Source organism: Halobacillus halophilus (assembly GCF_020171985.1).
GTDB lineage: Bacteria > Bacillota > Bacilli > Bacillales > Halobacillaceae > Halobacillus > Halobacillus halophilus_A.
Map to the genome: position 1 here is coordinate 1 of NZ_JAIVAL010000013.1, position 57,671 is coordinate 57,671.

At 41.1% G+C, this 57,671-nt stretch carries 54 protein-coding genes and 1 riboswitch (1 of these 55 running past the window's edge); of the genes, 18 read left to right on the top strand and 36 right to left on the bottom strand.

The window, feature by feature from the left end; genetic code table 11:
- Positions 1–240: 240 nt before the first annotated feature.
- From LCM11_RS16795 to LCM11_RS16805, 3 genes are all read right to left on the bottom strand, one after another.
- Positions 241–525: a hypothetical protein gene (locus tag LCM11_RS16795; protein WP_224895451.1), complete on the bottom strand. Its 285-nt coding sequence runs from the start codon at positions 523–525 to the stop codon at positions 241–243.
- Between the two features lie 152 nt (positions 526–677).
- Entirely contained in the window at positions 678–1,094 is a 417-nt protein-coding gene (locus tag LCM11_RS16800; RefSeq protein ID WP_224895452.1) for an organic hydroperoxide resistance protein, read from the bottom strand.
- 76 nt (positions 1,095–1,170) lie between these two features.
- Positions 1,171–1,452 (bottom strand): YkvA family protein, encoded by a 282-nt coding sequence (locus tag LCM11_RS16805; RefSeq protein WP_224895453.1) that lies wholly within the window; start codon positions 1,450–1,452, stop codon positions 1,171–1,173.
- Between the two features lie 197 nt (positions 1,453–1,649).
- Between LCM11_RS16805 and LCM11_RS16810 the strand changes: the two genes are divergently transcribed.
- Positions 1,650–2,201 carry an NADPH-dependent FMN reductase gene (locus LCM11_RS16810; RefSeq protein ID WP_089752298.1) on the top strand — a complete coding sequence of 184 codons (552 nt, stop codon included), beginning with the start codon at positions 1,650–1,652 and terminating at the stop codon, positions 2,199–2,201.
- A gap of 28 nt (positions 2,202–2,229) precedes the next feature.
- Here LCM11_RS16810 and LCM11_RS20525 read toward each other — a convergent pair whose 3' ends face one another.
- Entirely contained in the window at positions 2,230–2,937 is a 708-nt protein-coding gene (locus tag LCM11_RS20525; RefSeq protein WP_318246157.1) for a lytic transglycosylase domain-containing protein, read from the bottom strand.
- Between the two features lie 591 nt (positions 2,938–3,528).
- Here LCM11_RS20525 and LCM11_RS16820 point away from each other — a divergent pair.
- Positions 3,529–3,747, top strand: a complete 219-nt coding sequence (locus LCM11_RS16820; RefSeq protein ID WP_224895454.1) for a hypothetical protein — start codon at positions 3,529–3,531, stop codon at positions 3,745–3,747.
- Positions 3,748–3,789: 42 nt separating this feature from the next.
- Here LCM11_RS16820 and LCM11_RS16825 read toward each other — a convergent pair whose 3' ends face one another.
- From LCM11_RS16825 to LCM11_RS16845, 5 genes are all read right to left on the bottom strand, one after another.
- Complete coding sequence (locus LCM11_RS16825) at positions 3,790–4,671, bottom strand: diacylglycerol/lipid kinase family protein (RefSeq protein WP_224895455.1); 882 nt, start codon at positions 4,669–4,671, stop codon at positions 3,790–3,792.
- A gap of 101 nt (positions 4,672–4,772) precedes the next feature.
- On the bottom strand, positions 4,773–5,048 hold the full coding sequence (locus LCM11_RS16830; RefSeq protein WP_224895456.1) for a GNAT family N-acetyltransferase: 276 nt from the start codon (positions 5,046–5,048) through the stop codon (positions 4,773–4,775).
- Between the two features lie 177 nt (positions 5,049–5,225).
- Positions 5,226–6,668 carry a carbon starvation protein A gene (locus LCM11_RS16835; RefSeq protein WP_224895457.1) on the bottom strand — a complete coding sequence of 481 codons (1,443 nt, stop codon included), beginning with the start codon at positions 6,666–6,668 and terminating at the stop codon, positions 5,226–5,228.
- A gap of 140 nt (positions 6,669–6,808) precedes the next feature.
- On the bottom strand, positions 6,809–7,546 hold the full coding sequence (locus LCM11_RS16840; RefSeq protein WP_224895458.1) for a LytR/AlgR family response regulator transcription factor: 738 nt from the start codon (positions 7,544–7,546) through the stop codon (positions 6,809–6,811).
- A complete protein-coding gene (locus LCM11_RS16845) occupies positions 7,543–9,288 on the bottom strand; it encodes a sensor histidine kinase (RefSeq protein ID WP_224895459.1) in 1,746 nt (581 codons plus the stop codon). The genes LCM11_RS16840 and LCM11_RS16845 overlap by 4 nt, the downstream gene beginning before the upstream one ends.
- A 119-nt stretch (positions 9,289–9,407) precedes the next feature.
- Here LCM11_RS16845 and LCM11_RS16850 point away from each other — a divergent pair, with 119 nt between their 5' ends.
- Entirely contained in the window at positions 9,408–10,190 is a 783-nt protein-coding gene (locus LCM11_RS16850; protein ID WP_224895460.1) for a carbon-nitrogen family hydrolase, read from the top strand.
- 26 nt (positions 10,191–10,216) lie between these two features.
- Here LCM11_RS16850 and LCM11_RS16855 read toward each other — a convergent pair whose 3' ends face one another.
- Together LCM11_RS16855 and LCM11_RS16860 are read right to left on the bottom strand one after the other, a co-directional pair.
- Positions 10,217–11,302: a nitric oxide synthase oxygenase gene (locus LCM11_RS16855; protein WP_224895461.1), complete on the bottom strand. Its 1,086-nt coding sequence runs from the start codon at positions 11,300–11,302 to the stop codon at positions 10,217–10,219.
- 83 nt (positions 11,303–11,385) lie between these two features.
- Positions 11,386–12,714: an FAD-dependent oxidoreductase gene (locus LCM11_RS16860; protein WP_224895462.1), complete on the bottom strand. Its 1,329-nt coding sequence runs from the start codon at positions 12,712–12,714 to the stop codon at positions 11,386–11,388.
- 225 nt (positions 12,715–12,939) lie between these two features.
- Between LCM11_RS16860 and LCM11_RS16865 the strand changes: the two genes are divergently transcribed.
- The gene (locus LCM11_RS16865; protein ID WP_224895463.1) at positions 12,940–14,127 is read left to right on the top strand and encodes a pyridoxal phosphate-dependent aminotransferase; all 1,188 of its coding nucleotides are present in this window, start codon (positions 12,940–12,942) and stop codon (positions 14,125–14,127) included.
- A 47-nt stretch (positions 14,128–14,174) separates the two neighbouring features.
- Here LCM11_RS16865 and LCM11_RS16870 read toward each other — a convergent pair whose 3' ends face one another.
- Together LCM11_RS16870 and LCM11_RS16875 are read right to left on the bottom strand one after the other, a co-directional pair.
- Positions 14,175–15,629, bottom strand: coding sequence for an aldehyde dehydrogenase family protein (locus LCM11_RS16870; RefSeq protein WP_224895464.1), 1,455 nt, complete (start codon positions 15,627–15,629; stop codon positions 14,175–14,177).
- A 79-nt stretch (positions 15,630–15,708) separates the two neighbouring features.
- Entirely contained in the window at positions 15,709–16,155 is a 447-nt protein-coding gene (locus LCM11_RS16875) for a GNAT family N-acetyltransferase (RefSeq protein WP_224895594.1), read from the bottom strand.
- A 153-nt stretch (positions 16,156–16,308) separates the two neighbouring features.
- On the opposite strand from LCM11_RS16875, the gene LCM11_RS16880 reads away from it, so the two are divergent.
- Positions 16,309–17,685, top strand: a complete 1,377-nt coding sequence (locus LCM11_RS16880; protein ID WP_224895465.1) for a DUF2254 domain-containing protein — start codon at positions 16,309–16,311, stop codon at positions 17,683–17,685.
- A 320-nt stretch (positions 17,686–18,005) separates the two neighbouring features.
- Here LCM11_RS16880 and LCM11_RS16885 read toward each other — a convergent pair whose 3' ends face one another.
- A complete protein-coding gene (locus LCM11_RS16885; protein WP_224895466.1) occupies positions 18,006–18,431 on the bottom strand; it encodes a pyridoxamine 5'-phosphate oxidase family protein in 426 nt (141 codons plus the stop codon).
- 232 nt (positions 18,432–18,663) lie between these two features.
- On the opposite strand from LCM11_RS16885, the gene LCM11_RS16890 reads away from it, so the two are divergent.
- Positions 18,664–19,524: an alpha/beta fold hydrolase gene (locus LCM11_RS16890; RefSeq protein WP_224895467.1), complete on the top strand. Its 861-nt coding sequence runs from the start codon at positions 18,664–18,666 to the stop codon at positions 19,522–19,524.
- A gap of 387 nt (positions 19,525–19,911) precedes the next feature.
- Here LCM11_RS16890 and LCM11_RS16895 read toward each other — a convergent pair whose 3' ends face one another.
- Positions 19,912–20,598 (bottom strand): class I SAM-dependent methyltransferase, encoded by a 687-nt coding sequence (locus LCM11_RS16895; RefSeq protein WP_224895468.1) that lies wholly within the window; start codon positions 20,596–20,598, stop codon positions 19,912–19,914.
- A 261-nt stretch (positions 20,599–20,859) separates the two neighbouring features.
- A riboswitch (cobalamin riboswitch) is annotated at positions 20,860–21,035 on the top strand.
- Between the two features lie 145 nt (positions 21,036–21,180).
- Between LCM11_RS16895 and LCM11_RS16900 the strand changes: the two genes are divergently transcribed.
- From LCM11_RS16900 to LCM11_RS16910, 3 genes are all read left to right on the top strand, one after another.
- Positions 21,181–23,415 carry a ribonucleoside-diphosphate reductase subunit alpha gene (locus LCM11_RS16900; protein WP_224895469.1) on the top strand — a complete coding sequence of 745 codons (2,235 nt, stop codon included), beginning with the start codon at positions 21,181–21,183 and terminating at the stop codon, positions 23,413–23,415.
- Between the two features lie 16 nt (positions 23,416–23,431).
- On the top strand, positions 23,432–24,472 hold the full coding sequence (locus LCM11_RS16905; protein ID WP_224895470.1) for a ribonucleotide-diphosphate reductase subunit beta: 1,041 nt from the start codon (positions 23,432–23,434) through the stop codon (positions 24,470–24,472).
- Positions 24,473–24,673: 201 nt separating this feature from the next.
- Positions 24,674–24,769 carry a putative holin-like toxin gene (locus LCM11_RS16910; RefSeq protein WP_139205849.1) on the top strand — a complete coding sequence of 32 codons (96 nt, stop codon included), beginning with the start codon at positions 24,674–24,676 and terminating at the stop codon, positions 24,767–24,769.
- A 170-nt stretch (positions 24,770–24,939) separates the two neighbouring features.
- Here the strand turns inward: LCM11_RS16910 and LCM11_RS16915 are convergent, their stop codons facing one another.
- Both LCM11_RS16915 and LCM11_RS16920 read right to left on the bottom strand, forming a co-directional pair.
- The gene (locus tag LCM11_RS16915; RefSeq protein WP_224895471.1) at positions 24,940–26,604 is read right to left on the bottom strand and encodes a YndJ family protein; all 1,665 of its coding nucleotides are present in this window, start codon (positions 26,602–26,604) and stop codon (positions 24,940–24,942) included.
- A gap of 802 nt (positions 26,605–27,406) precedes the next feature.
- Positions 27,407–28,039, bottom strand: a complete 633-nt coding sequence (locus tag LCM11_RS16920) for a uracil-DNA glycosylase (RefSeq protein ID WP_224895595.1) — start codon at positions 28,037–28,039, stop codon at positions 27,407–27,409.
- Positions 28,040–28,196: 157 nt separating this feature from the next.
- On the opposite strand from LCM11_RS16920, the gene LCM11_RS16925 reads away from it, so the two are divergent.
- Positions 28,197–30,338 carry an MMPL family transporter gene (locus tag LCM11_RS16925; protein ID WP_224895472.1) on the top strand — a complete coding sequence of 714 codons (2,142 nt, stop codon included), beginning with the start codon at positions 28,197–28,199 and terminating at the stop codon, positions 30,336–30,338.
- A gap of 94 nt (positions 30,339–30,432) precedes the next feature.
- On the opposite strand, the gene LCM11_RS16930 is transcribed toward LCM11_RS16925, so the two are convergent.
- The 6 genes from LCM11_RS16930 to LCM11_RS16955 all read right to left on the bottom strand — a co-directional run bounded on the left by LCM11_RS16930 (position 30,433) and on the right by LCM11_RS16955 (position 38,296).
- A complete protein-coding gene (locus tag LCM11_RS16930) occupies positions 30,433–31,425 on the bottom strand; it encodes a sodium:calcium antiporter (protein ID WP_224895473.1) in 993 nt (330 codons plus the stop codon).
- Positions 31,426–31,557: 132 nt separating this feature from the next.
- Positions 31,558–33,063, bottom strand: coding sequence for a phytoene desaturase family protein (locus LCM11_RS16935; protein WP_224895474.1), 1,506 nt, complete (start codon positions 33,061–33,063; stop codon positions 31,558–31,560).
- Between the two features lie 17 nt (positions 33,064–33,080).
- Positions 33,081–33,638: a methyltransferase family protein gene (locus LCM11_RS16940; protein ID WP_224895475.1), complete on the bottom strand. Its 558-nt coding sequence runs from the start codon at positions 33,636–33,638 to the stop codon at positions 33,081–33,083.
- A gap of 426 nt (positions 33,639–34,064) precedes the next feature.
- Entirely contained in the window at positions 34,065–34,274 is a 210-nt protein-coding gene (locus LCM11_RS16945) for a hypothetical protein (RefSeq protein WP_224895476.1), read from the bottom strand.
- A gap of 194 nt (positions 34,275–34,468) precedes the next feature.
- On the bottom strand, positions 34,469–37,642 hold the full coding sequence (locus LCM11_RS16950; protein WP_224895477.1) for a bifunctional cytochrome P450/NADPH--P450 reductase: 3,174 nt from the start codon (positions 37,640–37,642) through the stop codon (positions 34,469–34,471).
- 81 nt (positions 37,643–37,723) lie between these two features.
- Positions 37,724–38,296 (bottom strand): TetR/AcrR family transcriptional regulator, encoded by a 573-nt coding sequence (locus tag LCM11_RS16955; protein ID WP_224895478.1) that lies wholly within the window; start codon positions 38,294–38,296, stop codon positions 37,724–37,726.
- Positions 38,297–38,497: 201 nt separating this feature from the next.
- On the opposite strand from LCM11_RS16955, the gene LCM11_RS16960 reads away from it, so the two are divergent.
- Positions 38,498–38,677, top strand: coding sequence for a YjzC family protein (locus tag LCM11_RS16960; protein ID WP_224895479.1), 180 nt, complete (start codon positions 38,498–38,500; stop codon positions 38,675–38,677).
- A 265-nt stretch (positions 38,678–38,942) separates the two neighbouring features.
- On the opposite strand, the gene LCM11_RS16965 is transcribed toward LCM11_RS16960, so the two are convergent.
- The 7 genes from LCM11_RS16965 to LCM11_RS16995 form a co-directional block, all read right to left on the bottom strand.
- Positions 38,943–40,277, bottom strand: coding sequence for a copper amine oxidase (locus tag LCM11_RS16965; protein ID WP_224895480.1), 1,335 nt, complete (start codon positions 40,275–40,277; stop codon positions 38,943–38,945).
- Between the two features lie 139 nt (positions 40,278–40,416).
- Positions 40,417–41,241 (bottom strand): anti-sigma factor, encoded by an 825-nt coding sequence (locus tag LCM11_RS16970; RefSeq protein ID WP_224895481.1) that lies wholly within the window; start codon positions 41,239–41,241, stop codon positions 40,417–40,419.
- On the bottom strand, positions 41,234–41,797 hold the full coding sequence (locus LCM11_RS16975) for an RNA polymerase sigma factor (protein ID WP_224895482.1): 564 nt from the start codon (positions 41,795–41,797) through the stop codon (positions 41,234–41,236). Before LCM11_RS16975 ends, LCM11_RS16970 begins: the two co-directional genes overlap by 8 nt.
- Before the next feature lie 262 nt (positions 41,798–42,059).
- Positions 42,060–43,301 (bottom strand): dicarboxylate/amino acid:cation symporter, encoded by a 1,242-nt coding sequence (locus LCM11_RS16980; protein WP_224895483.1) that lies wholly within the window; start codon positions 43,299–43,301, stop codon positions 42,060–42,062.
- 448 nt (positions 43,302–43,749) lie between these two features.
- On the bottom strand, positions 43,750–44,898 hold the full coding sequence (locus LCM11_RS16985) for a trans-sulfuration enzyme family protein (RefSeq protein ID WP_224895484.1): 1,149 nt from the start codon (positions 44,896–44,898) through the stop codon (positions 43,750–43,752).
- A gap of 62 nt (positions 44,899–44,960) precedes the next feature.
- Complete coding sequence (locus LCM11_RS16990; RefSeq protein ID WP_224895485.1) at positions 44,961–45,566, bottom strand: NUDIX hydrolase; 606 nt, start codon at positions 45,564–45,566, stop codon at positions 44,961–44,963.
- Positions 45,563–46,405 carry an alpha/beta fold hydrolase gene (locus tag LCM11_RS16995; RefSeq protein ID WP_224895486.1) on the bottom strand — a complete coding sequence of 281 codons (843 nt, stop codon included), beginning with the start codon at positions 46,403–46,405 and terminating at the stop codon, positions 45,563–45,565. The genes LCM11_RS16990 and LCM11_RS16995 overlap by 4 nt, the downstream gene beginning before the upstream one ends.
- Positions 46,406–46,560: 155 nt before the next feature.
- On the opposite strand from LCM11_RS16995, the gene LCM11_RS17000 reads away from it, so the two are divergent.
- On the top strand, positions 46,561–46,734 hold the full coding sequence (locus LCM11_RS17000) for a hypothetical protein (protein WP_224895487.1): 174 nt from the start codon (positions 46,561–46,563) through the stop codon (positions 46,732–46,734).
- A 333-nt stretch (positions 46,735–47,067) separates the two neighbouring features.
- Positions 47,068–48,501 carry a hypothetical protein gene (locus LCM11_RS17005; RefSeq protein ID WP_224895488.1) on the top strand — a complete coding sequence of 478 codons (1,434 nt, stop codon included), beginning with the start codon at positions 47,068–47,070 and terminating at the stop codon, positions 48,499–48,501.
- 12 nt (positions 48,502–48,513) lie between these two features.
- On the opposite strand, the gene LCM11_RS17010 is transcribed toward LCM11_RS17005, so the two are convergent.
- Positions 48,514–49,299, bottom strand: coding sequence for an alpha/beta fold hydrolase (locus LCM11_RS17010; protein ID WP_224895489.1), 786 nt, complete (start codon positions 49,297–49,299; stop codon positions 48,514–48,516).
- Positions 49,300–49,506: 207 nt separating this feature from the next.
- Between LCM11_RS17010 and LCM11_RS17015 the strand changes: the two genes are divergently transcribed.
- Both LCM11_RS17015 and LCM11_RS17020 read left to right on the top strand, forming a co-directional pair.
- Positions 49,507–50,085 (top strand): SCO family protein, encoded by a 579-nt coding sequence (locus tag LCM11_RS17015; RefSeq protein ID WP_224895490.1) that lies wholly within the window; start codon positions 49,507–49,509, stop codon positions 50,083–50,085.
- 170 nt (positions 50,086–50,255) lie between these two features.
- Complete coding sequence (locus tag LCM11_RS17020) at positions 50,256–51,098, top strand: alpha/beta hydrolase (RefSeq protein ID WP_224895491.1); 843 nt, start codon at positions 50,256–50,258, stop codon at positions 51,096–51,098.
- 67 nt (positions 51,099–51,165) lie between these two features.
- Here the strand turns inward: LCM11_RS17020 and LCM11_RS17025 are convergent, their stop codons facing one another.
- Positions 51,166–52,068 (bottom strand): DUF1002 domain-containing protein, encoded by a 903-nt coding sequence (locus LCM11_RS17025; RefSeq protein ID WP_224895492.1) that lies wholly within the window; start codon positions 52,066–52,068, stop codon positions 51,166–51,168.
- 212 nt (positions 52,069–52,280) lie between these two features.
- Between LCM11_RS17025 and LCM11_RS17030 the strand changes: the two genes are divergently transcribed.
- Positions 52,281–52,664 carry a hypothetical protein gene (locus LCM11_RS17030; protein ID WP_224895493.1) on the top strand — a complete coding sequence of 128 codons (384 nt, stop codon included), beginning with the start codon at positions 52,281–52,283 and terminating at the stop codon, positions 52,662–52,664.
- Positions 52,665–52,712: 48 nt separating this feature from the next.
- Positions 52,713–53,237, top strand: coding sequence for a type 1 glutamine amidotransferase domain-containing protein (locus LCM11_RS17035; protein WP_224895494.1), 525 nt, complete (start codon positions 52,713–52,715; stop codon positions 53,235–53,237).
- Positions 53,238–53,876: 639 nt separating this feature from the next.
- Here LCM11_RS17035 and LCM11_RS17040 read toward each other — a convergent pair.
- The 4 genes from LCM11_RS17040 to LCM11_RS17055 all read right to left on the bottom strand — a co-directional run bounded on the left by LCM11_RS17040 (position 53,877) and on the right by LCM11_RS17055 (position 57,542).
- On the bottom strand, positions 53,877–55,037 hold the full coding sequence (locus LCM11_RS17040; RefSeq protein ID WP_224895495.1) for an acyl-CoA dehydrogenase family protein: 1,161 nt from the start codon (positions 55,035–55,037) through the stop codon (positions 53,877–53,879).
- Positions 55,038–55,222: 185 nt separating this feature from the next.
- The gene (locus LCM11_RS17045; protein WP_224895496.1) at positions 55,223–56,023 is read right to left on the bottom strand and encodes an STAS domain-containing protein; all 801 of its coding nucleotides are present in this window, start codon (positions 56,021–56,023) and stop codon (positions 55,223–55,225) included.
- Between the two features lie 75 nt (positions 56,024–56,098).
- The gene (locus LCM11_RS17050) at positions 56,099–56,674 is read right to left on the bottom strand and encodes a nucleotidyltransferase family protein (RefSeq protein WP_224895497.1); all 576 of its coding nucleotides are present in this window, start codon (positions 56,672–56,674) and stop codon (positions 56,099–56,101) included.
- Positions 56,675–56,678: 4 nt separating this feature from the next.
- Positions 56,679–57,542: a LysR family transcriptional regulator gene (locus LCM11_RS17055; RefSeq protein ID WP_224895498.1), complete on the bottom strand. Its 864-nt coding sequence runs from the start codon at positions 57,540–57,542 to the stop codon at positions 56,679–56,681.
- Between the two features lie 109 nt (positions 57,543–57,651).
- Here LCM11_RS17055 and LCM11_RS17060 point away from each other — a divergent pair, with 109 nt between their 5' ends.
- On the top strand, positions 57,652–57,671 hold the beginning of the coding sequence (locus tag LCM11_RS17060; protein ID WP_224895499.1) for an MFS transporter. It continues 1,192 nt past the right edge of the window; only the first 20 of its 1,212 coding nucleotides appear in the window; it begins with the start codon at positions 57,652–57,654; the stop codon falls past the right edge of the window.

Here is a 57,671-nt window from a genome sequence, read left to right on the forward strand (position 1 = left end):
GCGGGATGAACATGATCGGTGAGATCCCGCAGGGCTGTTAAGCCCGAGGAAGCTCAGCACATGCCCGCGGAAAGCGAGCCGTTCCCTGGAGCCCCTTTCTCCACACAATATCTCGAAACGGAGTCTTCAACAAACCGGCCCTTTAGTGGAATAAGCCTTTTATAAAAATTAGCAATAAAACACGTTTTATAAAATATTTAAATAAACCCACATTCTAGTCATGTGGGTTGTTTTTTTTGCCTAGCAGTCCTTTTCGGGTAAGCCGACCATCTGAAACTTAGGTCCTTCCATCGTTTGTTTCCCTTCAATGGTTAACTCTGTGGTCAAGTGTTCAATTCGTTTATCAATCGCTACTGGAATAGCGTTTAAATGATATAATTCATCATCTGCTTCAGGCTCACCAATTGTCATTCCAATGTCAGGCTCTCCGCATCCATATCCTGCAAAGTACAAACGTAAACAGGCAGCCTCTTCTTCTTCGAGAATCTGAAGTAACAAATCTCTAGCCCCATCTGTTATATTCATATAAAGACATCTCCTTCGACTTTAAAATACCACAAACGTGTCACATATATGAATTGAAAACGCTTATAGACCATCAATAAGATTAATTTTGTACTTTTCCCTAACAAAAAAACACCTCCAGATTTAACTCTGGAGGTGCTTCTACCGGTTTATTATACGGCTTTTGTATTAATTTCTACATCAATATTGCCTCTTGTAGCTTTAGAATAAGGGCATACTTTGTGTGCTTCCTGAGTAAGTTCCTCTGCTTCTTCCTGAGAAACACCTTTCACTTGTACGTTCAGCACCACACCTATTTTAAAACCATTATCTGCTTCATCTTTTAGTAAACTCACATCAGCAGTGACTTCAGAATCGATATCTTTCTTCTTCTTGCTCGCAACTAGGTTTAAAGCGCCATCGTAGCAAGCGGAATAAGTAGCTGCAAAGAGTTGTTCAGGATTAGATCCTTTTTCATCACTTTCACCCGGCATAACTAAATTCTGGTCAATTAAACCATCATCAGATTTGACATGGCCATTACGTCCGCCTTGCGCTGTTGCATGAGCAGTAAACATTACGTTACTCAATATCATCACTCCTTGATTTTGTATTATAACCATTCACAACATAGGTTTACCTCAAATCCCCCATCTTTAAACCTCACTACTTCTCTTCAATGTTATACTCTTGTTTTAATGATGAAGGAGCAGTCTTCACCATCCATTGAGTAATATAAGTAAATACGGTTAGATCATCAAATATTCCTAATAAAATCAGGAAGTCAGGAATCACATCCCATGGAAAGAGGATATAACCAAAAAGGAACAATACCGAAAGCCACTTTTTTCTTGCGCTCACTTCTTTTGAACGAAAAAAACGCAGCATAAATGGAACGGATTTCCTTACATTAAAGACAAATTTAATTCTGCGCCATAATCTGAACACCAGCCCCCTCCTTTCCCTTGTCTATTTCTATACCCTGAGGACACTAATTTTTACTCCTTCAGTCACAATTGCTTAATTAAAACGTATGCTTTAACATAAAAAGAAAAGTTCCTGCTCTTGGTTGTGATCGTTACATATATACATGCTACAACCTTTTTATAAAGAATGCCGGAAGAAATAAAGGGGAGAAATCTTTAATGAAAATCCTGTTATTGAATGGTACTATAGTCGGAAAGAAAACGAGGACATTACTCGATGAAATTGACAAATACATTCAAATGTTGCCGGAATCGCACGAAACAAAAATCATTGATTTAGAAAACTATGAACTGCAATTTGTAGATGGCCGTCCGACAGACGAATATAATGAAGACATGCAGCAGCTCATTAAAGAAGTAGAGAATGCAAACGCTTATGTTATTGCGGCTCCTATATTCCAAGGTTCGATACCAGGAACTTTAAAGAATGTGTTTGATGCTGTATCCCCGCTCGCTATGCGGTATAAACCCGTATCCATTGTAGCGAACGGCGGAACGCTGCAACACCATCTGGTCATCGAAAACCAGCTTAAGCCGATTCTAAACTACTTTAGGTGCATGGTTACACCTAATTACGTGTACACTCACACTAATCATTTCTCTACTCAAGGTGAACTGATTGATGAAGACGTTCGAAACCGTCTTCAGGAAATGATTAAAGTATTTAATCAATACATGCAAATGAGTCAAGAGATCGAATTGGATAAATAAAAGCCTTGCCACAAAAGTGGCAAGGCTTTTATACATGAGACAATACTTTACTCACATAATTTTGAGTTTCCTGAAATGGTGGAACCCCTCCATATTTATCTACATTCCCTGGTCCCGCGTTATACGCAGCGAGTGCTAAACGAGAATTCCCATCATAACGATCGAGCATCTGTTTTAAGTATTTTGTCCCGCCCATCACATTCTCTTCAGGATTAAATGGGTTTTTCACCCCTAATCCTTCAGCCGTTGCGGGCATCAGCTGCATAAGCCCCTGTGCTCCAGCGTGGCTGACCACATCCGCATCAAAATTGGATTCTGCCTGTACAACTGATCGAATCAGCTTTTCATCTACTTCGTAATGTTGAGAAGCCTGTTTGATAATTTGATCAATATTCTGGTCATTTCCTTTTGTATCATCTATTTCCTTTACTTGCTTTGACCCTTCTGATTGACTCATTTTATCTGCCTTATGGCTGTCATCAGATACAGTAGCTTCTTGAGAAGCTTTAGTTGACTCTGTATGTATCGGCTGGGCATGAAATGTTGTAAAGCTGGCTACTCTCGCCTGTTGCTGAAGAGAGCTTGTTGAAGGAGATTGTGAGAAGGCTGCTTCCAATAAGTTTTGGAAAGTCATATCTCTGTTGTTTTCATTTTTGTTTTGATTCTCATTTGAATAAAGGCTCATCATAGACATGGTCTGCATTTGAATCAACAAATTCAAGCTGCCAAAATTCATACATCCACCTCATTGTCCATTAGTAACTAAAGTTTACCTCATCCTCCTGCTTCCTACAATGAAATTCGTCAAAATAATACCTTTTTTTCCATTTGAATCCAAAAGTTGAGAAAAACAGAGCAAAAAAACACTAATGATTTAATGGTTCTTGGAGTCTTTTTCCCAAAGCAGAAGGAAGGTTATCAATGATACAATAATATTATCAAAAGAGATGATTAACTATTTCATTCCCTCGAATATAGTTATTTAATAAAGATTTATGGTCTACAGAGATGTTTTTTCCGCTTTACTGGACTTATATCTGTTCTCTTTTGTCTCTTACGTCGAATCACCCTTTCTATTTTTCCCCGCCAGGAAAAATAGACCTGTAGCTTTCATGGTATGTCTCCCTTCATTTAGAAGCGCACTACCATGCCCCTCTTTGGTCTGCAAAGAGGGGTCTTTTTTTTGTCTTTTTCCATCTCATTCATTATTTTCATTTATAGCCCAGTTTGTCCACCGACACCCCTTATTGAGTAACAAAAAAATTTCGACGTACAGAAATATTGGCGATTGAAAACACATATATTGTTAGTAAAGGAGGGGTGCAAAATGGTTGGGTTTAAATGTGATAATTCGTTATTTGGGTACTTAGCAGCGGTAGTGGCGAGTTTCTTTTTACTCTGGCTATCTGAATTTGGAGCAGTAGCCGGAAGTGATTTCTTTTCAGCATTGTTCTTCTACGTAGGGGCAATTGGGTTGGCCTTATTCTCATTCGTGATTATATTCTCAGCACTTTTCAGTCTCTTCTATAAGCATAAACACCACTAGAATACAAAAAGCTGTCTCGGCAAATTCTGAGACAGCTTTTCGTTATTCCACGATTACATCGATATGTGATGGTTTAACATGAATTGATACTGGAAGTGAATCTCCTTCTTCTCCATCTACATTGGTAACCAGTTTTTCGGAAGACGTTATTTCCAAATTCTGCGCAGTAAAATACTCTACATCACTCTGATCCTTAAGATTCCCTCTCAGAACAGACGACACAATAGTAGCCAGGCGAACGAGGTTTACATTTTTAATAACGTAACAATGTAAGATTCCATCGTTTACTTCAGCCTGAGGCGAGAGATTTTCTAATCCTGCTGTGGAATTTGTTAAAGCAGCAAGGAAAAGAAAAGATTCTCCTTCCCAAACTTTATCTTCATATTCAATCCTTAAAGGATAGCCCGTATCACCAGATAAAGTTTTTATTCCTTCCATAGCGTAAGCAAGCGGACCAAATTTGGTTTTTTGCTCTGGACTAACCTCATAAGTAGCTTCAGCCAGTGCACCTACAGCTACAATATTCACGAAATAACGATCGTTAAATTGACCAATGTCAACTTTTTTCGAACGGTCTGATCCAAGCACTTCCACGGCTTTATCGGGATTTAATGGGATATTTAGAGCTCTTGCAAAATCATTTACAGTGCCAAGTGGTACAATGCCAAGTAAAGGACGATGGGTCTGATCTACCATTCCATTTATCGTCTCATTTAATGTACCGTCTCCGCCTAAGGAGACCACTAAATCAAACTCATCCTTACAAGCGGTTTGACAATATTTCATAGCATCGAGTTCTTTCTCTGTTTGAGATACCTTAACTTCATATCCTTTACCATTTAAGATTTCTTCAATTTTTTCTACATAATCTACTGCTTCTTCTTTTCCTGATGAAGGATTGACAATCAGCATTGCTCTCTTCATGTATATCCCCCTCACAATTTTTTCTGGTTAGTTTATTCATCTCTTATTACTCAGAGGAAGAAACGATGAAAATCACAACTTTGATTAGTCAGTGTTCTTCACTATTTTTTCCAAACCACGTGGTATTCTGGAGTATCTTTAATTACCTCATGAGCGAAGGAACAAACAGGTTCAATTACAAGTTTATTTTCTCTCGCATAGTTAACGGCATGATCGACTAATTCACTTCCAAGCCCGTTCTCTCTTTCAGAAGGTACAACAACTGTACTTAAGATTTTCATAGTATCTCCGTGTTCTTCAAAATCCAGATGTGCATCAGGTTTCCCCTGGTCGCCTATATAAAATCTTCCTTGATCATTTTGAATAGCTTTACTCATACTATCTATCTCTCCTTTCAATTGTCCTACAAGAACCATACCCTGAATAAGGAATAAATATTCACCAAATCTTTTTTGATTACAAAATTAGACATTTAACGTCTTTTCCGCATGAAAGGAGAAAGTAAATTTTAGGATAAATAAAACATCCATCAGGTCTCTCTGATGGATGTTTTATCAAGCCGTTGGTTTTAAATCTTCTTCTAATGGAATATCCTTGCTTAAGCCACGGCGCGCGGCAATGAAAAAAGCTGTGACAATGGCCACTGTAATAATCGCTGCCAATAGATAGGATATATTTAAAGGAAGATTGAACCCAATCGGAGCGTTAATAATGTACGTAAAGGTTGCCATAGTCATAAAGGTTGCTGGTATAGCGGCAATAAAGTAATTTTTGCGAGATAAGAACAAGTACATCGCACCTACCCACAAGGCAATAACCGCTGTCGACTGATTCGCCCAGGAGAAGTATCTCCATAAAAGAGTAAAGTCAATACGCGTCAACACGAATGAAATGACAAACATTGGAATTGCAATCCAAACACGGCTCATTATTTTCTTCTGGGGTACTTTAATATAATCTGCAATAATCATTCGAGCACTGCGGAAAGCTGTATCTCCAGAAGTAATAGGCAGAATAATAACACCAAGTATAGCGAGGGTTCCTCCGACAGCGCCAAGCATGGCTACGGAAACTTCACTGACAACCGCTGCAGGTCCGCCGCTTGCCAATACTTCGTTCAGACCACCTGAACCGTTGAACAAGCTCATAGCTGCGGCTGCCCAGATCATAGCAATAATTCCTTCAGCAATCATCATTCCATAGAAAATGCGACGACCTTGTTTTTCCTGCTGGGTCGTACGTGAAATAATTGGGGTTTGTGTAGCATGGAAGCCTGACAGTGCCCCACATGAGATGGTTAAAAATAATAAAGGAAAGATCGGTGCATTATCCGGATGCATATTGGTTAAAGTCAATTCAGGAATTGGCGCTCCCGTTACGACCAATGAGACTCCTACACCAATAGCACTGATTAAAAGCAGAGCTCCGAAAATCGGGTAGAAACGTCCAATAATTTTATCGATTGGCAGCATCGTTGCTAATAAGTAATAAGCAAAGATGGCAAGCAGGATAATCGGCAGACTCAGCCAGCTGCTCGTCATGTTATGAAGTAAATCCGCTGGAGCCGTAACGAACACGGTCCCAACCAGAAGCAATAGTAAGATAGAAAAAGCGTTGACGACGTGTTTCATTACTTTCCCAAGGAACTTCCCAGCCAGTTCAGGTAAGTGAGCTCCTCGATTGCGAATGGAAATCATTCCAGTAAGATAGTCATGAACAGCCCCGGCAAAGATAGCACCAAGAACGATCCAGAGAAAAGCCACTGGTCCATAAAGCGCTCCTAATATAGGACCGAATATAGGCCCTACCCCAGCTATATTTAATAATTGTATTAAAGCATTTTTCTTTTGATTCATCGGCAGGTAATCCACACCATCGCTATGAGTGTAAGCCGGTGTCGACCTGTCTTTATTTACCCCGAATACCTTTTCGACATATTTACCGTACGTAAAATAACCAATGATTAAAAGTCCGATACTAATTAGAAACGTAATCATAATAGTTCCTCCCTCACTCTCTTTGTAATCGCTTACAAGAATCATATCAAGATAACGCTTACATACGGAGGGATTTTGATTAACATGTCGAAAATTCTGGTTAACATGTAAAAACCCCGGTCTAAAATACAAGTCGGGGTTTAAAGTTCTAATTGCTTTCTTAAATCTTTAACATAATTCCGGCTGACCGATAGCTTCTCCTCTGTGCCTTGAAGTTCTAATTGATAAGCCCCATTAAACCAAGGTGTCAGCCTGTCCACGTAATTTAAGTTTACGAGATAACTCTTATGAATGCGAAAAAACGGGAAACCTCTCAAACGATGTTCTACTTCCTTTAATGGAGCCCTTGTTTTATAGGTGTGGGTTTTTCCTACGATTTTTGTCCACCGCTCCTCGCGATAAACATATACTATGCTTTCAGGATTAAGATAATGAATATTATCTTCACCTTCTACTGCAAGCTTTGAAGGTGTTTGGTTAAAGGTTTGAGCTGCATCCATTTGAGGAGCGAATCTTTTTTCTAATTTAACCACTGCATCTTTTAGTTGTTCCTCGTCAAAAGGCTTAAGAAGGTAATCGATGGCGTCGTGTCGAAAGGCATCTACTGCGAAGTCTGGATAGGCTGTAGCAAAAATAATTTTAGGAACCTTTTTCAATTCCTGAACAGCCTTCGCCACCTCCATTCCATCCATTCGGGGCATTTCCACGTCTAAGAACAGAACATCCGGCTGTAGTTGAAGGACTTTCATAATAGCCGCGTCCCCAGACTCTGCTTCTCCTATTACCTTAATAGTCTCGTGTTGCTTTAACAGGTGAATTAATTCTTCCCGGCTGAAGCGCTCATCATCTACGACTATCGCTTGAATAGGTCCTTTCATCCCGACACCTCCTCTTTATGATGAGGAATGAGGAAAGAAATCCTCGTTCCCTGCCCAGGTTCACTTTCTATTTGCAGTTTAGAATTTTTTCCGTGTAATAGTTCCAGTCGTTTGTTTACGTTGTATAAGCCCAGACCCGTGCCTATTTCAGAATCAACTTCTTCCAAACCTAAATGATGAAGGCGTTCCGGCATTATTCCGCTTCCGTTATCTTTAACAGATACACGAACTCCCTCTGTGAGATATTTAATTTGAATCATAATTTCCGAATCGCCCTCTTGATCTTTTATTCCATGCTTAATGCAGTTTTCCACTAAGGGCTGTAAAGTAAGAGGCGCGATTTTCGCCGTGAGGGCTTGATCCTCTATATCGTAATATACATGCAGTTTATCAACAAACCGTGTTTCTTCAATTAATAAATAAGCCTTCACGTGGGATAACTCCTCCGCAAGGGATGTCCACCTTTTTGTAGTCGCTCCAAGGTTTTGTCGAAAGAACTTAGATAAAGCAATGAGCAAAGACCTCGCCCTGTCAGGTTCCGTTCGGGTGAGTGAGACAATTACATTCAGGGAATTAAATAAAAAGTGCGGATTAACCTGGGCCTGCAAAGCTTTTACCTCAGCTTCGCGCGCCAGTTCCTGGGCTTTTTCTGCTTCAGCGATTTCCAGCTGCTGACCAAGCAGTGCACTTAGTCCCTGGATCAATTCAATCAATACATTTGAGATTTCTTTTTCGGAACGAACATAAAACTTTAAAGTACCGACCGTTTCATTTTTTCGTTTTAAAGGAGCAATTACAGCTGCCCCTAAAGGACAGCCGGTATGATCACAGCTAATATCCCTCTGTCCGGCGATAACCATCTCACCCTTTTGAATAACTTCACGCGTAGCGAGTGTTTGAATGGTGCTTCCCGCCTGGTGATGGTCATCTGCCTGTCCGACATGAGCAAGAATATATTCTTTATCCGTCATGGAAATAGCGCTTACCCCCACTTCTTCATAGATAATCTGACAGGCTTTTTGAGCAGAGTTCTCCGTTAACCCCTGACGAAGGTGTGAAACAGTGGATTCAGCGAGCTTTAATGCTTTCTGAGCTTGAAGAGCACCGGCTTTTTCCTCTTCATTTAGCACGTTTCGAATAATTAATAAAAACAACGCAGATCCAAGACCATTGGCCACAATCATTGGCAGTCCGATTTCCTGAACAAGTTCCCAAGCTCTCTCAAAGGGTTGTGCGACTCCTAAAATAATCCCCATTTGAATAGTTTCAGCCAGACCTCCCACCAAAAGAGCTGTTTTCAGCTTTAATGGTTGATCTTTTTTATGAAAAAATCCAGCAATGACCCCTGCTACAATAGCTGAGATTCCACATGCCAATCCTGTGAATCCTCCCAGAGAAAATCGGTGTAACCCGGCAATTAAACCTGCCCCAGCCCCGATTCGGTACCCACCAAATAACCCGGCGGCTACGATTCCTATCACTCTAGAGTTTGCAATGGCTTCAGACTCATTCAGTTCATAAGCCCAACTCCCAAATTCGAATGATTGAGTGTCATACGTAATTCCTGTGTAGGTACCAATCATTCCAAACAGGCCAAAGAAAACAATTGCCATATAATGCTGCTTTCGATTTAAGGCTTTACGGTCAATAAGTTCCCGAAAGAAGCGAAATCTTGTAATGATAAAAGCAACGGTAACAATGATGCCCAAACGTTCAAGCATCGGTAGAAATAATTCAAACATCTCTACCCTCCATTCTATCCTTTTCATCTATTTATTATTGTAGCATGTCTGAAAACGTTTCATACTCGGGTAAATTCATGGTATGATTTTTGATAAACAAAGAAGTTCGAGGTGATTAGATGACAGTAAAAGCAGGCATTATTCAGATGGATATCGCATTTGGTGACCCTGAAGCGAATCGGGCACATGCGACCAAAAAAATTGAAGAAGCAGCCAGCAATGGAAGTGAAATTATTGTACTTCCTGAACTATGGACAACAGGGTACGATCTAAGCAGGTTCGATGAGCTGGCCGAGTCCATGGAAGGTCCGACACACCAACTGCTCATGAACCTTTCTTCCAAACACAAGGTAACCATTCTTGGGTCAATTGCGGAGAGCGAGGAAGGACGTTTCTATAATACGTTTGTTGCCTATAATTCCGCGGGCGAGCGCATTGCAAAGTACCGGAAAGCTCACCTTTTTCGATTAATGAACGAAGAGAAGCATCTTCATTCAGGCGACCAAAAGGGAAATTTTGAACTTAACGGTGTGCCCGCTGCTGGGGTTATTTGCTATGACATTCGCTTTCCTGAGTGGATGAGGACTCACATGCTTAATGGATCCAGAGCCCTTTTTGTCGTAGCAGAGTGGCCAAAGCCCCGGGTAGATCATTGGCGCAATCTGTTAATCAGCCGGGCTATTGAAAATCAGTGCTTTGTTATTGCATCCAATCGTGTAGGATCGGATCCTGCGAATACTTTTGGCGGACATTCCCTCATTGTAGATCCTTGGGGAAATGTAGTCGCAGAGGGATCAGGTGACGAAGAAATTCTTTATGGGGAAGTTGATTTCACAGATGTAGAAGCTATCCGTAAACAAATACCTATTTTTCAGGACCGAAGACCAGATCTCTACGAATAACCTAAAAAACCCTTTAGAACTCTCATCTAAAGGGTTTTTTCGTATGCTTTTGTTTGATAGAAGAAATTTGGCGTGTCCATCCGATCTGTGTAAGACGAATGAAAGATATGAGTCGAGGCAGGAGAAACAGGAGGGATCAGCCAAGTCCAGTCTCCTGTAGGCTCTCTTCCACAGGTTCGTTCTTTCTTTTCAAAAAGCTGAAACTGCTGGGCAGCGGAATGATGATCTACCATACTCACCTTATCCTGCTTAAAGGAATACAGAACCGCCTGGTTCAATTCGATTAAAGCCCGGTCCTTCCACAAGGAAGTATTTCTTCTCGTATTCAAGCCCATGGCTTCAGCTACATTCGGTAATAGATTATAACGGAATTCATCAGCCAGATTTCTCGCGCCGATTTCAGTTTCCATATACCAGCCATTAAAAGGTGCTGCTGTATAGTCAATACCGCCAATTTCCAGCCGCATATCTGAAATAAATGGCACAGCATACCACTTCAGACCAAAATCACTAAACCACCTAAACTCTGGATGACGAAGAGGAACTTCCAGAACGTGATCTTCCGGTATTTTAAACCATTGAGGCTTAGAACCATCAATTTGTACCACAAGGGGCAGAACATCGAATCTTCCTCCGCTGCCCTGCCAGCCCAGATCTTCGCATTGGCGGGTAAAATCAACAGAAGCCGGATCGCCCACCACTTCCCCGTCTATTTCGTACCCTGCGTAACGGATCAGCTGATGATTCCAGAATCGAACTTCCTCATCCCCCTGTTTTGGTTTAAACACCGAAATAGTCGATCGAATTCGGCCCCCGTTTGTAGCATAGTCCATGTGCTCATACACCGCATCCCGAATCTCTTTCTCGTCCTGCAAGTGGCGTTGGTCAAATACTTGTAAGCTGTTCCAGAATAATCGCCCAATGCAGCGGTTACTATTTCTCCATGCGACTTTTGCTCCGTATTCTAATTCTTCGAAAGTATGCTGATAAGTACCTGTATCTTCAATTGATCGTTCAATCTCTTTGACTCTTTCACCGGCGCCCGTCCGTCCCAGTTCTTCATAACACTCAAAAATAAACTGTTCTGCTTTTTGAAGTAACTCCCTATTCAACGTCAAGATCCCCCTGTATTGTTAATCCTGTTTCCATAGTACCACAGCGCCGTGCGTGAACAGAATGCCTGGATCCTTCTTCTTTACGCTCTTCTCGCCGCTTGTTGGATAGGATCCCAAACACTGTTATAAGGGGGCGCATACGCCAGATCAAGATCAGCCAGCTCATCAATCGTCATATGATGATAAAGGGCGGTAGAAATAACATCGACCCGCTTGTCCGTACCGGCATGGCCTATAATCTGAGTTCCTAACAGTTCTCTGCTTTCTTTATTATAAATAAGTTTAAGCGTCATTGGATCCTCTTTAGAATAATATCCAGCTGCATGGGTTGATTTAATAGAAACCGTATCGTAAGGAATATATTCACTGGTTGCTTCTTTTTCAGATAATCCAGTACGGCCAAGAGTTAAATCAAAAAACTTTAAGATCGAAGTGCCAACCACACCTTGAAATGCCTTTCTCTTGTTCACCATGTTCAGTCCTGCTACCTGACCTTGTTTATTGGCATGAGTCCCTAAAGGTACATAATCCAGTTTTTGTTTCAGCCGGTGATACTGTGCCGCGCAGTCTCCTGCTGCATAAATGTCCATAATACTTGTTTCCATAAAAGCATTAACACTGATTGAATCTTGCACTCCTTTAGAAATTCCAGTTCCTTCTAAAAAGGATGTGTTAGGATTGACTCCTGTAGCAGCCAGAACAAAGTCAGTTTCATACTCACCCTTATCTGTGACGATCGATTCTACTCGATGCTGACCTCTAAATTCTTCAACAGACTCACCCAAATTCAATTCTACTCCATGACGCTCTGCTTCTTCATGGATGAGTTCAGCCATATCTTCATCAAAAATCTTTGCGAGCTGGGCACCACGATCAATAATTCGTACTTTTTTACCCAGAGCAACTAGACTTTCTGCCATTTCCAAGCCAATATAGCCACCGCCGATAATCGTGACTTTTTCAATGGAATGATTTAAGTCATTCATAATAGCCTGTACATCTGGTATAGTTTTTAATGAAAAGATCCCCTCAAGATCCCGGCCTTCCCAGGGAGGTATTATTGGACTCGCACCTGTAGCAATTAAAAGCCGGTCATAAGACTCCTCAACCTCTTGGCCCGTATTATGATCGACACCATAAACTACTTTATGATCACAGTCTACCCTGGTAACCTCATGGGAAGTACGTACATCAATTCCATACTTATCGCGAAAGGTTTGTGGCTCTCTGGCAATTAAGTCATCGGTCGATTTGACATCGCCGCTCACAACATAAGGAAGACCGCATTGACCATAAGAGGTTATCTCTCCTTTTTCAAAAACCACAATTTCATTTCCTTCACTGTTACGTACAATCTGCATAGCTGCACTCATACCTGCTGCGTCTCCACCTAAAATTACAATTTTCATTCCTACCACTCCTTCTTTTTCTTCTAGTTATGCATACCCAAAAATACCGACCTGCAAAATTTCGACTAATAATAAATCTTACATTTTGGTTTTTCTATGTAGTATTTAGTTTGGTTTTCCTAATGTATATTGCTCCTAGTATTCCCTATCCGGATAAAGACATGTTACACTATCCATATTATTCAGTTGTGAGAGTATTCAAATAATAAGCCGAGGTGGAAAAGAATGAAACAATATAAGCAATCTGATGCCATTCAGCGTTTACCAGATCAATTCTTTGCAAAGCTTGTAAAGAAATTAAACGATTTCCAGCAACAAAAGGGAAAAGATGTACTAAATCTTGGTCAAGGTAACCCTGACCAGCCTACCCCTGAACATATCGTACAATCGCTGCAAAAAGCAGCCGAAAACCCTGAATACCATATGTATCCCCCTTTTCAAGGATTTGATTTTCTGAAAGAAGCTGTAGCAACGTATTATAAACGAGAATATGACGTTGATCTTGATCCCTCTTCAGAAGTAGCTATACTATTCGGCAGTAAAAGCGGCCTGGTAGAGCTGAGCCAATGCTTCTTGAACCCCGGGGATACGGCCTTAGTCCCAGACCCTGGTTATCCGGATTACTGGTCAGGAGTAGCTATGACTGACGCCGTTATGGAACCTATGCCGCTTCTAGAGAAAAACAACTTCCTGCCTGATTATGACTCGATGGATCCAGAGGTCCTTAAACAGGCTAAACTTATGTTTCTTAACTACCCCAACAATCCAACCTCGGCAATGGCAGATCAGGCTTTTTTTGAAGAGACTATCGAACTCGCTGATGCCAATGATATTTGTGTAGTCCACGACTTTGCTTATGGAGCCATCGGATTTGATGGGCAGAAACCGTTAAGCTTTATGCAGGTTCCTGGCGCCAAAGATGTTGGAGTCGAAATTTATACCATGTCCAAGACCTATAATATGGCAGGATGGCGAGTGGCGTTTGCCGTAGGAAACCAAAGTGTGGTGGAAGCACTGGAACTTGTCCAGGATCACTATTTTGTGAGCCTTTTCGGAGCTGTGCAAGAAGCTTCTGCTACAGCTTTGTTAGAATCACAGGAATGTGTCCAAGAGCTAAATGCTACTTATGAAGCACGACGCGATTTACTGTTAGACGGGCTAAAAAGCAGCGGCTACCAGGTCCAGCCATGCAAAGGATCTTTCTTCATGTGGGTTCACGTACCTAATGGCTATTCCTCTGAAGAATTCGCCGATGCCCTGCTCGAGCAAGTCGGGGTGTTTGTAGCCCCGGGTATTGGGTTTGGTGATTACGGTGAAGGATTCGTTCGGATTGGTTTGAATAACTCTGAAGAAACCTTACGTGATGCAATATCCAGATTCCAAAAATTTGCTGACAAAAATAATATTGGATAGAATAAACGCCCTGAGCTTTTCTTTGCTCAGGGCGTTTATTTACTTTATTAAAATGGAAACTTGCGATATCCATTCATGACACCAATCCATTTAACCGTTGTAAATTTGTCGAGAGCCCACTCTCCTCCAAAGCGGCCAAGTCCGGAACTTTTCTCACCGCCGAAGGCTACATGCGCTTCATCGTTTACAGACTGATCATTTACATGAATCATACCTGTATTGATTTGTTTTGCTGTTTCAACACCACGGTGTACATCGGCTGTAAATACCGATCCACTTAATCCATAGGAAGTATCATTCGCCACTGTAATGGCTTCATTTTCACTTGAAACCTTAATGATTCCAATTACAGGACCAAAAACCTCATTGCTTGCAATTGGCATGTCATTGGTAACATTGGTTAAAACAGTAGGGTGCATAATGTTTCCTTCTGAATCACCACCTGTAAGCAAGGTAGCTCCCTGATCCAGGGAAGCCTGCAGATCTTCCTGAATACGCTCGATGGCTTCATGATTAATCAAAGGACCAACTGTTGTATCTTTTTCAGATGGGTCACCAACTTTTAAGGTTTCCACTTTTTCTTTGAATGCTTCGACGAACTGATCATGAACCTGTTCATGCACGATCAAGCGATTGATTGACATGCAAATTTCACCCTGATGCAGGAACCTGCCGAATGCAGCCGCTTCCACCGCTTTTTCTACATCAGCGTCATCCAGAACAATCATAGCATTGTTGCCTCCAAGCTCCAGTGCCGTATCTTTGATATGCTTCCCGGCAAGTTCTCCAATGTGACTGCCTACTTCTGTTGATCCAGTAAAGGAAATCAGTTTAGGTACAGGGTGTGTGACAAAGGCATCCCCGATCTCTGAACCTCTTCCTACTACTACGTTCAGTACTCCTGCTGGAAATCCGGCTGATTCAAATAAATCAGCAATCAGTAAGCCTGCCGTAACAGGAGACTCTGATGCTGGTTTGGCCACCACTGTGTTTCCAGTAGCAATCGCAGGAGCGATAGACCTCACAGCCAAATGGAATGGAAAATTCCACGGGCCAATCACTCCTATAACTCCTTTCGGATAACGATATACCCGGTTTTCTTTACCGGGAGTATTAGAAGGAAGTATCTCGCCAGACATCCTTGTAGGAAAAGAAGAAGATTCTTTAATAATGGATACTGCGGCCTGGTATTCCACTTCTGCTTTGACCAGGGTACTCCCCGCTTCCTTGACAAGCCAGTCTATAATTTCATCTTTACGTTCCTTAACTACCGATAACAAGCTGTCAAAATAGCCCTGTTTCTTAGCTGGAAGCAAGTCCGCCCAGTCTTTTTGGGCTTGTTCAGCTGATCGGTAAGCCTCGTTTAAATCATCTTCATTGGCAGAAGGAATTGTGGTAATAGTCTGTTCGGTATATGGATTTATGTTTTCAATCTGTTTCTCGCTTGAACCTGGTTTCCATTCCCCATTAATATATTGTTTAAAATAAGTTTGTGGACTCATATTATACCTCCATTTTACTGTGTGGGGTAGTATGTTCCACTCTCGTTCCTTACTTAAACCTCAGCAACATTATGGAAGCTCAATCAAACTCCAGAAGCATATCTACATGCGGAATATTATCTTCCAAATAAACATCCGTTACTTCCCTAAAGCCAAATGCTCCATAAAAACCTCTTAAATATTCTTGTCCATGCAGCCAAATTTGCTCCGCTTTCCATTCATCCCGCAAAAATGTAATAGCTCTTTCCATTAATTCTTTCGCATATCCTTGTCCGCGTTTTTCTTTTATAACAATGACACGCCCAATCGCATAATAATCTTCTTCGGTCTCAGGGGGAAGGATACGGCAGTAAGCGTAGAGTTGCCCATTTTCCTCTAACCAGATATGCATACATTCTTCATCACGGCCATCGACTTCAAGATAAGGACACTCTTGCTCTACTACGAAGACTTCAACTCTTAGCTTAAGGATCTTGTACAATTCATCTTTTGTAAGATCTTTGTAAGTTTTATGTACCCAACTCAGTTCAACCACCTCTTATTTTCACTTATTTCTTTCCACTATATCGAAAGTATATATAGAAAGACAAAATTTTTATTTTATAAATATAATTTTACAGTTTTAATACAAGTTCCTGCAGGGAAAGTGTACCTTATATGCAAAGGAGGAAACCGTTATATGCTGATGGACTTATTACCCGTATCGCTCAAGAAATATTTTAAAATGACTAAACAGCAGCGTAAGCAAGAGGTTCAATCGACTCTATGGTATATGCCTTTAATTTATATATCCTCGTCGATCCTGTTTGTTGCTATTACTCTTGTACTTGATTTAGTCGTAGAACTGGAGCAATATACATTTCAATCTTTCCGAATTAATGCTGAAATAACTCGTATGCTGGTCAGCACGTTAATTGGCGGTCTTTTAACACTAAGCGCCTTCACGTTAAACTCCCTCTTAGTTGTACTTACAACCTTTAGTGGGCAATTTTCACCCCGAATGCTGATTAACTTCGTGGCAGATAGACGAACCCAGCACGCTCTTGGTATATTTAATGGCAGTTTTGTTTATGTACTGCTTGTGTTTTTATTTATTGGGAATACTTCCTACGAATATTTCGTAGCCGTCCCGATTATTACGATCATATTAGTCTTTATAGCTTCTCTTACATTTATCTATTTCATCAATCATGCCACGACATGGATGCAGGTCCATAATATTACAGAAACAATGAAACAGTCATCCCAAGCGATGATCAACAATACCTTGAGTGAGGATCTGGAGCCTTTCAGAACCAAGCAGGCAGGCGATCTGCTGCAGGATTACGAAGAAAATACTCAAACCATAGTAGCAGGAAGGTCCGGATATGTTCAATTAGTTGATTATAGGAGTATGATTGAGCAGGCACGCAAGGACAATGTAATCATTAAATTCCATTCACAGGTGGGAGATTATATATTGCAGACGAATAAGCTAATCAGTTACTGGGGACCGGGTGCTGACTTGGTGGATGAAGAACTCTACTACAGTATGATTAAAATTGGTCATAAAGAAACTGAACTTCAGGATATTCAGATGGGGATGCACAAACTAGCTGAAATTGGAATAAAGTCCCTGGGGAATGATGATCCCAAAACAGCAACCAATACAATTCACCAAATGGCTGAATTAATGCTTACAGTCGAAGACTATATTACTTTCACCCCTTACCTGACCGACAGTGATGGACAGGTTAGAATTGTACTCTTAAATGAAACATTTGAATATTATATTTATCGCGGTTTTGGTTATATCCGCCACTATGCAGGAGATAATCATTTAATCATTACTGAAATTGTCGGTGCTCTTGCTATGGTCGCTGAGTCCATTGATTCCTCTAAACATCAAGCCATATGGGATTTCGCGTATAATACGCTTGACCATATTGAGAAGAAAGTAGTCTATCAGCTTGATAAAACATTTTTACTGGATCAGGTTAAGCGACTCGCTCTTGCAACTAATAATCTTTATGGGTACTATGCTATTGAGCGCCGTTTCTATCCTGAAAAAAAATAAAAACTCCAGGGCTTTCCTGGAGTTTTTTTAGCAATTTCTTCTTTACCCCTTTTCTGAATAAGGGGACGCTCAGCCTGAAAAATGTGTTGGGCACATTAATATTGTTTCATGTTGACACCTTAACAGCTTTTTTTATTACGTATATGAGCATATATTCATATATTAGATTAGGAGGTTGATGCAATGGGCCATCACCACCATCTTATTGAGTCTTCAACTAATCGGCCCTTTACTTTAATAACTCGTTACTAACAACGTATTGAAATGGAAAAAAGCATTTGAGATTGGTATCTCAAATGCTTTTTATTTCTGTCAGCTTATTATAAATCCAGTGATTCAGGAGTATCTCCGTCTGCATTCATTAGACGGATGGATTCAGGCATAATCTCAAGAACGATGTAATCTGGATCTCCTTTTCCTGAGAACCAACGCTCCATTTGTTCCGTCCATAACCAGTCTTTCATCTTCTGATCATCGCGGATCTTAGCCTGGCCTTGTACTTCTAAATACGTATCTCCGTAACCTTCTCCTTCATAGCCTAATAAGATATGAACATGAGGATTTTCCTCAATTTCCTCCGCTTTATGAGTATCGCGGTCTGTGGGAGTGAAGAATGTGAAATCTTCATCATTTGAAAATGTCATGTAACGGGCATGAGGTTTTTTATCCTTTACTGTAGATAGTGTTCCTACTTTATGCTGATCCATAACGTTATAAATTTTTTTCTTTAGTTCTTCTTGATTCAATGGTATTCTCCTTTCATGTAGCTGATTATAATTCCAGTTTTCCCCTCCAACTGTTAAATATAAACATCCCAGTGGGTTATTTCCCTGATGATCCATAAAGCGCTTGGATTGGAGAATTTGATATTGTTTCCCCTTTCCCTGCAGTGGGTATGCTAAAGTTAAACTGGTTTTATAGTTGATTCTTAATGTTTTTTTTGTATTTCAGCGAAAGTAATTTTCAGGAGGAAACTTAATGTTCTTCAGCGTGTTCAGTAATAAAAAGAAATTCATCCTCGTTCTACTTTCTTCCCTTCTTTTAGGGATTTTTATATTTTTAACGAATTCTAAACCTACAAGTTCAGAAAAAAACGGAGAAATTACCCCTACCGTATTCATACACGGTTTTAAAGGAGGGCCAGGAACCTTTAATACGATGATGAATCGTCTTGAGCAGCAAAATGTAGGATCCAAGCGTATGATAGCTTATGTATCCCGGCAAGGACATGTAACCTTAAGAGGGAGCCTTCCGCCTAACATGGAACCATTCATTCAGGTTCTTTTTGAGAATGATCGTGCCAGCTTAAAGCAGCAGACTATATGGCTCCAAGAAGTCATCCACCGATTAAAAGAACGTCATGGTATTCAGCAGATTAATCTGGTCGGCCATTCAATGGGAGGATTGGCCGCCACTAACTTTTTGCTTCATTATCAGGAAGACCAATATCCTATTGTTCAAAAATTAGCTGTTATTGCCAGTCCCTTTAAAGGAATTCACAAAGAAGGTTATTTTGAAGTGCATTCAAGTCCAGCCGCTAACGATCTTAAACCGGAATCTGAAGCTCTGAAATCGATGTTCCTTAGAAAGGAATTCTTTCCTAAAGGTGTAGATACACTTGTTATAGCGGGGGTTATTAATTCCTCAGAAGAGGAGAGCGACCATTGGGATGGTCTTGTCCATGTTTCAAGCGTTAAAGCAATGAAATCCATTGTACCTTTTGGCAGTTACAGAGAAGAAGTTGTATTTGGTAACTCCGCTACCCACTCTGGTTTACATGAGTATCCCGAGGTGGATCGGATACTTGGAGAGTTTCTTTGGGAAAAGCCAAACGAATAGAAAAAGAGACCAGCCTGAGAAAGCCGGTCTCTTTTCTTTATTTCCGGTGAAAGACTTCAAAAAAATCTAGAAATGCTTGAAATATTGCTACGGATTGGAAAGTAACCAAGCTTAACGCTGTCAATGAAAAGAACCCGATAAATAAATACCGTACAGAAAATATTGCATGGAACCAGACCAACGCAATCCCTCCTCATTGAATCACTATATGAATCGTTGATCTTTATAATACTCCTTTTAACGAAATTTTCAATCTATTTTTTTGTCGTAAAATCCAACTAAAACTAAGCCCGTAATTTTGTTTAACTCACAAAACAAAATCACGGGCTTTCCATTGAATTTGTTATATAAATAGAGGCTAGTCCGCGATTTGATCGTTATATTGATTTAATTTTGCTTCTCAAAGATAAAAATCCACATAAATGTAAGGGCCTGCTTCAAATCTTGATCCAGATGTGCAATTTGTTTCTCATCAACCCCGCGTTTATACACCCCTTGGCCCCCTGTCTGTATCCAGCCAGTTTCTTCAGCCAGTTTAGCGAGCTCCCATGGCATCATCGTGTTGCAAATTACTTTTTCACCATATACTCTTGGATAGCTATTTATCCTCGGCATGGCCGTTGGTCCAAGTATTCCAATACACAGCTTGCCTCCGGGACGTAAGATCCTCTTCATTTCCTCAAGTCCCTGATGGGGCACTTCAATCCACTCGAGAGAGTTAATAGCCATTATGCCATCAAAGCTTTCTGAAGCGAAAGGCAGTTTCGTCAAATCCCCCTGCGTAAAGGCTAGTCCTTCAGTTTGTAATCGTTTTACTGCTCGTTCAATCATATCTTTAGAAAGATCTACTCCCGTTACCTCGTAGCCTTCCTGATACAATTTATATGATCCATATCCATCTCCACAGCCCAGGTCAGCAACAGAATTACCCGGGGGCAGGTGATTTTTCAAAAAAGGAATAATCGTTTTACGACTTCCCTCATCCCACATCGTCTGACTACGCTGATTCCAGAATTCTGCTCGTTCATCCCATTGTTTAGCGGCTTCCTGGTGCCAATTAAATGTTGGTTCCATATTTACAAATCCCCCTGTTTATCTATTTCCGTCATTATTGTATAGTTCACCATAGAATGTTTATTACCTTTTATTATAATTAAATAAGCAACGTTTTGAAAATTTTTTTGATATGGGAAAAGAGTGTGCTGGTAGGTCTCACGTGGAAAAAAATAGGTTTCAAACGGGGAGGTTTCTAACAAAATATTTGCACTTTCCTTTTATCTTAGATATGATATAAGCACAATATAAGCTAATTTATATATCATAAAACACTATATATAGTATTCGTGAATCAAAGATGCCATCAGGCTTAATAGGGAATCCGGAGAAAGCCGGAACTGCCCCCGCAACTGTTAGCGTTCGCGAAATGGATTATCCACTGTACTCATGTACGGGAAGGACCATAGTAGTATCGAACGTAAGTCAGGAGACCTGTCTTTATTCGCTGAAGTTTCAACTTCTTCGGGGATTGAGAAGATGAAGCGATAGAATGAGGTCTTCGTATGGTTTATTTGCCTCGTTCTATGGTTTCATCCGCTCAATAAGTGAGCGGATTTTTTTATGTCCGAAATTACCTATGAATAAAAGGAGTACGAATACATGAGCGTTCAATCTATGCAAACAAAATGGGAACAGAAGCTAATCGACATTCAAAAAGAATTTCCCCAGTTGGATGTGGAACGAATCCTTAAGAAAGTTCCAGGGCTAGGGCTGAGTCAAATGACTAATGAAGAGCAATCCAAAGCATTAATACTTGAGTGTCTGGCTGAAATGGATGAGACAGGACCTGATTGGACCTTTGCCGCGAGCAGGATTCACTTGGAGCAAATGTACCAAAATTCAGCTCATAACCGTATGGAGGACAGCCCCTATAAAGGATTTTATTCATTAATCGAAATTTTAACGAACGAAGAAATTTATTCAAAATCATTGCTTGCTGATTATTCCAAAGAAGAAATAGATCACCTTGAAGCTATCCTCGCCCCAGAACGTGATCACTTTTTTACTTATATTGGTCTTAAAACTTTAAGCGATCGATACTTAGCACGCTCCAAGTCCAAAGACATATATGAGCTTCCGCAAGAACGGTTTATGATCATTTCGATGGTAATCATGGCTCAGGAGAATAAGTCAGTACGTATGGAGCTCATAAAAGAAGCCTATTGGGCTTTAAGTCATCTATACATGACCGTCGCTACCCCTACTTTAGCTAACGCAGGCAAAAGATATGGCCAATTAAGTTCTTGTTTTATAGAAACGGTAGACGATAGTCTTCAGTCTATTTATGACAGTAATACAGATATAGCGAACTTGAGCAAACATGGCGGAGGAATTGGTGTTTATCTCGGCAAAATCAGGAGCCGTGGAAGTGACATTCAAGGATTTAAAGGGGTTTCTTCAGGTGTTATCCCTTGGATGAAGCAATTGAATAACACGGCAGTCAGTGTAGACCAGCTCGGGCAGCGTCAAGGAGCGATTGCTGTGTATCTGGATATTTGGCATAAGGACATTTTCCCTTTTCTTGACAGTCGCTTAAACAATGGAGACGAGCGTCAGCGCACCCATGATTTATTTACAGGCGTATCCATACCGGATGTTTTTATGGAAGCTGTAGAAAAGCGGGAAGACTGGTATTTATTTGATCCTCACGAAGTTCGAGATGTTATGGGTTTCTCTTTGGAAGATGCTTATGATGAAGAACGCGGCAGAGGAACCTTCCGTAAAAGGTACGAAGCTTGCGTCAATCATCCAGAGCTGTCTAAAGAAAGAGTAGCTGCTATAGACATTATGAAAAAAATTATGGTGGGCCAGCTCGAAACAGGTACACCTTACATGTTCTACCGTGATGAAGTGAACCGTATGAATCCGAATCATCATGCTGGGATGATCTATTGCAGCAACCTATGCACGGAAATCACTCAGAACCAGAGCCCCACTGTTCAGGAAGAACAGTATTTAGAAGAAGGGAAAATTATAACGGTTAAAAACCCGGGGGATTTTGTAGTATGTAATCTCTCCAGTGTAAATCTTGGCCGCGCCGTGCCTAAAGGAGTCTTAAAACGTTTAGTTTCCATTCAGGTAAGAATGCTGGATAACGTGATTGATGAAAATACTATTCCGGTTCTGCAGGCTCAAATGACAAACCAGTCTTACCGAGGTATTGGTCTTGGCACCTTCGGCTGGGCACATTTGCTTGCTCAAAAGAAAATAGCATGGGAATCTGAAAAAGCCGTGAATTATGCTGAAGAAGTGTACCAGGCAATTGCCTATTACACCATTGAAGCCAGCAGCGAATTAGCAGCCGAGAAAGGGAGTTATCCTTTATTCGAGGGATCTGACTGGTCTACAGGAGAATTCTTTCTTAAACGGTCGTTTGACCAAAATGAGGATTGGAATTGGAACGCCTTAAAAGATAAGGTTCAGAGAGATGGAATTCGGAATGGATATTTAATGGCCGTCGCTCCTAATTCCAGTACTTCTCTGATTGCTGGAAGTACAGCGAGCATCGATCCAATCTTTAAACGTTTTTATTCAGAAGAAAAGAAGGATTATAAAATTCCGGTAACAGCACCGGATCTCAGCCCGGAAACGTTCTGGTATTACAAATCGGCTTACGATATAGACCAGCATACAAGCATACAGCAAAACGCTGTGCGTCAAAAATATATTGATCAATCCATTTCATTTAACTTATACGTTCGAAATTCTATACATGCTAAAGAACTATTAGATCTGCATATCGATGCCTGGAAATCAGGATTAAAAACTACCTATTACACAAGATCGACCTCAAGCCAGGGTGAATATGACGAATGTGATAGCTGCTCTTCATAGAAGGAGGACAAACCAAATGAACGAAACCATCCAAAAACGAAAATTAGTAGACCACCAGGCCCCTAACGCTTCTACCGGAATCATTAACGGCAGAAGCTCTAACGTACTAAACTGGGATAATACCCGTTACTCCTGGACGTATCCTATGTATAAAAATATGCTGGCTAATTTCTGGATTCCTAATGAAATTAATATGAGCAATGACTTAAAACAATGGGGTACCCTGTCAGATCAGGAGCAGGCAACGTTCAAGAAAATTATCGGACTTCTTGCCTTCCTGGACTCTATTCAAACGGACTACTCCGGAAAGATAGCTGACTATTTAACGGATTCCAGTTTATCTGCCCTCATGCAAGTATTAGCTTTCCAGGAAGTGGTCCACAACCAATCCTATTCATATGTGTTATCGACTCTAGTGGATCAGGATGAACAGGAAGAAATCTTCGAATACTGGAAGCACGATGATGTCCTTATTGAGAGAAACCAGTTCATTACAGATGGGTATCAGGCTTTTGCCGATGATCCCTCTGTAGACACCTTTTTAAAGTCTATCGTTTACGATGTTGTCCTGGAAGGCTTATTCTTTTATGCAGGATTCGCTTTCTTCTATAACCTGGCACGTAACAATAAGATGGTATCGACCAGCACTATGATTAACTATATAAATAGAGATGAACAGATTCATGTAAGTCTGTTTGGACGAATATTTAATGAAACATTAAGTGAAAACCCGCAGCTGGACGAACAAAAGTACCGTCGGTTTGTCACAGATACATTCCAAGAAGCGGTGGAACTTGAAATCAAATGGGCACATCATATTCTAGGAGACCGCTTCCCCGGTATTCCGATCGGTGACCTGGAAGATTATATTCGGTTCATGGCTAATAAACGATGCCGCTTACTGGGAGCCGAAAAGCCTTTTCCTGAGTATAAGGAAAATCCTTTAAAGTGGATTAAAGCTTATCAGGAAGTCGACGAAGGAAAATCAGATTTCTTTGAACAGAAATCCAGACAGTACACTAAAGTATCCGAAACCAATGGCTTCGACGAACTTTAAAACTAAAAAAGGAAAAATATACCACCTCAGGTCATCCAGATTATGGATGACCTGAGGTGGTTTTATATGGTACGTTCTGGCTATTTTTACATTTAACACGAACAAATGTTCTTGTTTATATTAAAAATATGGTATCCTTATATATAGATACCGTTCTCTAGGATTAGGTCAGGTGGCGATAGAAAAGGAGTGATGTCATTTATGAGCACATATGAGGCGCTTATGGTCATGTTGGCGTTCGGGACATTTATCATTACACTCCTGGCGCTGATCATAAAAATGAACAACAACAAATAGACCCTTTCACATAAGTGAAAGGGTCCTCAACCGAAAAAAACGAACGGTATCCAATCAGGTCACAGTCGCAGCTGTGACCTGATTTGCTTTTATTATAGCACACTCCGCGTAAGCCGAAAGCAAAAAGCAATGATCTTTTATTTCCGTTTGCCCCTCAGTAATACAAGGTACTATCCGGCTCGTCTTTCTTGCATTTGATATTGTATATGCAAAAGATTAATAGAACCCACACGCAGATGAAGATCCCCAAGCAAGTCTCCTTCTGTTTTTGCTTTTTTCACGTGAAACATCCCTCGTACTGGAAGCCTCATTGTCCACTCCCCTAGTGTGAAGTAGATGCCTTCGTCTCCCCGGTCATCTTTACGCCGCATGGTTTCTAAAAGCAGACCGCCTTTTTCATCTGTCTCAAGCCTTCCAATAACCGTCAAAACACCATGCGGTACAGGGAAACCTATATTAAAATAGGTTTCACCCGCATGTTCATGAAAGGAATATAAAGCTGTATTTAGCGGTTCTTTCGTTTGTTTATTACGCGTTATCCACGCTCTTACAGAATTTCGACCATCTTTATAGTCAGATATAGAAATGGCTTCTCCTTGAAGTGCCACACATCCGGATAGGGGAAATCCCCATTGGCTCATCCAGCCAGCAATTGATCTAAATCCTTTGGTCCATTGAATAGACGCTTGCACATGAAAATCACCGGTATGCAGGAACCACCTTTTCACCAGGGGATCCATAGATTCCGTATGAAAATGGCGACTGTTAAAAGGACTCCAGTCATGGACAAGCCCTGTCACATATTCGTGAGAAACTGCCCAAGGTTTATAATCTATTTTAGGGTTAATACTACCTCGCTCAGCACGTATGTGACTAATAGGAAAGACGGTGTAGGCATGCCTTTTTGGAGCATGAACGCCGCGCCATGCCAGAGCAGATAAAATGGAAAAAGCGGGTGCTATCCACAGGCCTTGATAGCCAACGATTGTATTCACCTGCACCCAATAAGCTTCTAACCAGATGTTCAAACCAGTGAATAAAGCAAGCAGCATAGTTCCTAATAGAAGGAGAGATGCAGAGCGCAAAGCCATTCCAATCCACAATTTAAAATAAACGGAGAGCCAAAACCACCATAAACAAAGCCAGACAAGCACAAGGAAGTAAACACCTGCTGTAATTGATGTAAAAGGAGTCTCCAAACTTAATCCAGGTCCAGTAATTAAAGGACTCACCATCACTCCGGCTGCTAACCACAAGTACGGGGTAACCATAAAATTCTTTCTAACTCTGTTACCTTCTGCACGGTAGCGTCCAAAGAATCCTGTCACAAGCGGTAATACAAAAGCCGCATAATGAAAGTGAACGACGGTGAGCTTAAGAATCGTCTCTGAATATGGAAAGATACCAGTCCATCCCGTACTGGAACAAACCAGCAGTCCTCCTCCAACCGCTATGTAAATCAAACCAATATCAATGACAGTTTCTTCGACAGGTCCGAATCCTCTGCCTAACAACCTCATGAAACCTCCAAAAGCGATGAGAAGTGTATAAAAAAACCAGACGGCCGCCCACCACCCTGCTTCATTTCCTGGCGGCAGCGAAATGGCGATCATACCTGCAGCTGAAAAAGGTAAAGAACAGCTCATCACACTCCACAGCCACTTTTCCGGACGGCTCCCCTCTGCACTCTGAATGGCTTCTTCCAATAACAAAGGGACAAGTACAAGAAAGGCAAAACCTAAGATCAGAGTAATACTGCTTCCTTCAAAAAAGATGACCCAGAATAGAAATAAAAATGCTCCAGCCAGGGCACTCCAACTCCCGGGATTTTTCACAAGCTTTCCTCCCCTATCGGACGGTCATTTCATCCTCTTTTCTTCATTTTATCAAAACCCGCCGAGAAAAGGTTAGCTCTGCTCCAGAAAATCGAGATGCTCACCAAGTACTTCTCCCTCTACATTCAATATAAATTTTTGGCTCTGTTACACTTCCTGACTGTTATTAAGAGAAAGCTCCCATTACTTGAAGACTCAGTTTCGAGATATTTGTTATGAGGGCTAGGTCCTGCGGGGGACGATTCCGCTTTCCGCGGGCATGTGCTGAGCCTCCTCGGACTGTCGTCCTGCGGGGTCTCACCGATCATGTTCATCCCGCAGGAGTCTCCATCGTCCCCCTCCGGACCTGCCAAATCAGCAACTCCAATAATGCTTTCTATAATTAACCGGAGAACAAAAGAGCATCTAGCTTTTTTAAGTGGATAATCCCTGATATTTAAGGGTTTCAGGCTGATCCAGAACGATTACCTCACTTTTAGAAGGGTCCGTTCACTCCTCGATCATAGGATGGCGGAGAAAACAGCGAGACTCCCGCGGGAGAAGGAGCTAGGCGAGACCCCACAGGGAGTGATAACGACTGAGGAGGCGCCTGAGAAAAGGAGGATCGACTAAAGTCGCCACGTCCTGTGGCAACGTCGATCGACCCTACGTCTTGTAGGGCCGCAGGAAAGCGAGTTGTTTCCGTAGCCATCCTTCTCTCTTTCTTATAAACGGACTAAATATATCTCAAAACGGAGTATTACAGTAACCGGCTCTATTGCGTAATAAACCTTAAAGCCAATTTTTTTTAAACTCAGCTGCTTTATAAGTTAAGATTATTTTTCATTTCATCCAGTGATGCATATATATCTTCTTTAATTTTAGGATTATAAAAAACAGCTGCCGGATGATAGAGCGGGATAATTAGATAGCTTTTTTCAGTTTCCACGTATTTTTCCTTCTCACGATCAAACCGCATAATCGGGGTTCGAATTACTTTCCCTACTAGTTCGCTGATTTTGTCCTTTCTTCCCATCAGTCGTTCATACGCTACACCTCCAAGGGCAATGATCACTTCAGGATCCATTTTTTCGATTTGGTAATCCAAGAGAGGAGCATGAGCAAGAATCTCCTTCTGATTTGGTTTTCGGTTTGCTTTCCTTTGGCCCCCTGACCCTTTTTTAGTGGTCTTTACCCATTTGTAAGGGCGGCTTCTCACTGCACTTGTAATATAGACGTCTTTTCTTTCTAAACCTATATAATTTAACTGTTTATCCAGTTCATCCCCCGCTCTGCCTATAAAAGGTTCTCCTTTTACAGCTTCATTCTCTCCTGGAGCCTCACCGACAATCATAATGTTACTGGATTCATCTCCCTGCCCCAGGACAAAGCCTTCAACATCGAATCCTGCTATTCTTGTTTTTGCTTCCTTAATTAATTCATCCGGAAATTGCATGAAAGACACCTTTCCCTTCCTCTTTTCATTGATACCTATATTCCACGGAAATGCATGTCCTACACACTGGAAGTTTTTAGTTTTCAAGCCATGTTAAAAGGAGTATTATTTGTAGGAGACCATTATCCTAGAAAATCATTGAAGGAGATCGATGATCATGCGCAAAATTTCCTCCTTTATCGTAAGCTCCCATAAGTGGCTGCTCGCTTTTTGGATCATAATAGCCTTAGTTATGGGTTATTTTGCTATTCAATTGCCCTCTTTATTAGAAGGCGACGGCTTCCGTACAGATGGGGAATATGAACAGGTAGAAGAAAAACTAAATGAAGACTTTGACTTTCCTGAATCCACATTCCTACTATTATTTGAGAATAAATCAGAGGATACCATCGCTTCCGTCTTAGAAGATATAAATGATTTAGATATTGCCTCCCGTATTCAGTCACCACTTGATGATGAATCCATGCAGAAAAACGAGACGTCTTATGCTTCTATCCATTTTTCAGAAGAGCCAGAGGATATGAAAGAAGCTATTCAACAGGTAGAAGAGATTACCGGAGAGGTAGAAGGGGTTTCTCTAACAGGAGCCCCTGTGATATCTGAAGATATTAATAAAGCGAGCCAGGAGGATCTAAAACGTGCGGAGTTGATCGGACTTCCGGTAGCCCTAATCATCTTAATTCTCGCTTTTGGAACAGCTCTTGCCTCCATTCTTCCATTAATCATCGGAGGAATCACCATTGTAGTCGGCTTTGGCATTCTGGCTCTTATTGGTCAAGAATATCAGTTGTCCATTTTCATTTTGAATATTGCACCTATGATCGGTCTGGCCCTCAGCATTGATTTTGCTCTTTTATTTATTAATCGATACCGTGAAGAACTATTGAAGCAGGAGAAAGCCGAAGCCCTGAAAACTACGATTGAAACAGCAGGCCGATCCATCCTATTCTCAGCTGTCTGCGTGTTTATCGGCCTTGCAGCCATGAGTGTAATAGAAGTAGATATCTTTATGAATATTGCTATCGGAGGATCTGTGGTTATTATAGCAGCAGTGTTGTGCTCCCTAACACTTCTGCCTTCGTTACTTTACGTATTTGGTGCAAACGTGAACAAATGGAGATTAATCCCCTTCCAGAAGGATACAACACCAAGATGGAGAAAATTTGCGCGTGGTGTAATGAAGCACCCCGCCTGGATTTCTCTTTCTGCTTTAATGATTTTAATAATTGGTGTGATCCCTGTAACGAATATGAATTTATCTATCCCGACGATTAACGCTTTACCAGAAAGCTATGATTCAAGAGCTGCTTTTGAAACCATCGATGAAACCTTTATGGGCTCTGAAGAGAGCACCGCTTACATCATTGCTGAACGAGAAGGTGAATGGCTGGAGGAAGATGGGTTAAAACAGATGAAAGACCTTCAGGAAAAATTGTTGGAGCCAGAGATTGTAGCGGCTGTTGATACCCTGTACACAACGAGCGAGATAAATTCACCTGAACAACTATCATCTGCTTTGGAAAAGTCTGCCTCACGACAGCAGCTGGAGCCTGCGATAGAGCAGTTTCTTGCAGGAGATCAGTTAATGATCCCTGTTCAATTAAATGTAGCAGCCAATTCTTCTGAAGCCCAGGAGCTTATGACAGACTGGTCTAACGATGAATGGGAAGTCTCCATGATGTTTGGGGGGCAGCCAAAATTCAATCAGGAGATTTATACGGAGATTTCCGATAATATCGGATTAACTTTGACAATCATTATCGTTTCCACGTTCATCATCCTGATGATCGCATTTCGTTCCATTATCATTCCTTTAAAAGCGATCCTGATGAATGTAATCGGCCTTACCTCAACCTTCGGAATTCTTGTATGGCTCTTTCAGGGTGGGCATTTCGGTTTGAATGAAGCGGATATCGCCCTTATTTTACCTGTTATTGTTTTCAGTCTTGTTTTTGGTTTAAGTATGGATTACGAAGTGTTTCTGATCTCAAGAATTCACGAATTTTATCTTGAGACAGGTGATAATACAAAATCTACGATAGAGGGGCTTGCTACCACTAGTAAAATCATAACCTCTGCGGCTCTTATTATGATTGTCATTACAGGAGCTTTTGCTTTTACTGGTGTCGTACCGGTTAAGCAGATTGGAATAGGTATTGCTATCGCTATATTTATAGATGCAACCGTTATACGTTTACTCCTCGTCCCTAGTTTAATGAAGCTTTTAGGTGACTGGAATTGGTGGCTCCCTTTTAGCAGCCATAACCAAAAAGGTAAAAGAGTTCCTGACAAAAATTAAAAATAGCAGTTCCTACCTCTGCAGCAAAAAAATAAACGGAGCGAAGAACTTTAAAGTTCTTCGATCCACTTACAGCGGCTGCTCGGCCGCTTTTTTATTTAATCTGAAAGACAAAATAAGTCGTGACAAAATAACTTGCAATTATAAGGAAGGAAGGCCATAAATAGTTCCATGCTTTAGCTTTTCTCCTGGAAATACTAAAGATAATCAGCAGGATAAATAGAATCGACGCTGCTCCTGTTAGTAGATTGGCAGGACTTGACCCCTGAAGAAGATTTCCTCTGAAGTACATCAGATCTGTTATAGCTAGAATCATTAAATTAAAGGCATTACTTCCAAGTAGTGAACTAATTCCTAAATTAAAATTTCTCAGCTTAAGCGCCGTTCCTACACTGACTGCATCAGGCAGCGATGTGCTGATAGCAACAAGAAAGGCTCCAATGAAAGAAGCACCAATCCCTGTAATAGCAGAAATTCTTTCCGCCGTGATAGTCAGGACACTTCCTATAATCATGATTAATACAGCGGACACAATAAAATGGAATAATACCTGACGATAGGTGTATTCGGAATACTTTTTATTCTTATCCTCTCTCTTCACTTTTCGTCCTTTATATTCTGTACGGTCATTAATTAACTTTGAGCCTATAAAATAGATTAGAATGGTAGCTATTGCCGTATAACTAACGTGAAAGATATGAGTTGGTAAAGAGAACGTCAATCCAAGCATTACAATCAACGTCATAAGAATAACCAGCCATCCGTACAGCTTACTCTCTACGGTAGCATGGGTTAAAATTTGATAGCGTCTGTACACAATATCAAAGATAGCAAGCCCCATAATATTAAAAAGGTTACTTCCTATCAGATTTCCAACAGCCAGATCAGGACTGTCAATAATTATAGCCGTAACACTCGATGTCAGTTCAGGCAATGATATAGCTATTCCGATAATAGCTCCCATAAATGTTGAGGATGCCCGGCTCTTTTCTTTAACAGCATCTCCGAATACAGAGAGTCTTGAGGCAATAAAAAATGTACTTATCCCTGACAAGATAAATAATACGAATACTAACCAATTACTCATTCGATTAACTCCTTCATCTATTCATTCCATTTATAAATTATTTCAGCAACATTTTGTCACCTTTCCCTCTGGTTGCCGTTCTTAAACAGTAAAAAAAGGCCAGCAAAATGCCGGCCTTTTTAATTGAACGTCCTATTGTTTAACAGCTTTTTTTTCATCTTCTTTAATTAAGTCGGCTGTCAGCTGCCCTGAAAGTGTAACCATTGGTACACCGCCTCCAGGGTGGGTAGAGCCGCCGGCGAAGTATAGTCCATCGTACACCTGACTTCTGGATGGAATTTTAAATCCGCCATTTGATTTCCGGTCGGCAGCAATTCCGTAAATAGATCCCCCATTAGGTCCGTATAAGGATTCTAAATCCTCCGGAGTAAAGCGATATTCAAATTCAATAGAATCACTTAGACCTGTGAGTCCCATTCTTTCAAGTTTCTCAATAACTTTTTCCCGGTATTGATCCCAGTCAATCGGCTTACGTTTTCCATCTGTCAGCGGCGGAACATGCGTTAATACAAATAAGTTGTCTTTACCCGCTGGTGCCTGGGTTTCATCAGACCTTGCAGAAATCCCAATATAGATAGTGGGATCATCAGCTGGTTTGCCCTGATCAAATATCTGCTTAAATTCTTTTTCAGGGTCTTCGGAAAAGAAGAAGTTATGGTGCTTTAATTGGTCGAATTTCTTATCAGTGCCAAGAAGCAGGACAAGCCCTGAGACTGTTGGATCAAACTTCTTCTGAAGTGTTTTTGTTTCTTTTTTCACTTTGGATGTCTGCGGAGCCAAGCGTCGGTAAGCAGGAATTGCTTCTAGGTTTGAAACGACTACATCCGCTTCATGAACGACTCCTTCTTCTGTTTCAACTCCGACTACTGTCTCCCCTTCTACAACCAGACGCTGGACAGGAGTGTTCAGATGGATATCTACGCGAAGTTCATCCATCAATCGGCCCATGGCTTCTGCGATCTGATACATTCCTCCCTTGACGTAGTGAATGCCTAATCCCAGCTGCACATACACCAGCTGATTTAAAATGGCAGGAGAAGAATAGGGGTTGGAACCTACATACATTACAAAGAAATTGAATAACTGCTCCAAATATTTATTATCGAAATGCTTATGCGTCGACTTAGCTACTGTATTCAATGGATCCATTTTCAAAAGCTCGCTCAGCTTATGATGGCTTTTCAAATCTTTTAAGTCCTGAATGCTATACTTGTAAAAACTCTTCATACATAACTCGTACATATCCTGTGTATAAGATAGAAAGTCCGTAAGCTTACGGTTCGGGCGATCCGTAACTTTCGCCATTTCCTCAAGCATGCCAGGCAAATCACTTGTTACGTCAAGCTGAGTACCGTCTTCGAAAAAAGTTCTCCATTGTGGTTCCACACGCTCCACCGTTATGTAATCCTCAAGTTTACGGTGTACACTCTCAAATAACTGCTCTAATACCCACGGCATGGTTAAGATGGAAGGTCCCGTATCGAAAGTAAAGCCTTTACCTTCTCTTCGATTCAACTTACCACCAAGGTTGCTGTTTTTTTCAATTAATTTTACCTTATATCCGTCACCGCTTAAACGGATCGCAGTTGACATCCCACCAAGTCCTGCACCTACGACAATCGCTGTTTTCTGTTTCAACACTTCCACCTCCACGTTTAATAAACAAACGGAATCAAACGATATCTTGTTTGACACCAGCTTCGATACATCTCTCCATGAGCTTGCGTTAACATGGCTTCTTCAATGCGAATTCTATGTAGTAAAGAGGCTGCCAGCAATCCGCCACAAAGAATAGCTGTCCACAAATTCCCCACTCCCACACAAAAACCAACGATGATAAAGAACAGTCCTGTATATAAAGGATGCCGTAATTTACGGTAAGGTCCACTGCTTACTAGACGATCACCTTTCTTTACAGACACGTCCCTGGTAAACTGATCTTTTAAATGAATAATCCCCCAGTAGCGTAAAGCAACTCCACCTGTATAAAGAAGTAAACCGAACCACCACAGGGTCTCAGAATCCATCACACCTATATTCCATTCACGCATCACGAGTGATAATGCTACAGCCAATATAACGGCAATAAGGATAAGGGGGAACGATTGGCGTTCCAGATGTTCGGTTTTAGAAGAACCACGATTGCGGAACAGGATGAATTCACCAACCCACAGGGCAGTTACCAGCAAAAAAATGGCTTCGAATGTACTCATGTATCCGAACTATTTCCGAGATGAAGCTTCTTCATAGCCATCTTGTTCCCCCTCTTCTTTTTCATAGCTGCTACCCTCTAGCAGTTCCCATAATTCAATCCGATTAAACGGTGAAACACTCTCTGCGAACTGCTTGAAAGATGAAGAGACTGAATTTATGATAGATAAAACAGAGTATAAAATACCCTGTACTCTCTCTTCAAAGAGTTCTTTGATTTCTAAGGAGATGAATAACAGCGAATGGAAATAGTATATGTTACCTTTATTATAGCGGTTGTTCTCCTTACATTCTATATTATCTTTAAATCGCTGAACAAACAAAGTTATATCCTTATGATCGTAATTGTTGTGGTATATGCAGCGCTTTTAACTTGGAGTTTTATAGATTAAGAAAGGCCGGTGCAAAAGCACCGGCCTTTTTCATTATTACTTCTCTTTTCTCTGTTTATTAATTGCTTCCCTGATATGATAGAGCTCTGCGTACATAGCTGTTGCATACACGCTGAGGATACTCAAAAACATGGATAAAACAAAAACAGATCCATCCAAATCAAACCCGAGCACGGAAGTGAAACCGACTATGGCTCCAATAATCACTCCGATCCCGGTTAAAAAGATGATTTTTTGTAACGTCACTGAATAAAACACCCAATCACCTCTTCCACATAATCTATGGTTAGTTATACCCTGCGGAGCCACCGCTTACACGTAAGAGGTTTTGTGAGTTAATATTCAACAAACTTTCATCTCCATTATAATACAGAGCAAGCCCCTATTTAAAAAATCCCCACCGGGCGTTAGCTGTCCTGTGGGGATTTTTTCAAGACGTATTAAGCACCAGCCCAGACATCTTTAGCAAGACGTCCTTCTAATTCAAGATTTTCTAACCATTCAGCAGCACTTTCATAAGTCGTCTCGTGTTTGTGTTGGTAACTTTTTATAATTTTTTCTATGACCTCGGGAGCCATATCACTGCCATCACCACAAATGTACAAGCAGCCTCCGCTTTCTAGAAGCGAAAGAACAGTAGATGCGTCTTCCTCCAATCGATCCTGAACATACACTTTCTCTTTTCCTTCTATTCTTGAAAAAGCAGTATGGAGAGTGATTAGTCCTTTATCTGCTGCATTTTCCAACTCATTCTTATACAAGAAGTCCTTCTCTGGGTGCCTGCACCCGAAATACAAATGCGCTTCTCCTAGACTGTGCCCCTCTTTCAGCAGGTTATCACGTGCTTGAATAAATCCACGGAATGGAGCAATACCGGTACCTGGACCAATCCATACCATCGGCGTCTCCGGATTATCCGGCAGGGTGAAATTGGATTGAGGTGTGTTAATAAAGCAAGCCACCTTATCTCCAATGTCTCGTTTAGCCAGATAATTAGACGCTGTGCCTTTGTATTCTCTTCTTCCACTCCAGGCTGTATCTTTCACTACGCTTACCGTAACACTAGCCTCCTCACTATGTTCTCGAGGAGAGCTGGAAATTGAATAGTAACGAGCTTTAAGCGGTGGAAGCAAAGCCAGGAATCTTTCAAAAGGAACTTCACACGATAAATAATCTTCAAGAAGATCAAGCATCGTAAGACGATGACGCAGGATTTCATTTTTGTAAGTCTCATCCTCAAGAAGTCTCTCCAACTCAATCTTGTGTGGCGGACAAGGGTTGTGAGCAGCCAAGTCACGAATTTGACTTCTGGTAGCCGGCTCTTGCAATTCAACATAGGAGGTCAGGAGTTCTCTTAAGCTGATTGGCTGACTCGTAGGAAGATGCGTTGCTTTTCCTGTATCTTCGCCCAGAACTACATACTCCTCTCCCTTTAATTGGAAGCGCTGAAGGACACGTTCCACCAATTCTGTGCCATTTTGAGGAAGAACCCCAAGATGATCACCCTCTTGGTAATTCACTCCTTCAGGAAGCTTTAATTCCAGATGCCGAGTACTTCGTTCGCTCCCCACCTGTAATTCGCGATTTTCATTCACCACAGCTGTAAAAGCATGATGCGTCCGGGCGAGGGGCGTCTGTGTGACACCACTGACGAACTCCATTGAAACATGACTGGATGGGTCATCAGCTTCTTCAAGTTTCAAATTAAACGTATCTGCCAGTGCCGGCCATAACGCTGCTTCCCATTTTTCTAAATCGCCTTCGAAATCTTCACTCGCATCTCCGCCTTCTCGCTCAAGCATACGTTCTGCTCCCAATGTTTGAAGTTGCTCATCAATTAACGTTGGGATTCGCTGATAAGTACTGGCCCAGTTTCGGTCTCCACATCCAAACACAGCATAGCTTACTCCTTTAGCTTCTTCTTCCTCTGCTTCCTTAAGCCAACGGACAAAGGTATCAGCATTATCCGGAGGGTTTCCATTATAAGAAGCTGAGACTATAAGCACTGCTCCTTCTGCTGGGAGAGCAGATGTGTACTGATTTAATGGAGCTGTCTTCACGTCAAAGCCCTGGTGTTTTCCGGTCTGTGCAAGTTCTCTGGCCACTCCTTCTGCTGTGCCCATATTAGAACCATATAATACAAGTAATGGAGTGAGGTGAGCATCTGCCTCAGGAACACTTTGCGTTTCCTTTTTATATGATTTTTCCGCTTCTTTCTGAGCAGGGGCCGGCTGCATTAAAGATGCATCGCGTCTTGATTTCACACGCATAGTCAGCCCCTCTGGCTTCATTGTTAATGTTTCTTTGACATCCAGCTGATAGTTCATATGATCTTCCAAGTCAAAATACTGCAGAACCATCCCAAGCACAAGAGTAGCTTCATGAAGAGCGAACTGCTGTCCTATACAGGCTCTTTGACCATTACCAAACGGTTTGTAGGCATGGCGGGGAATTTGGGAAGGATCCTCAAAACGCTCAGGCTTAAAGGCCTCGACATCGTCTCCCCATATGCTAGTATCTCTATGGAGCTGAGGCAGAAGAAGTGTAAACGTCTCCCCCTTTTCGACTTCATATTGACCAGCAAGCGTCGTATTTTCTTTCGCATAAACAGAAAAAGCAGGCGCCGTGGGCCATAATCGTAAAGCCTCATTTAATATCATCCGTACATATTTTAACTTTTTCACTTGTTTATAGGAGGGGATATCCTCTCCAATGACTTCATCTACTTCTTCCTGTGCTTTCTTTAACTTATCAGGATTTTTCATCAGATAATGAAGGGCAAAAGATAGAAGACCACTCGTCGTTTCATGACCAGCAATTAAAAAAGTAATGATTTGGAAGCGGATATTCTCATCGTCAAGAGCTTCTCCGGTCTCCGGATCTTTCCCTTTCAGCATATGGGCAAGCAGATCATCTTCCCCTTGGTCACCCGTTTTCTTACGGTCGGCTATTAACTGATCAACTAAGTTGAACATATAATCAATGTCTTCTTTATATTGTCTTTTAGAACGAATCATCAGTTTATCCTGAATCTCAAAACGCTGCGTTTGACTCATAGATTCGTCAAGCGCATGCACCATTTTTTCAACAAAAGGATGAGATCTCTCCCTGTAAAAGCTGTTGAAACGGTAATTAAAACCGCACAACCCTATTGTATCAAGGGTTAAGCGAGTCATGTCTTCCGGAACTTCAACTTCCTCATTCGGATTTAGACGAGCCCATTTTTGGATCAGCTGTGAAGCAAGATCAACCATTTTATTATGATAGCCTTTCATAGCCTGCTGACTAAAGCTTGGCAATAAAATATTATGAGCTTTTTTCCAATTGATTTCTCCTGTTTCACTAGTAAATAAACCGTCTCCTCCAAAAGCACGAACCTTTTGCAGAGCAGGCCCGACCTTCTTATCAAAACGGGATTCGTCACAAATCTCAGCAGCAAACTGTGCACTGGAAACAAATCGGCTGGTTCGGCCAGGGAAATGGAACTGATAAAGCGGACCGAATTCATCAGCCAGCTTCATAAATGACTGAATAGGCTTTTCTTTATTAATAAGCGGCAAATTCCCGAGTGGCCCATAGGATTTAGGCTGCGGAAGATTAATTGTTTTTTCCACGTATAGTCACCTCGTTAAATTAATGTTTATACCGGAATGAACATTCATTCCTAATAAAAAATAAAATACACTATCGAGTTTCTAATGATAGCGTATAGCATCCCAGCAACTTTCTTCTACTCCAATAAATAAATCATCTGTTTCTTCAATATTTCCGGAACGCACCAACTGATGCAGCTCCAGAAATCCGCCAAAAATAATGGCAATCATCGCCATGGATGGAAGGTCACGAATAACTCCTGCTTCCTTTCCTTGATCCAGGAAATGCTTCAGCCTGTTTAAAAGCCGTTCAAAATCTGCACGACTTGTATTATCTAAAAAGTACGCTCCATTATGAGTTTTAATGAAATATAGAGCATGCTCATGTTCGCTGGTAAAACGAGTCATTCCTCTGAACAAGTGATGGAACTGTTCTCTTATGGATGAATTGCCAGGATAGTCTTCTGCAAGTGTCTCAGCAAACATCTTTACATAATATTGAAATAATGTATTTACTAGAACTTCTTTATTTTCGAAATAACGATAAATCGTTCCAGCTCCGACTTGCGCTTCATTAGCAATCATGGGTATGGTTGTAGCATCGAACCCTCTTTCAGCAAATAACATAAGGGCGCTGCTTAAGATGTTATCTCTTTTAGTCGTTGACGCGGGCATGGATTCTAACTCCTTTAACACCGGAATGAACATTCATTCTTATATTATAAAGCTAGTCTCCCCATCTTTTCAACTAGTTATTTACTCACGAATTCAAAAATAACCCATTATTTTGTTTTAGACTTCATATATTGTGAAACACTTTCCAAAGGAAGAGAAATAAATAGAGTTCTCTTCTACACTTTAGGAGGTGGAGGAAAAATGGAAAATACCACTTATAAAACAGGCGACAGCGTGCCGGAAGATGGCACCTATAAAGTAGTAAGTCGGCTAGATGGTGGCGAACTTAACAAGGATGATACCGAGATTATGATTGAAAAAGGTCAGCCATTCCCTAATTCCCCCTCAACTGACAAAGAAGCAAACTGGACCAAAGCATAGCCAGTTTTTCAATCTAGGACTTTTCTGCCGTTTCCACGAGCAGAAAAGTCCTTTTTTTGCTACTTTCCCTCTCTAGTTTAATTCATACCCTCTTAAATAAAATAAAAACAATAGATAATCATTTTAATGGTGAAACATTGTTTTCTCCATCTTTATTACCAAGAAATTTGATTCTTGAAACTTATTGATTCTTATAGATTTCTAAAACTAAAAAGGAAGACTGGCAATGCCAGCCTCCCTTTATGAGAATCCTTATTTCATCTAGTTATTGTTTGGATTGCTTGCGAATAAAAATACCTGCGGCAGCTAGTGCTGCAAGGATAGATGCATATAACCAAATGTCATGGTTTGAAGCTGTTCCACCCATACCCGTATCTGGCATCTCTTCAGGCATTTGTTCACTCATAAACATTTCCGGATTTTGAGCTACGATCCCAGTTGAAAGTGCTTTGGAAGCACCAAACATATGGGCATATGAATCTCTTAATGTTTGATACGTTTGTTCATAATCTCCTTCTGCATATTGATCAAAAGTATTAAACAAGAAATCAGCGTGCTGCTGGAGACTCGGAGCGAGCTTCTCAGCACTCAGTTCACCATTCGTTCCTTCCTCCAGGAAGTTGGCAAACGTTTCGCGGTAATCCTCTAATGCTTGCATCGCTTCTTTTTGTTTTTCTTCATCTTCATTGGCTGTAGCCTTTACGTATGCCACGAAATCATCAATATGCTGAGTCCAGATTTCATTAAATTGATCACCGGCTTCTTCACCGAATATTTTCGTCATCGCTTTTGTAAGATCCTCCGTGTTATTGGAAAGAGCTTGAGCTGACGCTTCAAAGTCCTCTGAACCATCAAGACCATTTTGCATCGCCATCGTGGCCAGGCCTACGTGTTCACTTAGTAAATGGTTCAAGTTGGAACGTAGATCGGCAGCTGGGGTTACAGCTTTAGTATGATTGAACTTATCCGGGAATTGATTAACGATAGCACTGGACATTCCTTTACTTACCCCGTACATATGCTCAATTGCTTTTCGTTCTTTCATATAAGCTTCTTCATAGTTTCCTTCTACATAAGCATCGAAAGCTCCAATTAATTGGTTCACATGCATTTGCAGCCCTTCAGATAAATCTTCAGCTTTCAGACGATTTCCAGTTGCTTCTGAAATAAATGTAGAGAAGTCATCACGGTATTGACTAAGTTCATCCAGCGCTTCTTGTTTAGCTTCTTCATCTTCACTGCCCGTAGCTTTTACATAATCGACAAAGTACCCAATATGAGAGGACCACATATCTTTAAATTTGGTTCCAGCTTCTTCCCCGTAAACGGAAGAAATAGCTTTCGATAAGTCTTCCGTATTAGAAGATAGAGCTGCTGCGGATGCTTCAAAGTCTTCCGCGCCTTCAGCCCCTTTTCTCATCGTTTCAACAGCAAGATAAGCGTGTTCACTAAATAAATTATCTAATTGAGCCCGGAGTTCCACTGCTTCTGTTGATACTTCCGGCATCTTATGATCTTCAGCATTTACAACATCCAATGACGTAGGGAGCAATAGCGTTGCACTCATCGGTACGACTAATAAAGCTTTTTTAAAATTCATAATGTTTTCCTCTCTCCTTTGTTTTTGTTTTTTCACTAAGCTATCGCAGCAAAGGTAAGATTGGATCACTTTTTTCCAAAAAAAATTAAAAAAATTGCAGACAGCTGTTAAAAGCTGTCTGCAATAGACTTGAGATTATCTACAATTCTGAACTTAAAATAACTTCTCCCTGAGGAGTCTGGCTCGTGGCATCAGGTTCTTTGGAAATAGCTACGGCATCCCAATTTGTACCTTCTGGTAAATCATTCAAAGAATAGGATACTGCACCTTCTCCATTTTGATTCGCTACAAAAGTTCCAGCCCGGTAAGGTTTTTCACCTTCTATAAGCCAAACCTGGTAAACTTCTTCCCCTTGAAGCTGAGCAAGCTGTTCTGCTTGCAAGGTAAGAATATCGCCTTTTTCCTGCTGGATCAAGGCTGCAGTAGCATTAGCTTCTGTTCCTTCGGATTGAAGCTGTACTCTCGATCTTACTTGGTCGGTCCCAGTCTCAACATCAGGCTGCTCCGGTTCCTCAGGCTCTGGAGCGGTTTGTTCCTGTTCATCGACAAGTGCGAAAATGTTTCCTGCAATTGAAAGTACTAGTGCTGCTGCGAGTCCCCGTAAGAGCCAGGGCCGTGTTTTTTCAACCTTGGCTTTCGTCTCGCTGGGAAATAACACTTTTCCTTTATCCAACTCATCATTATTTGAAAATTTCTGGTCTTCTTCGCTGGATGCGTCGTCATCACGAGTACTAGCTGCAGGGGATTGTTGTGAGAACACTTCCCCCAATACACGGTCTTTCATGTCCTCAGGAGGGGTTACAGGTTCAGAAGCAAACGGCAAATCATCAGTAAGCGTCTCTAACTCTTCCAGTTCTTCCTTACAATCTGCACATGTTTCTAAGTGATTCTCAAATTCAACCTTTTCTTCTTCACTTAACTGATCATTAAAGTAATCAATTAGTTTATCGCATTCTTTACGCATCATGTACCCCTCCTTTCTGAGTTGATAAATGTTTCTTTAAATGTTTTAGGGCAAGCCTTATGCGGCCTTTTATGGTTCCAAGCGGTAATTCGGTATGCGAGGCAATTTCACTTTGGCTTAATCCTTTGAAATAAAATAAATCCACCATTTGTTTTTGTTCCTCGGATAATTTTTTGACTGCCTGTCGAATCTCGCTTCCCCGCTCTTTCCATTCGACTAAATCTTCTGTAGATTCTGCTTCATCTTCAGGAAGATCTGTTTCATCTTCTAATGTAACTTCCTGTTTTTTATGCTTACGTATAAGGTCAATAGCTGTGTATCTTGTGATGGTTACGATCCACGATGAAAACTTCCCTTTACTTTCATCGAAGTGAGCTTTTTGCGTCCAAATCTTTATAAATACTTCTTGAAGGGCTTCTTCTGCTAAAGCTTGATCTCCGGATAGCTTAATGACAAAGGAATAAAGCAGCTTTTCATATTGATCATAGATCGATTCAAGCGCTTTTTTATCACCCTCGACAACCCGGCGATAGAGCTCAATATCACGATTGCTCATAGCACACTCCTTTAGTTGGTGGATATCATCATCATAGCATAGGGTATCTTTAATAAGGGAGCTAAGCTATATAGCTATCGGAACTCCCCTTCATTTGGATCACTTTTATTAGAAGCGGGCTGATTGAAACATGAGATTATTTTACTTGAGTCTGCCCACCTCTGCGAATTAAATACCTTTTGGAAAAGGCATAGTGACCAACTCTCTATGCCATAAAAAATACGCCCTTTCTTATAGAAAGGACGCATGATGGATTTAAGATCTAGGCTTGCATGGCTTCTCTTTCTTCACTTGCATCATCATACTTTTTCTCCGACTCTGCTACCACTACCGCACATGCTGCATCACCTGTGATGTTAAGAGCTGTACGAGTCATGTCCAGAAGACGGTCAATACCGATAATCAAGGCAATTCCTTCGACTGGAAGAGCAACTTGATTCAGTACCATTGCAAGCATAATCAATCCAACACCTGGAACACCAGCTGTACCTATACTGGCAAGCACCGCAGTTAGTACAACCATAATCAGCTGCCCAAATGATAGATCTGTATTATAAACTTGCGCAATAAAGACAGTGGCCACACCTTGCATGATAGCTGTACCGTCCATATTTATAGTGGCCCCGAGAGGCTGCACGAAACTACTTACAGGTTTAGGAACGTTCAAATTTTCCTGAGCCGTCTTCATAGATATAGGAAGAGTAGAACTACTGCTTGATGTACTGAAACCAACGGTCATGGCCGGGAAGAAACCTTTGAAGAACTTCAATGGATTCATTTTACCCAGGAAGGATACGGCAGATCCATAAGTAACAATTGCGTGGATAACTAATCCCAGTATAACGACAATCATATACATACCCATAGCTTTTGCACCTTCAAGTCCCATTGCTCCAATTGCGGATGCTAATAGACCAAAGGCACCATAAGGAGCGAACCTCATGATTAAGTTAACCAAGTACATCATAATATCGTTACCTTGCTCAATTAACTTCATAATCCCTTCCGTCTTCTTGCCTAGAATAGCCAGGGCTAGTCCAATAAAGATGGAAAAGGCTATGATTTGAAGCATGTTTCCTTCGGCCATGGCTTGAATAGGATTTGTAGGAATAATGCCTGTAAACGTCTCAACCACGGAAGGAGCTTTTTCACTCTCATAGCTGGCTCCGGCTGTGTCAATCTCAATATTTCCAGGCTCGAAAATATAAGCTAGTGAAAGGGCAATGCTGATAGCAATCGTAGTAGTAATTAGAAAGAATGCAACGGTTTTACCCCCGATACGGCCAAGCTTCTTAGGGTCACCCAGAGAAGCAGTTCCAAGCGTAATGGAAAAGAATACGATAGGAACAACTAACATTTTAATTAAATTCAAAAAAACGGTTCCTAACGGATTGAATATAAAATTATCTAACGTTCCAAAGAGATCCGGTGCGGCAAAGTGCAAAGTGAGTCCCGTAACAGCACCGAGAAATAAACCAATAAATATTTTGGTGGTTAGATTCATAACGAAACCTCCTATAATAATATGAAAGCGCTTTCTTGTGTTTTTGTTAAAAAAATCGGGTATAAAAATGATACAGGGTCCCCGAAACCCAAGTAGATTGCGCTATTTTTGAATTATAGCACAAATTGTATATTTATTGAATAAAATTTCTGAAACTATTCTAGCAAACTAATCATTCAGGTGTAAGGGCTGAGGACCTATGAATCAAACCTTCCTCGCTTTCTAACAGCTTAAGTGAAGTTTATGGGTGTTTTGACATTGGAAATAATCATCTAAAGTTCTTTGTTGCATGTTCCAAAAGATTCCCTGTATATAAATGAAGACCAGACAAACGAGGTTATTTGTCTGGTCTAAAGGAATAACATCACCATTGTTTATACACAGCCCCTCTTTATAAGAGAGGTTCGCTTTTCAATAGGTCTTATATAATTCTGCCTTCTCCGCTTACTTATTTTAATGATTCTTCAATGGACTGATTCAGTTGGTTAATAATGTCTTCCTCCTCTTCAATTCCAATGGATAGACGAATAATATAATCCGTGATGCCCACCTTTTCACGATCCTGTTCCGACAAAGCACGGTGAGAGGTGCGAACGGGATAGGACACTGTGGTTTCGAGTCCTGCAAGCGTCGGAGCAATCTTAATCCATCCTAGTGATTTAAAGAATTGATCCAGATCAATATTGGCATCAAGTTCAATGGTAACAATCGCCCCGTTTCCTCGATCCGAAACAAATTCGGGATAATACACATGCTTCACGGCATGATTTTTTCTAAGTGCCGTCGCTACAGAACCTGCGTTGTGGGACTGCTGCTTCATTCGAAGTCCTAAGGTCTTCGATCCGCGCTGGGTCAGCCAAGCTTCAAACGGACTTAAATTAGCGCCGAGCGTCACGACTTTCTGCGTTGCCTCATGGATCAAATCCTTATCGCCTGCAAGTACTCCGCAAGTTACATCGCTGTGACCGCCTATGTATTTGGTAGCACTATGGACCACAAGATTAACACCAAGCGGATAAGGTCGCAGTAAATAAGGAGTTGCAAACGTATTATCCACCATTGTTTTAATACCATGTTCCTTAGCCAGCTCGACTAGTCCTTTTAAATTCTCGACACGTAAAAATGGATTGGAGATGGATTCAGCGTATAGGAGCTTTGTACGATCATTAATAGCATCCCGAATTTGACGTTGATCCGAGAACGATACCATACTTACATCAATCCCAAAAGTCTGCAGTTCTTTTGTGAGAAGTTTGTGAGTGCCTCCATACAAATCTTCAGCGGCAACAATATGATCGCCGGGTTTAGCTACCGATAAAATACCAGCCAAAATGGCGGACATCCCTGAAGAAGTAGCGAGCCCTGCTTCAGCTTCTTCAAGATTAGCAATTGAATCTCCCAGTTCATCCGTATTAGGATTCCTTTCACGGCTGTATAGATAAGGAGAGTCTCCTTCATAGTAACTTTCCAGATGATCTAAATCCTTAAAAGTAAAAGCTGTCGTCTGGTAGATTGGTGTATTTTTACTATTTTGGACAAGCGTTTGATCGACTTTGTTGTGTACAACTTTCGTGTCAAAAGATGATTGTTTTTTCATAATGATGATCTCCTCCACTTTCACTGTTAATCAACGATTATATAGAGCAATTGTACTTTTTGTCAAAGTTTTTCGACTTCTTCAAGGATAGCCTGGATAACAAATTCGTAATAAGCCTGGTCATGGGGGACAAAATCCCGATAGCCAGCACGGAACTTGCGATTATCTATTACTGAACTTGCGTCTGTTGACTCTTTTGCTCCTTTAAGTACTTGATTAAATCCATTGATCTCTACCCTTATGACATCTTCTACTTCTTTTCCGAGTGAAAAAACATGCTCAGCCGGATAAGGAGTGAGATACACACGGCAAAACTCTCTGTCTTTTAATGTGTCAGAACTAAGCTCTTCTTTATAGGTACCTATACTTTTTAGAGCGTCTTTCCATACAGAAATACCTAGCTCCTCATAGATTTCCCTGCTCCCCGCCTGAATAATGTTTTCGCCTGCTTCTATGTGTCCTGCCGCAGAGATGTCATATAAACTTGGGAATTCTGCTTTATCCCGAGCCCTCTTCTGAAAGAACAAATAAAGATGTCCATCTGCGTTTATTTCATAAAACCAACAGTGGAAAGTTTCATGCCAGTCCCCGTCGCGATGTATCTCATTTCGTTTCTTCACATCTAATGGATTTCCTCTATGATCAAAAACTTGCAGCCACTCCGTCACTTTACGCCTCCTAACTCTTTCAATTCATGTTCGAAACGTTCTTTCTCTTCAAGAAAAGGATAGTGGTTACTTTCTTCAAAGATGGTTAGTCTGGAATCATTTAAATAATGATGCATTTCAATAGAAAATTCCACGGGACATTGAACATCATATTTTCCAGCAGCAATCCAAATGGGTACGTTTATTTTGTAAAGCTGCTGTGTAACATCAAAAATGTGTAGCTCCCTTGCGAAGAAGTCCATACGGGCACGCGACATTTCTTTATGTATATTTTTTGAGAAGTAATTCTCATATTTAAAAGCACGAACTAATGACAATTTTGTTCTTTCAGCCTGTAAGTGTCGCTTCTCCCCACTCGTTAACAGAGGAGATTTCAACTGTTCAATTAATTGCTGCATATATGAAAAATGTGGATGGTGATGATGATAAATACACTTAGGAGAATCCATATACATACGGGCAGCCGCATTAGTAATCACTAATTGATTCAACGAATGGGAAGCTGCCAAGCCATATACTAAACCGAGCATTCCACCCGTCGAATGGCCAGCGAATGACCAAGAAGGAAATCCCAACTCTTCCCTGATGGCTTCAAGGTCCAGGACCGATTCCATCATGCTTAATTGATAAGGTTCATGAGCTGCTTCAGAGCCCCCTGCCTCCCTTAAGTTCGCTAAAAATACTTGATACATACCCGTGAAACAATCAGCAAAATAATCTCCTGTAGAATTAAAAATTGAATATAGATGGCTGACACAAAGAGGCGACCCTTCTCCCTTACAAAATACCTCAAAAGTCCCTCTAGGTGTCTCCACCATAATCACGTTCCAAGATCCCATCTCCCTACCTCCTCTTTCTCTAAGTTTAGCAAAACCATTCTTAAGTTGGAATAATACACCACCTCAGGTCATCCATATATTGTAATTATGGTAACAAAATCCATGTTTATCTTTTTTTATACAAAGGAAACCTATTCTTGAAGGAGGAGATTCGTATGGCAAATAAAAAGCCACGACGAGGAAAAGTAGAGGATACGAACGAAGCAGCCGAAATATTCAGCAGCCGTCTAACGTACACAAAAGCTTTTGTTCCACAGCAGGAGACAGTAGCTGAAGAAAAACCTTCCGAAGGTGAAGCTATGTATCATCATTATACAGACGAAGATTAAAAGCCTGACTCCAATACATTGGAGCCAGGCTTTACTATTACCTTCTTAACAAGTGGAGGCCTATGTTAAATCTTCTTTCCGCATGTAGTTTCCTTTTTCCGTTGAAGCTGATATAAGCTATTTAAATTAGTGCCAAAACCGTTGTTGCGACAGATTCAATCATTATGACCCCGTTTAGCGCGTTCGACACTTTCTATTCCAAATTCAACCCCATCTATTTCCGAAAATTCTGTTATCATTAGTATAATAGATATAGGAGTAAACGAAAAGGAAATTACCATTCATTGACATGAAGCGGCTAAAAGGAACTAAATGAGAGAAAGGGTTATACATATGTGGAAAAACAAAAACAAATGGAAATGGCTGGGGATTATAGCCGTTCTGCTGATTTTTGCGATAGGAACATACGTGACGACATCAGATAGTAAGGATCGTATTACATATAGTCAGAAATCCAAACCACAACGAAAGGCAAAACCCGTAAATCAGGACGATCTGCCAACCAAATGGCAAGAAGTTGAAAGCTACGAGAAAATAAACGATTTTTATAAAGAAAGAGTGCCCGGTCTTGAGCTTGCACAGGAGAAGGGATTAACGACTTTCCCCCAAGAAACTGCCAAGCTGCCGCAACGGGATGGACGCATGCAAATTAATGAAGTATGGCATAGCGGCCGCTCCATTTATATCTTTTACAGTATTGATTTATCCGCGCTAATCACGGAAGAAACCAATAACTATGTGAATAATGTCCCTTCGGTAGAAGAAGTGAAATTAAAAAAGAACCAAGATGCTGATACACAAACACTTTCCACTCATGCACCGCCCATGCAGTATGGAGAGGGGGTTATTTTTGAAAATCGTCTTTATAGTATGGTCCAAACGTTACCGATCCCTAAAGATGGAGAACCGGACCGGATGGTTCCTAATCCTGAAGAGTTTAACCAACAGCTTTTAACCTCAATGACCTTCCGGATTGATGGAGATATGTATGAATCGAAGTCCATGCCCGTTCAATATGCATTCGACCCCGATAAGAACCGGTTAGGGCATTACACTTTTGATAGAATATATCAAAATGACGGACTAGCCGTCGAACCTTTAGAAATTAACCTGGGAATCACAGAAAGTTTTCTCAAGGTAAGGGTTGATCATCAACAAGCGAAATTTAATTCCTCCTTGAATGCTACTTTAATAACCAAAGACGGAAAACAGGTCCCTATCACTCCTTTCCTGCAAAAAGTAGAAGGTCAAGAGAACATTTATGAGGGATATTTCAGACCGGTTTATTCTGTACCTGAAGAGGTATCACTGGAAGTGAAAAACGTCCATTTAACTAGCGGTGATTCATTTTCTTTTAATGTAGATCTCTCTGAGATAAATCCAAAAGTCAGAGGAAATACAAGTGTTAATAAAAAGGCAGCAGAGATATATAACACGGATGTTTATATCGAGCAATTAAACACTCATGGTGAGCACGGAATGGATGTACGACTCGGGTTTAGACCTCAAGATTTTGAACAGCCCAAAAAATTAATCGGCATTTCTCCCAGACAAATGGGCGGACCTGCTTTTGAACGACCTAAAAATGTCCATATTGAAAGTGATAACGGAAAGGAGGCCAATGTTGAATATGGAGGTTCGGAAGACAGCGCCTATATTAACGTTAAGGATTCCCTTGTTCAAGATGCTTCTAACCTGGAAATAACTTTAAAAAATGCGGTCTTTACCAAGCAGGTCAACCAGAAGTTTGAGGCAGAGAAACAGTAAAAAAAGCAGAGATTAAATCTCTGCTTTTTTTGATGATACTTTTTTTTCAATAAATTCTTTAATATATTGGTTAAAGATTGGCCAATGTGTTGCTGGAATTTGGTGATAGGCCCTTTCAATGTAAACAAGGGTTGTATCAGGGCAGTTAAAATAATACTTCACGTGATGATTAATCCAGAATTCCTTCGTTCCATACATAAGTAGAAGAGGCACTTCTAATTTAGGAAGTCTGCGGCTGCAATCGAAACGAAAACCTCTGTTATAGAACTCATACCACGCATCCGGACTGGATTTAGCCATATGTTCACTTAACTCCTGCTTGATGTCCGGATCTCTGAAGTGAGAATTACTTAATAATTTAGCTAGCGTCTCTGGGCTTTTTCTTACCCACTCCATGCCCACTAAAAATTCAAACCGCAATCCGCCAGTATCAACCTTTGGAAATCCCCCAGCCAATATAAGCGCGTGGACTCGCTTCGGATAAGTTAGTGCAAATTCCTGAGCAACCATCCCACCGCATGAATAACCAACAAGAGATACTTTATCAATCCTCAAATGGTCAACTAATTGTTTAATTTCCCTTGCATAGAAGGTAATATCAGGAGCTTTAGTCACGAGCTCCGAATCTCCATTCCCGCTTAAATCAGGAAATATAATTCGGAAGTGTTCAGCTAAAGCATGCTGCTGTCTAAATACTTTCCTTCCCATCCCTGGTGGATGTATAAATATGATTGCTTCCCCATTTCCTTTATCCTCATAAAATAATTGTTTTCCATGTTTCTCAGTAAAATAAGGCATTGACCATCCCCCACTCATCCATCCTAGTACCTTAGCCTTTTCCGAATTTCATCTCTTTATACTATTAAGTAAATATTTTACATTTGATTTATAATTAAAAAACCAACTGTGTCTATTTTATTAACAGCTTGATATTCAATTGACACTTTGATTTATTCGAGCGTAAACTGAGAACGTACAACCTATTTTGGAAGGAGTAAAAGCTTTATGAAGCATTTCATCATACTTAGCATGACGCTTTTGTTCACAATATTGCTTGCAGGATGCGGCAGCGGTGAACTTGAAAATACACTGGACTGGGAAACACAGAACTTCAAAGCAACCACTCAGGAAGAGGCTGAGTTTGCTGTTGAGGACATGGAAGGAAAAGTTTGGCTGGCTGACTTCATCTTTACTTCTTGTAACACGGTCTGTCCGCCCATGACCCGCAATATGGCTCAGATCCAGGATCAACTTCAGGAAAAAGACATAGAAGCTGAAATCGTTTCGTTTAGCGTAGATCCCACTGTGGACTCTCCTGATGAATTAAAGGAATTCGGCAATAAATATGGAGTGGACTATAGCAATTGGACCTTTTTAACGGGTTATACGCAGGAGGAGATTCAAAATTTCGCTCAGGATAGTTTCAATGCTCCCGTTCAAAAAACAGAAGGCAATGATCAAGTCACTCACGGGACCTCCTTCTATCTTGTCGGAAAAGATGGCAACGTGTTAAAAAAATATAGAGGAGACACCGATGTCCCCTATGATCAAATCATTGAAGATGTTAAAACAGCAGCCAACTGACTAAAATAGCGTTCCTATCGGGACGCTTTTTTATATGGTTAATCATTCCACCTCAGGTCATCCAGATTATGGATGACCTGAGGTGGAATGATTTTACTTTTATGAAGTATTTAAGCTACTCTGAATAAAAGGATTTGCTGGGCCAAAAATGATGAAGCGAGGGGAACTATATGAAGGATTTTTATGCAGAAATAATAGGAACTGGGAAGGACGCTATTTTTTTACCTGCTGGAGGCATGCCTGGTGTAGAAGGTTTAAATATAGCGGAACATATCAAAGACCACTTCCGTGTGCATATGATCGATCTTCCTGGCATAGGCAGAAGCACAGGTATCTATCAAAGGTGTACTTCAAAAGTAATGGCTGATTGGCTGAAAGAATACTTAGACAAACAAGGTATTGAAAAAACACTTTTAATCGGTCATTCCCTTGGCGGAGGGTTTGCCATTTCATTTGCTTACTATTACCCCGAACGTGTTTCTCACTTATTTCTACTCGACCAAGGTCATAAAGAGTTCCCTAAAATTCCATTCAACGAATTCGGGATTCTTGCCCTGGCTTTCCCTATTTTAAATGGGATGGTGCGTCTATTTAGACATCCTGTTTTAAAAATACTTCACCCGTTATTTTCAAGTCCTCCCTCTGAAGATGTGGAAAAAGACATTGACCGTTTTTGTGAAGCTGTAAATCTGAAAAAAACAAATTATATTCAACAAACCTTTCACACCCCGTGCGAAGTAACCACCGAAGGACTGAATGTTATGTTTGGTTTCTACAATATACCTCTTGTATCAATGGTTGAGAAAATGCTCGTTCCTACTACTCTTTACTATGCCTCTTTTAATGGTGTAAATAAGTCAGAAGAAGCCCGTACAATTAAAGCCATTGACCGACTCCTTCAACGTAGAAATTCTAAACTGACCATTAAGCGTGTAGATGGCGGGCATTATGTCCATTGGAATAATGATTATGTTAAAAATCACATTGCCGCACAATCCATCTCACTCCATTAAAAACACCTCAGGTCCTCCTAATATATGGAGGACCTGAGGTGGAAATAAATGTAATTTTTAAGTGAGTCTAAAATAGGGAACTAATAAAGTTGCTCAAGGAGCGAAAGAAGTCTTTAACCGCTGTCCGAAGATTGTTCCAGAATCCATCATCATTGATTAAATCCTGAATATTTCCAGTTAGATCATCTAATTGGTTTTTTACCTGGTCGAAATCAATATTCAGATCTCTCATTTGTTCAAACAAATCCACCAGCCTTTGGCGGTCTTCAGCACTAAGTTCAATGTTTAATGCCTCAAGTTGTTCTTTAACAATTTGTTCGACTTCTTCACGGGTGGCAGGGTTCTGTTCAGCGATTGCTTTTTTTATTTCTGTGAGCAGTTCACTGATTTCCGCTTGGCTTACTCCTTCTTCCTTTGCAATAGATGTAGCAACGTCCAATTCTTCACTTGCTACCTGCATACGGCCTTCATCCAGTTTAACACCTTTAGCATCATACGCTTTATAAATTCCTGTCAGCGCTGAATGTCCACTAACCTTAACGGAGGAAGCAACCAGAACGTCGGCATCCTGGACTCCTGCCGTCAGGAGAGCGTTTGTGTACATCTCTTTGGTTACTTCTGTGATATTATCTTTAGTAACGATTTCTATATTCAATCCTTGTCCTGTATCCTGGTGAATAATCTTAACGGAAGAATACATGTTAGCATTTGGATTTCCACCAATGTAATTAGCTAAATCTTGACCATTAACTGTAAATTCATCCACTTGCTCATGCTCATTCACTTCCAGCAATTCAGCGACTTCTGATTTTTGGGTATCGGATAATGCTTCTCCATACACTACAATCGGCAAGCCAAGTTTTTCGTTAATTCCTTCATTCCCCGTAGAAGCCAGGCTGGTTCCTGGGACTGCCAGGCATGAAACTAACAATATAACCAACGCTATCAACAGAGTATTTTTCTTTTTCATAAACTTCGTCCCCTTATGCTTGTGGTAGATTCGCAGCTTGTTTAGCTTTATGCTGAACTTAGTAGTTATTATACATTACTTTGAATTTTTGACATGGATATATAGAATTATTTAATGAAGAAGCTGCATAGTTTCTTACGTATTTTTTAGTACATAGGTTTCAAATCTTTTTATAAAGTGAACGTTTATTTGTAATCAAAGGAAGTGAAAACATGACATTTATACGACAACTTGGCCTTTATATTTTTGCGGCTGCCTTCTTTTTTGCAGGAGTCACCCACTTCATCTATGATCATGGGTTTGCTCAGATGATTCCTCAGTGGGTGCCATACAAGCTTATTATTGTTTATGTAACGGGAATTACGGAGTGGCTGCTTGCTCTTCTCCTGCTTTTCCCCCAAACGAGAAGGGCTGCCGGATGGGCAACTGCTGCTTTTCTATTGCTTGTTCTGCCAGCCAACCTTTATGCTGCCATCTATGGCATACCTGCACCTTGGAGCGAGGAGACCAACCTGGTGGCTTTGTGGGTTCGTCCTCTATTCCAGCCCCTACTGATCTGGTGGGTTCTTGCTGTGTCTAAAGATTCGAATACCTGAGAAGGGTTTGATAGAATAAAAGAAGAGTAATGATGAAGGAGGGTATTTATGCGATTAGAAAATAAAAAAGTGATTGCGCTTGTAAGTAAAGATTTTGAGGATCTTGAATTATGGTACCCTTTACTCCGCCTCCAGGAAGAGGGAGCACTGGTTCACCTTGTAGGAGAAGAAGCTGGTAAAGAGTACCCGGGTAAATATGGTGTACCAGCAACTGCAGATTATGCTTTCGGTGATATTAATCCCGCCGATTATGATGGCATTCTTGTTCCGGGCGGCTGGTCACCGGATAAACTTCGCCGATATGATAAGGTCATCGAAATGGTACAGCATATGAACGAACAGCGAAAGCCTATCGGCCAAATATGCCACGCCGGCTGGGTGCTTATCTCAGCAGACATCCTGCAAGGTCGTAAAGTTACAAGTACTCCTGGTATTAAAGACGATATGATAAATGCTGGAGCTACCTGGTATGATGAGGCGGTCGTGAAAGACGAGCACATCGTTTCCGCTCGCCGTCCACCTGACCTGCCTCCTTACGCCAAAGCATTTGCTGACTTATTAGCAGAAAAATAAAGAAAAGAGGGCGCCCTGGAGCGCCCTCTTTTCTTTATGGTCTTCTAAATTTTGCTTTTATAGATAAGCTCCCGTTACTTGAAGACTTGATTTCGAGATATTTGTTGAGCATAAGGTCCTGCGGAGGACGATTTCGCTTTCCGCGGGCATGTGGTGAGCCTCCTCAAGCTAAAGCTTTCCGGGGTCTCACCGATCATGTTTATCCCGCAGAAGTCTACATCGTCCCCCTCCGTACCTTGCGATATATGGAGCTCGAAATCTTATTCGAAACGCACCGGTTTATGGTGGTGATTAACTATTAAAAATAAGCGTACATGGGTGGATCATTCCCGTTATCCAAGCATTTGCGGCAGATCCAAGCACCTCTCCACCGCCTATAGAAGGATCCGTTTACCAGATATTGCTGGGGTGGCGGAGGAAACGACGAGACTCCCACGGGAGAAGGAGCTAGGCGAGACCCCACAGGGAGTGAAGCGACCGAGGAGGCTTGCCAGTTCCCCCGTAGGAAAGCGAGTTGTTTCCGCAGCCGCCCTCATCGATTTTAGGCAACGGACCCAATTTATTTCGAAACTGAGCCTTACACAATCCGGCCCTATTCTTTAATAACAGCTTATAAATTTTACAAATCTAACACAAATATCACTCTGATAAAGCCCGTTTCGCGAGCATATTCACGACTGCGTCATCCATAGGTGGATTATGCAGACCCGCTCGCACATCGCGGTAATATTTTTCGAATGGGTACTGCTTGGACAAGCCTCTCCCTCCGGCGATCCTCATTGCTAGATCCACGACCTCTGCCGCAGTATTAGTTACGGCCAGTTTAACTGCAGCTAACTCCGCTCCCATATGTTTACGCTGATCGGGTTCTTCATCCCATTTTCTTGCGACCGTGTACATGAACGAGTGAGCTTGCAGCAGCTTCCATTCCATTTCACCAATTTTATCCTGGATATGGCCCACTTCTGCAATCGGCGTATCCAAACTGTTTGGCTGGAAGTTTTGAGCGAATTCAATCGCATCATTTCGTGCAGCTGTAGCAATTCCTAGATAACACGCCGGAATATGCAACAACCACCCTTTAGGTGCAGGCTTTTCTTTTGATTTTCTCTCTACTAAATCATTTAAATCAACTTCTACTCTATCCAATACTAAATCGTCACTTTCCGTGCCTCTCATACCAAGGGTGTCCCAAGTTTTATCGACCGTAAGTCCAGGGTGATGACGATCAATGAGAAACCATCCCACCTCATCTAAATCTTCAACATAAGCAGAAACTATATAATAATCTAAATGGTCTGCCATAGATGTAAAACTTTTACGTCCGGTGATGATGTAACAGTCTCCATTCCTGACTGCTTTAGTCTCCGGGATCCCTCCACGAGTCGGACTTCCAGTTGCAGGCTCCGTAGCTGCCCGATTAACCACCTTCTGTTCTTCGGCCACCTCTTTAGCAAGGCGATCAAAATCATTCTTACTCCATAGGTTGTCTTCCTTTAACTCTTTCATAATTCCTAGATGCCAACCGATAGATAATGCAACAGATCCATCACCTTCTGCAATCTTTTCTTGTAATAATAAAAACTCATACAGAGAGAGATCTTCTCCTCCGTAAGCAGCTGATAAGGTAAGTGAAGGGTACTTCTCCTGTTTTATTACTTTTAAAGTACGATGGGAAAAAACAGCTTCAGGGTCCGTTTTGCTTACCTGGGCTTTTGCTTCCTTAGCAATCCTTTCAGCTTTCTCAAACAAACGTTGATGACGGTCATTTTTTATCCAATTATCAAAAATATCAACCATATCCATCCACTCCCAATTTAATATATATTTAAATCTTACAAAATCAGTCGGAATTAAGCCAATACTAGGCTTATTCAAGGTTTTCACCCATTGCTTTGTTACTATATAAAGAGTAGAAAAGCACAATCTATGGCCTTCAGTTGAAAAAATGTCCGACACCTGTAAGATGTCGGACATTCCGTTATCTATCGTCCTCGAACCGCGTTCAGGGCCTGTTTAACTGAAGCATAAGACTGAAGTGATAGTTCACTGAAGTCTGCATATGGTGCACTTTGAATAGCAAAGCTGGGCTTAACACCTGTAATAATCAAAGTAGTGCCCATTAGATCCAACAGTTGATTCATCTGGTAAATACCCATATGTACCGCTTCGTTATAGGCATGCACAGCGGACATATCGATAATTAAAAAATCTTCCTTAGATTCCTTTACGTGGTGACTCACAGAATCGAGCATTTCGTTAAGACGCTCCTCATCCAAAGTTCCCACAAGTGGCAGTACAGATATCCCTTCTTCAAGTGGAACAATAGGTGTAGACAGCCTCTTCACTTCGGATAGATAATGACCGATCAACTCCTGCTGCTCTCGTCTTTGACTGACATCCCTCTGAACACCTACAAAAAAATTCTGATCCATTTGTTGTATGTAAACAGGAAAGATTTGCAGCTCATTCCAGAACATGGTCCCATCTTTTTTATAATTTTTCAGTTCTACCAGTACATTTTCGTAATTCGAGAGTCCCTTACGAATCTTATCTACAATTTGAGTGCTTGTATCTTCTCCTTGTAGAAAGCGGCAGTTTTTTCCGAGGATTTCTTCTGCCTTATAACCCGTCAAGTCCTCAAATCCCTTATTGCAATAAATCATGGGGTTATCTTCCTGCTCAGGGTCAGAGATAACCACACCTGCCCCCACTCGATCAATAGCTGCCTTAATGAATTCGTTTTGCTGAATTTCTTCTAATTTATCGAATGTCTCTTCGTTCATACTAAGCGATCCCCTTTGGTAGTGGAATGAATACTATTATCATAAATTGAATCATAGAAAATTTCCAATCATACCTTACTCAGACCATTCCATCACAGTTAGTCCAGGCCAGCGGGCTTTCCATTTAACCGCCTTTCTCTCGTAAACATGCTCTGGAACTAACACTTTATTGGGACGCACAATTCCATTAAACAGATCCTGCAGTCCAAATGGAGCATATATCTTGTATTCACCCTCCACTCGCTTCACACCGATCGCTGATGCAGTTGTCGGCCATGTTTCAATTGCTTCCTCAGCCGATTGATAAGGGACTATCTTTTTATTGAACTTCTGCTCATACCAGTGATGCACGAGAGCTTCATTGGTTAAATCAATTTCAAAAGGAAAATGAGGAAGCGCTTTTCGTATTTTTTCTTCCTTTAGTCTTTCCAGTTCCCTGGAAGGCAGCTCTAAGGTATTAAAATAAATAACATCTGCGTCATCTATTCCATAGGTAAACTCGTAATTATGGAGCTTGTTCCATACCGTCTGGGTTATAATGCCGGCCCCAATATAGTAATCTCTTATATAGTGATCAGTCACTTCAAACAGCTCTTGAATATAGGGGTGAGCCTCGATGATTCTTATTAACTCTTTTTCTAAATTAGCCAATTCCTTATCCTTCTTCCTCAAACCATCTAGTATTTTCAATTTCGTGAATAAACGCATCCACTTGTAGTAATTGACGAAGTCCTTCCTGGTAACAAACCCATGTGTTCCTGCTCAGGGGCTGATTGTCCACCTCCAAAGGTATGGAATAGATATCTTTAAGATCTCTGCCTACACTCTCAGGCAGTACAGCCATACCTAAACCACGCTTCATCAGCTGCTTGGCAGTTTTAAACTGATCGATTTTGATCGACCTATTAAAGGCCCGCTGAGGCTGAGTAGCCATCCACTCCTCCAGCACCTTTTGAAACCCGGGATCACTTTTAAACTCAATAAGAGGTCGAGCTATGTCTCCATTTAAAGGCATCGTATCCATTAAATACAGGGGATCTTCAAAAAGATGATGGCTAACCATGGTTCGAATCGGTTCACCGCGTACGATACATACGTGAAACTGACTGGACGACTCTCTTATTTCATCACTCACTCCCGTTACCAGATCAATCGTTACACTCGGATATTTTTTTGTAAAAGATTCTAAAACCGCAGGTAAGAATTGTTGACTGAACAAAGAAGATGCCCCTATGGAAAGGGTTCCAGCTATTCTATCTCCATCTTGCTGAAGAAGGAGGTCGCAAAAATCGGCCTCTCTTTTTACAACTTCCTCTGCGTGTTTCAGCACACTTTCACCTAGAGCTGTGGGAACGAGCTGTTTTGGGGTTCGTAAGAAAATGGCCCCTCCAAAATGGCTCTCTATGTATTTTAACCTTTGGGTAATGGCAGGCTGTGATATAAGGATTTTCTTAGCTGTGCCCCTTATCGTTTTAATTCGATGTAACTGAAGCAATAATTCATAATCATCTATTTTCAATTTCCATCACTCCATAAGTAGAAGTTATCGATTTTAATTATAAACCAGCATTATCCTTATCTCCATAAATAGGATAAGATGGAATTAATTACGGGAGGGGGGATCTCAGATGAATCGTCTGAACATGCG

Bases quoted from the DNA above. Each gene is read 5' to 3' on its own strand.
- LCM11_RS16965 (WP_224895480.1), bottom strand. From the start codon at position 40,277: ATGAATTTTAAAAAAGCTTTATTAGTCGTACCGATGAGTGCAACGCTA.
- LCM11_RS16960 (WP_224895479.1), top strand. From the start codon at position 38,498: ATGGAAAATACCACTTATAAAACAGGCGACAGCGTGCCGGAAGATGGC.
- LCM11_RS17010 (WP_224895489.1), bottom strand. From the start codon at position 49,299: ATGCCTTATTTTACTGAGAAACATGGAAAACAATTATTTTATGAGGAT.
- LCM11_RS16940 (WP_224895475.1), bottom strand. From the start codon at position 33,638: ATGAGTACATTCGAAGCCATTTTTTTGCTGGTAACTGCCCTGTGGGTT.
- LCM11_RS17030 (WP_224895493.1), top strand. From the start codon at position 52,281: ATGACATTTATACGACAACTTGGCCTTTATATTTTTGCGGCTGCCTTC.
- LCM11_RS17040 (WP_224895495.1), bottom strand. From the start codon at position 55,037: ATGGTTGATATTTTTGATAATTGGATAAAAAATGACCGTCATCAACGT.
- LCM11_RS16850 (WP_224895460.1), top strand. From the start codon at position 9,408: ATGACAGTAAAAGCAGGCATTATTCAGATGGATATCGCATTTGGTGAC.
- LCM11_RS16890 (WP_224895467.1), top strand. From the start codon at position 18,664: ATGTTCTTCAGCGTGTTCAGTAATAAAAAGAAATTCATCCTCGTTCTA.
- LCM11_RS16910 (WP_139205849.1), top strand. From the start codon at position 24,674: ATGAGCACATATGAGGCGCTTATGGTCATGTTGGCGTTCGGGACATTT.
- LCM11_RS16870 (WP_224895464.1), bottom strand. From the start codon at position 15,629: ATGAGTCCACAAACTTATTTTAAACAATATATTAATGGGGAATGGAAA.
- LCM11_RS16795 (WP_224895451.1), bottom strand. From the start codon at position 525: ATGAATATAACAGATGGGGCTAGAGATTTGTTACTTCAGATTCTCGAA.
- LCM11_RS16995 (WP_224895486.1), bottom strand. From the start codon at position 46,405: ATGGGATCTTGGAACGTGATTATGGTGGAGACACCTAGAGGGACTTTT.
- LCM11_RS16860 (WP_224895462.1), bottom strand. From the start codon at position 12,714: ATGAAAATTGTAATTTTAGGTGGAGACGCAGCAGGTATGAGTGCAGCT.
- LCM11_RS16930 (WP_224895473.1), bottom strand. From the start codon at position 31,425: ATGAGTAATTGGTTAGTATTCGTATTATTTATCTTGTCAGGGATAAGT.
- LCM11_RS16880 (WP_224895465.1), top strand. From the start codon at position 16,309: ATGCTGATGGACTTATTACCCGTATCGCTCAAGAAATATTTTAAAATG.
- LCM11_RS16970 (WP_224895481.1), bottom strand. From the start codon at position 41,241: ATGCGTAAAGAATGCGATAAACTAATTGATTACTTTAATGATCAGTTA.
- LCM11_RS17025 (WP_224895492.1), bottom strand. From the start codon at position 52,068: ATGAAAAAGAAAAATACTCTGTTGATAGCGTTGGTTATATTGTTAGTT.
- LCM11_RS16925 (WP_224895472.1), top strand. From the start codon at position 28,197: ATGCGCAAAATTTCCTCCTTTATCGTAAGCTCCCATAAGTGGCTGCTC.
- LCM11_RS16835 (WP_224895457.1), bottom strand. From the start codon at position 6,668: ATGATTACGTTTCTAATTAGTATCGGACTTTTAATCATTGGTTATTTT.
- LCM11_RS16955 (WP_224895478.1), bottom strand. From the start codon at position 38,296: ATGCCCGCGTCAACGACTAAAAGAGATAACATCTTAAGCAGCGCCCTT.
- LCM11_RS17005 (WP_224895488.1), top strand. From the start codon at position 47,068: ATGTGGAAAAACAAAAACAAATGGAAATGGCTGGGGATTATAGCCGTT.
- LCM11_RS16905 (WP_224895470.1), top strand. From the start codon at position 23,432: ATGAACGAAACCATCCAAAAACGAAAATTAGTAGACCACCAGGCCCCT.
- LCM11_RS17035 (WP_224895494.1), top strand. From the start codon at position 52,713: ATGCGATTAGAAAATAAAAAAGTGATTGCGCTTGTAAGTAAAGATTTT.
- LCM11_RS17020 (WP_224895491.1), top strand. From the start codon at position 50,256: ATGAAGGATTTTTATGCAGAAATAATAGGAACTGGGAAGGACGCTATT.
- LCM11_RS16810 (WP_089752298.1), top strand. From the start codon at position 1,650: ATGAAAATCCTGTTATTGAATGGTACTATAGTCGGAAAGAAAACGAGG.
- LCM11_RS17000 (WP_224895487.1), top strand. From the start codon at position 46,561: ATGGCAAATAAAAAGCCACGACGAGGAAAAGTAGAGGATACGAACGAA.
- LCM11_RS16845 (WP_224895459.1), bottom strand. From the start codon at position 9,288: ATGTTTGAATTATTTCTACCGATGCTTGAACGTTTGGGCATCATTGTT.
- LCM11_RS16830 (WP_224895456.1), bottom strand. From the start codon at position 5,048: ATGAGTAAAGCTATTCAAAATGATCAAGGAAGATTTTATATAGGCGAC.
- LCM11_RS20525 (WP_318246157.1), bottom strand. From the start codon at position 2,937: ATGAATTTTGGCAGCTTGAATTTGTTGATTCAAATGCAGACCATGTCT.
- LCM11_RS16865 (WP_224895463.1), top strand. From the start codon at position 12,940: ATGAAACAATATAAGCAATCTGATGCCATTCAGCGTTTACCAGATCAA.
- LCM11_RS17045 (WP_224895496.1), bottom strand. From the start codon at position 56,023: ATGAACGAAGAGACATTCGATAAATTAGAAGAAATTCAGCAAAACGAA.
- LCM11_RS16980 (WP_224895483.1), bottom strand. From the start codon at position 43,301: ATGAATCTAACCACCAAAATATTTATTGGTTTATTTCTCGGTGCTGTT.
- LCM11_RS16825 (WP_224895455.1), bottom strand. From the start codon at position 4,671: ATGAAGAGAGCAATGCTGATTGTCAATCCTTCATCAGGAAAAGAAGAA.
- LCM11_RS16975 (WP_224895482.1), bottom strand. From the start codon at position 41,797: ATGAGCAATCGTGATATTGAGCTCTATCGCCGGGTTGTCGAGGGTGAT.
- LCM11_RS16985 (WP_224895484.1), bottom strand. From the start codon at position 44,898: ATGAAAAAACAATCATCTTTTGACACGAAAGTTGTACACAACAAAGTC.
- LCM11_RS16820 (WP_224895454.1), top strand. From the start codon at position 3,529: ATGGTTGGGTTTAAATGTGATAATTCGTTATTTGGGTACTTAGCAGCG.
- LCM11_RS16840 (WP_224895458.1), bottom strand. From the start codon at position 7,546: ATGAAAGGACCTATTCAAGCGATAGTCGTAGATGATGAGCGCTTCAGC.
- LCM11_RS16895 (WP_224895468.1), bottom strand. From the start codon at position 20,598: ATGGAACCAACATTTAATTGGCACCAGGAAGCCGCTAAACAATGGGAT.
- LCM11_RS17015 (WP_224895490.1), top strand. From the start codon at position 49,507: ATGAAGCATTTCATCATACTTAGCATGACGCTTTTGTTCACAATATTG.
- LCM11_RS16900 (WP_224895469.1), top strand. From the start codon at position 21,181: ATGAGCGTTCAATCTATGCAAACAAAATGGGAACAGAAGCTAATCGAC.
- LCM11_RS16920 (WP_224895595.1), bottom strand. From the start codon at position 28,039: ATGCAATTTCCGGATGAATTAATTAAGGAAGCAAAAACAAGAATAGCA.